Origin of the sequence: Streptosporangium sp. CA-115845, assembly GCF_050943795.1 — a bacterium.
In the GTDB taxonomy this organism is placed as follows: domain Bacteria; phylum Actinomycetota; class Actinomycetes; order Streptosporangiales; family Streptosporangiaceae; genus Streptosporangium.
The window spans coordinates 5591229-5647644 of record NZ_CP191988.1 but is presented as its reverse complement, the minus strand read 5'-3'; the positions used below and the strand labels follow the sequence as shown (position 1 = coordinate 5647644).

Here is a 56416-nt window from a genome sequence, read left to right as displayed (position 1 = left end):
CGTGCACCTGATGGCCATGTGAGAGGCAGCCCCGCCGTAGCGGGTGATGAGGCCGGCGATACCTCGGCTGAACAGGTATTCGAAACCTGGGTCGGCGTTCTCGGCCAGGACGATGCGCCCGGCTAGGTGGCCGGCCTCGGTGAATTCGGGCCGGGTGATGAGAACAACAGGGGCAGTGATCCTCTTGCTGGTGATGAAGTTCGGCATGTGCTGGCTGATGATGAGGTCGACATCACACGGGTTGATGATCACGTCGGGAAGGTGTACGCGGCTTTGCGCTGCGTGCGTTTGGTACCGGCTTGCTGCGAGGTTGCGCAGTTGGGCGATGTCGTAGACCGTGACAGTGGCGTTCGCGTAGCTGAGCAGGTCTTCCACCGTGAGGTACGACAGGCAGTCGGTGTTCAATTCGTGCCGGTGCCCGAAAGCCGCGATGAGGTCGAGTGCGTGACTGACGTTCGCAGTGAACTGGAACTTGTACCCTTCGCGGCGGATCTGGGTCTCGCGGATGAACCCCAGCAGGCTTTGCGCGGTGAAACCGAAACCGGTGCGCGCCAACCGCTCGTCGATGGCCTGCATCGTGCTGGCCGAAACTTGGGCAGCGGTGGAAGGACACCGCACGCCGGTAGTGGGGTGCCCGGCCAGGTACAGGTGCGGGGCTTCGGCGTAGCTGGGCACCGTGATGTCGTAGGTGCCGGGCCTGAGATGGCCATACCGGGCAAGAAACTCCTCAGGGGGCATGCGGCCACGCTGGCACGTGGCGAGGTCAGCAGCGAACGACGTCGACACGGTCTCGATACCGGCGAGGAACGCGTCGTGCTCGGCTTGGTCGATGACGCCGGTAGTGAGCAGGGACCGCCACAAGGCCGTGCCGATGAACGTGCCGCGCACGGCGACGGCGAACGGCAGCGTGCCGTATTGGAGCGCGTCATCGAGCAGAGCCCCGGCAAGGAACAGCGGGTGCTCGTTGGTCCGGGCCAGCAGGTCAGCGCGGCGGGCGGGAAGCTGGCCGATGCGCTGGTGCATCTGGGCGAGCTGGCCGCTGTGGTCGCGCACCACGCGGGTTGTCAGCTCCAGCAGGCTGACACGTAGCCGGTCGATCTCGCGAGAGGTGAGGCCGGCGGCGGCCAGGGCCGCGGCGTGCCGGGGGAAATCGAAATCCAGGGCGCTGGGGCAGATCTCGAACTCGACCTTGTCGTGGGCTTCGGGGGAGCGGCCGAGGCGGGCGAGGTAGCAGTCGACCAGCTTGTGACAGAGATCGTCATCCAGGTCGGCGGGAAGGTACGACGTGAAGTCGGCCCGGAGGTCAACGTATGGGTGACCGGCCAGAGTGACCATGAGGTGGTGAGGGGCGGGATCGTGGTAGCCGAGGCGGCGCCGCGCGTCGCGCCACACCTCACGTGTGATCAGACGTTGATACAGCGACAGGGCCAGGGGCCGGGGGTGAGCGCCGATCATTTCGGCGGGGTTCCAGTCCGCCATGGTGCTGTAGGCGCTGCGGGTGCCGTACAGGCCAGGCCGGGGATGGTCGCGCACATGAAGGGTGTCTTTGACCTGGGCGATCTCGGCGGCCACACGGGCATCATTGGCCGTGTGGTCGCGGCCCGCACCAGGCATCGGCCGCGCCTGCAGTACGTACAGATGTTCGGCGTCGGCGGCGAACTCAACATCCAGCTCTGGCCGGCCGGTGAGGTGGGTCAGCTCGCGGACCGTCGCGGCCACGGCGTTAAGCGGCGGTTTTAGTCCCGCCGTGGGCGTCTGGTGGTGAACACGCACTACGCGCGGGATGGTCCCGATCCCGCTGGTCACGGTGTCGGTGCGCTCACCCTCGTCGTAATTGATCACCAGGTAGGGGCCCATGCTGCCCAGGTCGCGGGTGAACGCGACGCCGCTGCACGTCACGCCGCACAGCATCGGCTGGATCAGGATCTCGAACGCGTCGACGTCTGGACCATGGCGTCGGGTGTAGCTGAAGATGACGGCGTGGACGGCCTGGGAGAGGGCGCCGGGAGCGGTGGCGGGCACGTGCAAGATGCTGGTGTAGACGCCGGCGGCCGAGTCGCTGTCGGTGTCTTCTCCCGGTGCACTGCTCCGCACGATGAGTTGCCCGTCGGGGAAGGCGCGCTGAATGGTGTCGACGTATCCTTGCTGGTCGTCGAACCACTGCCCGGCGGTGATGGTGACCTGTTCGGCGATCCGGGCGGTGGTCAGTACGCCGCGCAACCGCTCAAGGGTCTGCGCCTTGGTACCGAGGGTGATCGGAGGGTCGAGGCTCATGCGGGGATCTCCCGTTCTGCGCGGGACAGTGTGGTGACGGTGCGGGGGATGGCAGGGGCGATGCGGGTGAGAACATCGCTGTTGATCGTTTGAGCCAGAGCCGCCCATTCCTGCGCATCGATGGCATGCCCGCCTTGCGCGCCGAGCAGGGTGACGCCGCTACCTACCGTGACCTGAGGAATGTGGGTGACGTCGGCGGTCAGGTGCGTCATGCCGACGCAGCCGATGACGGGGGCGTAGCAGCCGCAGATCAGCATGCGGCCGCCGTCGGCGAGTTGCCGGGGAACGCCGTCGGCGAAGCCCGCCGGCACCACGGCAATCACGGTCGGAGCCGTGGTGCGGTAGGTCGACCCGTACCCGATGGGCGTGCCCAGCGGCACGCACGCCAGGTGTTCGACGTAGGACGTCACAGACAGCACCGGCCGCAGGGACAGCGCGGAAGCCTCTCTGGAGTAGGAAGGGGCCAGGCCGTACAGCACGGCGCCCGGACGCACCATCTCCAGCCGGGTCCGGTCGTGCAGGCCGGTGGCCAGTCCCGCACTGGCGAGCACATGCCGCGGCGGCCGGTAGCCCAACGCGGCGACCGCACGCGCGTACATGCGGTCGAACAACCACAGTTGCTCAGCGCAGGCCTCGGGCTGGTCGCTGCTCAGGTGAGTGAAGACGCCACACACGACCAGGTGATCAAGTGCGGCAACGCGGGTGATCTCGTCGATGCTGGCCGCAGTGGCCGCCCACCCGAACCGGGCTAGCCCGGTGTCGAACTCCAGGTGCACCGGCACCGGACGGCCGAGGCGCGCCCCGGCCTTGTGCAGGTCGCGAGCGGCGGCGAGGGTGGACAGCGACGGGCGCAGCCCGCGCGCCACCAGGTCGACCATCGCGGCGGGCGGGGCAGGCGACAAAACCATGATCGGCACGTGGATCCCGGCGTCATGCAAGGCGCAGGCGTCGGCGGTGGTGGACACGGCGAGTTGCTGCACACCGTGGCGGGTCATCAGCCGGGCGGCGGGGATCAGCCCGTGCCCGTAGGCGTTCGCCTTGACGACACCGATCACGACGGTGGCGGGGGTGATCAGCTGGCGAACGGTGTGGATGTTGTCGCGCACCGCGGCCTCGTCGAGGTGGACGGATAAGCGTGGGGGCCTGTCCATGGCGTCACCTCGTCGACAACCGGGCGTCGATGGCGAGGTTCCGCACGTACTGTTTGAACAACGTCCCGCGGGTGCGGTGATCGGGGAACATGTCCTTGCTGTTCGCGCCTGGGCTGAACAGCACGACCTCACCGGCCTGGGCGATCTCGGCGGCCTGGGCGACGGCCTGGGCGAGAGTGTCGGCCCTGGCGACGGCGGTGAAGCCGTGCGCGTGCGCGGCTGCGGTGATGCGAGACCCGGTCTGCCCGATGGTGATGACGTGACGTACCCGCCCGGCCAGGCCGGCGGCCAGGGGGTCCATGTCGGCGTGCTTGTCGTCCTTGCCGCCGGTGATCAGGACCACCGCTCGGCCGGGGAACGCGTCGAGGGCGTGCAGGGTTGACCACGGGTTCGTCGCTTTGGAATCGTTGTAGTAGTCGACCCGCTCGGTGGTGGTGACGTACTCGATGACGTGCTCGCGGCCGGACCATTCGGTGGCGACGCGGCGGATCACCGGTACGGGCACGCGCCACAGCAGCCCGACGGCCATCATGGCGAGGAGGTTGACGGTCGCACCGGGCACCCTCAGCTCCTGCCGGGTGCATATGGCCGTGCGCGTTCGCCCGTCCTGGGCGATCACATCGTCGCCGGACAGGAACACGCCGTTGAGGTTGTCGGGCAGCGCGCGGGTACTGAAATACATGAGGTGCCCCGCCGCCTGCTCGGCGATCTTCCGGCATACGTCGTCGTCGTAGTTGACGACCGTTGAATCGGCCGGGGTGTGGTTACGCACGATGCGGGCCTTCGCCGCGACGTACTGGTCCCAGTCGTAGTGGTCCATGTGCTCGGGCCGCACGTTGGTCAACACTGCGGTGGAGGCTTGGAAAGAGTGGCAGTCCTCCAGTTGCGCTGAGCTCACCTTGGCGTTCCCCCCGGGGCGTGGACACCCGGTTTCATGCAGCCAGTGCGGTCATCCTAGCAAGCCGATCTTCGTAGACGGCTGGGGGGAGGTTCCCGATTGCCGAGTGTCGTCGGCGGTGGTTGTAGCGAGCGATCCAGCGGAAGATGTCGGTGCGGGCGTCGGCCTCGTCGCTCCAGCGACGTTTGCCCTTGCCATGCAGCAGTTCACGCTTGAGGGTGGCGTTGAACGCCTCGGCGAGCGCGTTGTCCAGGCATGTCCCGGTCCTTCCGCTCGATCGGCGGATGCCGTGAGCGGCGCACAGCGCGGCGAAGTCGGCTGAGGTGTACTGACAGCCGCGGTCGGCGTGGAAGATCACTCCGGTGACGCGGCCGCCGCGGGCCCGCACCGCCGCCGTCAGGGCGTCGCTGATCAGCTCGGTGCGCAGATGGCCTGCGATCGACCAGCCAATCAGCCGGCGTGATCCGATGTCGATGACCGTGGCCAGGTACAACCACGAGTCGCCGACCGGTAGATAGGTGATATCGCCGCACCAGCGCTCGTCGACCGCGCCCGGGCCGAAGTCGCGCTGGAGCAGGTCGGGTACGGGCGCGGCCGCTTGATCAGGGATGGTGGTCCGCCTGCCCTTGCGTAGGTGCAGGCCGACGATGCCCGCCTGGCGCATCAGCCGCGCCACCCGCTTGACGTTGACGATCTCCCCGTCCTCGCGCAGGTCGGCAGTGATCCGGGGCGAGCCGTTGGTCCCACCCGACTCGGTGTGAAAGGCACGGATCTTCTCCACGATCCGCTCGTCCTCGGCCGCCCGGGCCTGGCGGGCGGGTTCCCGCTTGAGCCAGGCGTAGAAGGCGCTGCGGCCAACGTTCAACACCCTGCACAGCCGCGCGATGCCGAAGTCGGCGTGGGCGGAGATGAACCTGAAGCGGCTGGTCAACGATCCATCTCCTTCGCAAAATACGCGGCCGCCTTGCGCAGGATCTCCTTTTCGATCTCCAACTCGGCGACCCGCTTGCGCAGCCGGGCGAGCTCGTCGCGCTCGGCCTTGGCCAGACCTGCGCCCGACTCGCTGCCGGTGGTCTCGGCCTCACGTACCCAGGTGCGCAGGGTCTCGCGGTTCATCCCGAGCTCCCGCGCCACATCGGCACAGGTCCGTCCCGTCGTCCGGACCAGCCTCACCGCATCACGCTTGAACTCATCGCCGAACTTCGACGGTCGTGCCACCCGGAGGCTCCCCTCTATGGAACAAGATCCATTGTCAGGGGTGTTCACGCCTCAGGGGGAACCTCACCAGAGGGGACGACGCATCTGTGAACACGGTGGAGTGTCACCCGCTGACCACGCTGCTTACCCGCAAGCGCTGGACGGCGGAAGATTTCTTACGGCGGGTCGCTGAACGTCACCGCGCTCGGGGAGACGGCGCGTTAGCCGCCCGCAAAGAAAAGCTCTCGCGGTGGATCGCGGGGACAGTGCCGTGGATGACTGCTCAGCTGGCGATGGCCGAGCTGCTCGACGTCGACCCGCACGAGGTGCATCAACGCGGTTGGCCGGACTGGCTGCTGTTGGCCTTTTGCGACGATCGCACCGTTTTGGAATCCCCATGGACGCCAGTGGGTACCGTCAAAGTATTAGAAGACGTGGGAGGGCCGATGGATCGACGCGGTTTCTTGATCGCCTCAACGGGCGCCCTCGCCGCGGTCGTGGCCCAATGGAGTACCGCCCCGCACGCAGCGGGTGCTGCCGCCTCAGGCCGCCGCGTTGGCACGCAAGTCGTGACCCTGCTCGATGGTCGCTTGGACGCCCTGCGCCACCTCGACGACCAGGTCGGTTCCGGTCAGACCTACGACGCGGCGACGACCGAGCTACGGCTGATCACTCGGATCCTGGCGGACTCCTCCTACACCGAGGACGTCGGCCGCGGCCTGTACGCCTCGGCAGCCGAGGCATCCCGTCTGGCGGGCTGGTGCGCCTACGACGCCGGCCACAACGCCGCAGCGGAACGGCATTTCGTCGCCGCGCTACGGGCCTCGGCCAGCGCGGACAACGGCACCGTCGGGGCGAGCACACTCGCGTTCTGGGCGAACCTCCGCTACGCCAGCAACGACCCGCGCGGCGCCCTGGACCTCGTCGACGGCGCCCTAAGCACCTCCCGGAAGATCACCTCTCCTCGGGTGCTGGCCATGCTGCACGCCCGGCGAGCCCGCGCGCACTCCAAAGCAGCCGAACCGATCAAGGCCTATCAGGCGATCGATGCCGCGCTCGCCGCCTACGACCGGGCCGGCCCGGTCGCTGAGGATCTTCCCGCTATGTACTGGCTGACGGCCGGAGAACTGCACCAGGTTGCGGCGAGCTCCGCGCTGACGTTGGGAGAGCCACGACGGGCGTTGGAGCATTTCGACGCAGCCCTGTCCCACCACGATCCATACGACACAGAGAAAGAGGCCCGGGGCACGGCGATCTACCTCGCGCGCCGGGCTGAGGCGCACCTGGCGCTCGGTGACATGGACGCCGCAGTGCACACCGCTCATCAGGCTGTAGACATGATGGGCGGGGTTGATTCCGCCCGTGGGTCAGGCACTCTGGACGAGTTGCGCGCCGAGCTCGGTGCACACCGGCATGCGGCCGTCGTGCGTGACTTTCTCGAACTGACGGCCTGAGCCGGTAAGCCGGAACGTGCCTGACATCACGATCCCGTTGTCGGTCACCGGCCCATCGTAGGGGTGCCCGGGGTGATCCTGCGTAGCGCCGCGAGTGTGTCGCACAAGATCACATCGCTTCCGTAAAACGCGTATGGCCCTCGCCTCCATGGGGAGAGGCGAGGGCCATACGGCCAGCGGGGCCGGTGTATGAGGGTGACCTTGCCCCCACCTTCCCGGGGCGGGAACAAGGCCACCAGGCCCGGCCGCCACGTGACCTCAACGACGAAGCGGCCAAGCGCGGTGAGGCACGACGGCACGGCATAGGGGTCCGACACCGCCAGCTCACGAAGGGCCCCACGAGCGACCCCTGGTTGTGCACCACCGCCCGAGGGGAGTGGAGCACGGCAGCACGAGGCGGGGCGCCCGTGCTACCACGCGGCTCAGGGCCAGGGCGCCGGTTCGACGTAGTGCTCACCGAGTCGTCCGGCGATGCGGCGCGCGACCCGCGGCACGTCGTCGGTCGGCGCTTGGTCGGCGGGCTCTTCGAGGAAACAGGCTCCCCAGCAGAAGACTGCGCCCGCCTGGTCGGCCCACACGGTCAGCTCAGCGCTGATCACCAGGCGGGGCTGCCCCTGGTCGTAGGAGATCTCCGGGTAGATCCGGTGGGTGTGCAGTTCGGTACGCAGGTGCTGGAGGGCGGCGATAGCGCCGGGGTGCCAGGTGGCCGCGCTCAGCCGGTCGCCTGCCGGGGTGTCGTGGGGCGGGATCAAGGTCGCCTTCTTTCCGGGGAACGTGGTCTCGGGGCTCGTTCGGGGCGGCCTGGTGTCAGACCGCGGGGGCGGGGAACGAGCCCCGGGGCCACTGGGAGTGGCGGGTCCGGGCGGCTGGCCGCACTGGGTGTGGGCGGCGTGGCGGCGTGCGGTGAGATCCGCCACAGGTCGAGTTCCGCTTGTTCCATGAGGTCCCACAGCTCACCGGCGCTTTTCGCGCAGACGATGCGGCACTCGCGCGGGTTGGCGCACTGCCAGGCTTCGAAGCGACGGTGTCGCAGGCTCCACATGATCAGCCAGGTCGGCGCGTACCGCTGCACCTGCTTGGCGGCCCGTGCCGCGTCGATGTCATCGCGGGTCGACATGCTCGGCCAGGATCACGTCGGCCAGCAGTGGCAACTCACTGCGCACCACGTCGACAGCCTCCCGCGCACGCAGGATGGTGTGGTGCTCGGCGAGCTGGGCGGCGGTCTCCTTCAGCGTCAGCGCGGAGCTGAGCAGCGGGCTGCCGGATTCGCTGAGCTCAGGGCTGGTCCACCAGAACTTCTCACCGTCGGTGTAGGCCACCAGCCCGTAGTGGACGGACAAGATGGCGTTGCCGGAGGCGAGCTCGTGGACGTCCGCACGGATGTGGTGAACCTCGGCCAGTACGGCGGCCAGGTCCTTGGCGCGTCTGACGGCCTGCCCCGTTCGCAGTTCCGCACACAGCGCAGCCACACTGTCAGCGAGCACATCGACCTGGCCGCTCGTGGCCCGCCACTGCTCGCCGACACGGTCGAACTCGAAGTCGGGGAACTCGCGGCGGGCGTCGGCGAGTACGCGATCCATGACGGCGTCGTGCCTGTGAGCTTTGGTCATCACTCACTCCGGATTTCCGGGGGCTTGATTGACCAGAACCGTATGGCGACGTCACAGTGCGCAACCGAACAGGTGTGAACGAACTTAGAGTTCGCGGCCCCTAGATGAAGATCTTGTGTCGCTCGGCGAGATAGCGAACCTCCGGCGCCCACGACGGCCGCGCCCGCCGCGCCAGGGCACTCACCATGTCTCGGAGCAGCCCTTTGTGATCGAGTTCCTCGGGGCATTCGCGTTCGATCCGCAACAGGTGAACCAAGCTCGCCGCGTCGTCGCCCACGTCCTCGCACGCCCGCGCGACCTGGCACAGGTGCGAGGTCCGCCGCTCGACCGAAACCACCCGGGTGAGGTCGATCTCGTCGGCAAGTCGAATCGCCGCCTCCGGCTGCCGCATCTCGCTCTCCACACTGACCATGTGGATCGCAACGTTCATCGGCCCGAAGAACAACCCCGTCATCGGCCGCTGCTCGTCGACACGCTGTGCCAGCGCGTAGGCCGGCCCGCGTAGCAGTTCGCGGGCGCCGTCGTCGTCACCGGCGCGGGTCATCGCGATCGAGGCCAGCAGATGCAGGCCCCCGAACACGCTGAGATGTCGGTCGTCGCCATCGGCCAGCGCGGGTTCAAGGCTTTCCATGCCGTGCCGGGCGACGTCGTAGGCGATGTCATGCATGTCGTCCGACAGCATGCCCTGGCCGAGGTTCCAGTGCGCCCACGCGATCATCAGAGCGTCTTCGCTCTCCTCGGCCATCCGCATCGCACGGTCGGCGGCGAGGTGGGCCAGGTCCACGCGGCTGAGGTGCTTGAGCACGCCGCGCGCCAGGATGTACACGTCCGCCGCTACCTTGCACGCGACTCGCCGCGCTTCCCCTTCCGGGGTGTTGAGAAGCAGCCCTTCGGCGTCACTGATCAGAGCGGGCAGCGTGCGCATCAGGATGGTGTACTTATTGGGCGAGCCGAACCATGCGTCGCGGGCAGCGGTGACCCGTTCGGCTACCTGCTCAACGTCCGGCGGTTCAAGGTCGGTGCTCAGCGTCCGGTAGGTAAATATGGCCCGCTCGATGTCAGCGACCTGGGGACGTCCCGGCTCGTGTGAATCGCGAGGGCTCTCGCCTAGGAGTACTGCGGTGCGTACTCCGAGGACTGCGGAGATCTGCCGCAGTAGTGGCAGGGAGGGCGTCCGTTTCCCTTGCTCGATCAGTTCGATGTGCCGGGTCGTGCAGCCCGCTTGAGTTGCCAGGCCGGTGGTGCTCATGCCCTGGCGTTCGCGCTGATGCTTGATCATGTGGCCCGTGGTGGCGTCACGCATAGGCCTTGCCGCCTCTCCCGATGATGTCGCAATCTCAGGCTACGGTGCAGGGCCTTCATCATGCGAGGAACCGCCTCGGCTGACGGGGCGTAGCGGGTCGGTGTCCCTCATCGTTGAAGACGAGACATCGCGCCCCTCTGACCTGCAGTTCCTCGGATCGAGTGGCAGTATGGAGACGCGAGGCTTGCCACTCAATCCGAGGCAACTTGCCGTTGCTTTCTCTATGACCGAAACTTCGCTCAATCTGGCGAGCAAGCCAAAAGCTGGAAGTGGGAGATGTGCCCACGGTATGCCAGTTCCGCCTTGTCACCCTTGAACGGGTGTGAGCGGGATGCGTCGGAAATCTCCGTAGAGCTCGGAGTCAGCTTCGGATAGTCACGAATATCTGAAGCCGGCAACGGGGCTGACTTCAGATATCGTCGTCCAGGCGACGGATTGGTTTCATGGGGCCTCAGAGCCCGGAGCCTTCCTGTTGATCTGGTCGATAGCGAGGGCGGCGGCGGTGCCGATAACCGTGTTGATCTCGTTCTCATTGATCCAGGGCCGGTGTGCTCGTGTGAAGACTGCGGCCGCGTAGCGACGCCCGTCTGTCCTCTCCAGGACCCCGATTTCGTTGCGGATCATTCCGAACAGGCTTCCGCTTTTGGCCGCGACGCGGACATCACGTTGAAAGCCCATCGCCAGGCGATTCCTGGTCACCTGCTGAGCCATCAGTTGACGGACCTGGGCGCACGCCTCAGCGGGGCCGGCCTCGTCGCGCCAGATCAGGCGCAACAACCGGGCCATCTCCCTGGCGGTCGTGCGGATCGCATGTTCGGGTTGCATGGCCCGGGAGGACCACAGCCGTTCCTGCAGATCCTGGGATTCATCGGCCGAGCGTGCTGTGGCCGTTGCGTTAGTCAGTTCTGCCCAGTCGGTAAATCTCGCGTCCTGGCCTATCGAGTCGAGCATGCCCTGCAGGGAGAAGGGAATCGCGGTCACCTTCAGCCCCAATTCGGTCAAGGTCGCTCGAACGCGGTCCAGGCCGACATGATCGATGAGGATGTCGGTGGCCGCGTTATCGCTCACGACCAGCATCATCCTGGTCAGGTCACGTATGGAAGCGTCGACTCCGTCGGCGAAGGTAGAAAAGCCTGTCGGGCCTGCTGTTCGCGCGTTGGGCCTGATATGGACTCGGTCTTGTAGATCAAAATGGCCCGCGTCGGCCTGTCGGAAGACTTCCACGGCTATGGCGACCTTGAAGACCGAGGCAGCCACGACCAGGTCATCGCCGCCGACGTGCACTTCCGCGGTGCCGTCTATGTCCAGGACGCATACTGACCTTGAAAGGCTGAGGTCACATTAGACCGAGGTTAGATCGAGGCTAACAGCGCCCCTTCACCAGTGGGATCGCATTTTCGAGCGGCACACGCGCGAAAAAGGCTCACTGATTGCCACCGACACATTTCCGATGGATCCTGTCATTGTGACTCACATGAACAGTGGCCTCAGCCGTAGACTTACCGCTCTGGTGGGTACCGTGGGCCTTGTTGTGGCCTTATCGGCCGGTGGTTGCCAACAGGTTGGAGAAGGGCTGTCCCAGATAGAGCGAGACCGTTATCAACTATCCCTGCTGCCCCTTAACATCGCCGGCACACAGGACGAGGTCTGGGGTATCAAGGTTCCATGGCGGGATCGATATGCACGGGTCGCCACTTGGCTGAAGGACTCCAAGACCGCACCCGACCTTTTCCTCCTACAGGAGATGTATGCCCGGAAGTTCTTTTGGCCGGCTAGCCTCAGACCTCATGACCATGAGGGCCTGCACTACTTGATCAAAATCGTCGACGATGCAACCGGCGGTAGCTACCGGATCGGGTACTTGGCGACGAGGGGAACCCAGATGGGTATCAACCACCTTACCAGCGGAGTAGCTCTCATTTATAACTCGAAACGACTCCGGAATATCACTCGAGCCCCAGCTGCCCAACTGCAACCGGCCGAAGGCGCGCCTACCATACTGGGATTTCACGCCCGTAAGAGCTGGCCCTGCACAGATCCGCACCCCGAGTACGCGGATAGCTGTTCCCTGCTCGACGGAGAAGGGGTCTTCTACACGTCTTCATTCAAAGGTGACGATGGCAGAAATAACTTCGAAGCCGCTGGCGCGCGCTTGGTCTTCGTCGAAGATCCAGCAGCCCACTTCGACGTCTTCAATGTGCATCTGCACCCGAGATCTGGGACTGACTACCTTCAATCACCCACATACATAGCCACTCGAGATCTCATCGGTAATCTCACCGCGGTGAGCGGTGAGCGCGACCGCCCCGTCTATCCGCCCATCCTGGCCGGCGATTTCAACGGCGGCACAGAAGCGTTCTCCAACTTCGTTGTCAGTAGGGCAGATGGCGTTGACGCTGTCGCTACCGGAACGCACGAGGCGGCCTATCGCCTTGAGACGTCGCAGAGCGATGCCCTTCCCGGCGGGGAGCCAAGAGAACCGGGCTTCTGCGCTCCCCGAGACCGAATATGGTCGGATCACTGCGCGATCTTCGTGCAGTTCCATCCAGTCCGAGTGGCCACAACACCGAGTTCGTGACGAGACGAGGGACGGCGATCGTGTCATCACCGGACGGGCCCGGACGCCACTGGGCGGCGACATGGATCCGTTGCCTCTTAACACTTGCGCTGTTTTTCGCCGCAACGGCGGCGGGCTGCGAAGTGAACAGATCCTGTACCCCTTTGATCTACGCGCGCGGTAAACCCTCTCCGACAACCTACAGCACGTACTACGACATCTACCTGCGACGTACGGAAGACTGCGAAGAGGTGCAATTGACCGACACTCCCGGGATGGACAACACAGGGCCGCGGCTGTCACCCGACGGGTCCAAGATCGTATTCAGTAGCGAACGCGACGGTGACGCCGAAATATTCATCATGGCTACGGACGGTACGAATCTTACTCAGGTAACCCGAAATGAAACCACCGACATTGAACCGGACTGGGCCGCCGACGACAGTAGTCGAATCATTTTCACAGGTTTCCGCAACAACACATACGGACTCTACACAATCAATTCAAGCGGTCGCGACGAACGGTGGTTGAATCTGCCGTACGCCCGCCATTCGGACTGGTCCACACGCGGAAAGATCGCGTTTGTATCGCATGACGGCACACAGCGGGTGTTCATTATGAATAGTGACGGCACCGACCGGCAGGCAATCACTGAACCTGGCAACTATAGGCACCCGGTGTGGTCCCCGGACGGCGAGAAGTTGGCTTATGCGACTCCCGGCGGTATATCAGTCCAGGAGAGGCCGGGGAGTGGCGTTCCTCCCCGGGCAGTGTTCAATCGAGCCGTCGAAGGACCCGCATGGTCTCCGGATGCGCTGTGGCTGGCCGTAGTGAAGTTCGAGAACCATTTGCATACAGTGTTGCATGTGGGAGTCGACGGAAATGGCGAGGTGACCGACTTTTTGACTGGTGCCAATCCCGTCATCGACGTGGAGTGGGGTACTCACTAGTGCGCAACAGGGCTTGGGTGCAGAAGAGTTGACCACGCGCTTTCGATGCACTTCAGCAGGCCATCAGTCATAAATCCAGGTGAATGTCGCCCGCGTTCCAGAGAAGAATTCAAAGAAGCGGGTACGATAGAGCGGAAAGTGACCAACGTCGTGCCAGATCCCGAAAACTCCAGGCTTCTTGAAGATCAGGCTCGGAATAGAATTCGGTGGATACGGGGGCGGATCGATGGCCACGGTACGAACACTGGGCGTTGCCGCAACGCCGGACTTGTACAAACGTACCCGAGGGCCGGCGCCGGTGTTCCAGTACCAAAGTTCCTTCGCCCAGTCGGTATCATTCGCCAAGCCCAGTTCCATTTCGTTTGCCGCCAGCGGGCCATTGATCGCGGATCCGCCGTCCCCGATGGTCAGCCTCGCCCAGTTCCAGGCATTATCATCCAACTGAACAGCAAAGACCCATGTGCTGTCATCCGGAGGTGGCCGCCACGCAGGCTTCCAAGGTACAGGCGAGCCGTACTTACTCTGGAGTTGATGCGCTAGATTATCCCACATGTCCTGACTCCCGATCATGTCGCCCCCAGGGTCGAAGGATATGCGCGAAAGGGGGGCGCCATCACCGGAGCCGACGACCCATGACATGCTTCGTTCGTCGGCAAAAGGGGCAGGAGAGTCGGTTTCTGCACCACTCTCCGTATGGATTAAGGCCTTCCGTGGCACGTGGTTTTGAGGATCTCCACCAAAAATTTTTTGGCTTTCCTCCCGGATGATGGCCGGTAGTCGACTCGAGAGGTGAGCGCTTCCGACCTCTACGGAAACCGCATCGGACGGGGCCCCCGGCCCACGATTAAGAAAAAGGTTATGTCGCAGCGCCGAAATCGTTTCCTGTAATACTCTGTCGCGGATGCGCGAGGCCAGGGCATCGGCGAAGCGTGCTGAGATACCTTCACCGTGAACCGTAAGGAATGACGGCCGGAAGATCCGTTGTCGGCAGGACGCCTCGATCTCCACAAAGTCTTCCGCAGTCTGTGCTAAGAACATTGGAACCTCCTGCGAAAATCCACAGCCATTGCTGCGCCGAGAAGCAGTCGTGAATCGATAGAAGCATCCTTGGGTGATCCTGTCCATCGCTTATGGCCAACATACTCGGCAGTAGTGGCCTAAGAACTCCTAATAGGATGAGGTCGGCCGACCTGCCTTTCAGGCTCGCCCACACCCCCTCGGCCGGATTGAGCTCAGGCACATGCGAGGGCAGCCGATAAACCGTCTGAGCTGAGCTGGGCGTATGCGGGCGCTGCTGGATCTGCTGGGATGACGCGGCTCAGCCAATGCGATCCTGTGACAGGAATGCGGCGCAACGGGAGCAGCCGCTCATGATCATGCCTGTGTGACGAGAACAAGATCGGGAGCGGCTGCCGAGTTCATCGGCAGAGGTTCAGCGGGTGCAACGGTACATGGATGAGTTGATGACTGCTCCGGGTAGGAGCGTCTGTGCTTCTTGCCTGACCTCCGCCAGCGTCATCTGTGGGTCCGTGATCGGGGCAGCGGGTGTGCCTGCCGGTGAGTCGCGATCTGGGAGGATGCCCCCTGCGCGGGTATCGGCCCGCTTCCGGATCATGATGTTCCTCACCTGGTTCGCGGGGATCGCGACCAGGTCGGGCAGATAGTCGACCGGTGTCGTCTGGCGGTAACACCCCAAGATTGCCAGGGTGCCGCCGGGGGCCGGCGCGTTGTGGAGCTTTCTGAGGGCTTCGGCGAACGGCAGATGGCGGATGCTCGCGATGCAGGAGATGAAGTCGTAGCGCTCGCCGGCCAGGCCGGCGTTGAGGATGTCGGCTTCGAGGTAGCTCGCGTTGGGGATGTCCTCGGACAGCGCGCGGGCTGCGGTGATCACCTCGGGCGCCCGGTCGATGCCCTCCACGGACCTGGCGTGCGGGGCGAGCCGCCAGACGAACAGGCCGGTGCCGATAGAGCAGGTTTCTGTTGCGGTCTGGAGTGCGGGGGCTGGATTCCGTCTGTGCCAAGCTCAAGTGGGACACGCCTGGATGAAGTGATGATTCTCGCCGTCGGTCTCGCCCGCGATCCATGACGGTTTCGCCGTGTTCTAGAGCTCTGGTCATCGCTCGCTCCGGATGTCCGGGTCGCCGTCTTCTTCGTGCGAGGGCTTGGTGGTTGTGGCCACCTGGGAAGACGTCGATGTCTCCGTAGGGGAATCCGGCCTCGATCATTGCCAAAGTCGTCAACCATGTTTACTATATAGACAACCACATTGACGATATTGCCCCGATGTGCGTCCGCCGGGCCCGTCTTCGGCGTGCCCGGAGAATCCAGAGAGAAGGTCCTCATGTCCCACGACGTCTTCGTCACCCACACCGCCGAGAGTGCCCCTGCCGCCGCCCGCGCCACGGTCGAGGGGGTGGAGCGGAAATTCGGCTTCATCCCCGCGCCGGTCGGCCGGATGGCCACCTCCCCGGAGTTGCTCAAGGGGTTTCTGACGGCCAGTGCCGTTTTCGAGCAGACCACCCTCGCCCCGATCGAGCGTGAGATCGTCATCCTGACGGTCGCCACCCGCAACGGCTGCCACGTCTGCGTGGCGATGCACACCGCCACGCTGGTCAGGCTGAAGGCCCCGGCCGAGATCATCGAGGGGCTGCGGGCCCAGAAGCCCCTTCCGGACAACCGTTCGGAGGCGCTGCGGTCGTTCACCCTCGCGGTGATGGACCACTGCGGCGCGGTCGGCGACGAGGAGACGCGGGCGTTCCTCGGCGCCGGCTACACGCCGCGGAACGCCCTTGAGGTCGTTCTCGGTGTCGGTGCCTACACGATCTCCACGTTCGCCAACCGGCTGATCGACGCCCCCCTCGACCCGCCGTTCCAGGCCTACGCCTGGGACGGCGACGGCAGGTAGGTGTCCGTTCGTTCGTCAGGGCCACAGTGCGGCCAGTTGCCGCTCGAACGGGATCACGGCCTCGACCTGCCGGGCGGCGGCGGGCCGGTGCGACATCAGGCCGGCCAGTTCGCCGGCCGCGCGGGCGACGCGGGAGGCGAGGCCGTCGGCGCGGTCGCCCCCGCCGGTGCCCCAGTCCTCGGACGCGGCGTAGACGGCGGTCGGTACGACGGTCGCGCGCAGGTAGGCGAAGAGCGGGCGCATGGCATGCTCCAGGACGAGCGAGTGGCGTGCCGTCCCCCCGGTCGCCGCGATCAGCACCGGCTTGCCGGTGAGCGCGCTGTTGTCGATCACGTCGAAGAACGACTTGAACAGGCCGCTGCAGGAGGCGGTGAAGAGGGGGGACTCGGATGCCTCAGGTGGCGGGGATGGGCTGCTCGCCCGTCTCGGCCGCGCTGTCGCGCCTGGCGAGCAGGGCCGCGTGGGTGGGGCCGTCCGGCACCTCGGCCGGCCTGCCGGAGGCGAACTCCCTGCGCAGTACCGGGACGACCTCCTCGCCGAGGATGTCGAGCTGCTCCAGCACCGTCTTGAGCGGGAGCCCGGCGTGGTCCATCAGGAACAGCTGTCGCTGGTAGTCGCCGAAGGAGTCCCGGAAGGTCAGGGTCTTGTCGATGACCTCCTGCGGGCTGCCCACGGTGAGCGGGGTCTGGTCGGTGAACTCCTCCAGCGAGGGGCCGTGGCCGTACACGGGAGCGTTGTCGAAGTAGGGGCGGAACTCCCGGACCGCGTCCTGGGAGTTCCGCCGCATGAACACCTGCCCGCCCAGGCCGACGATCGCCTGCTCGGGGGTGCCGTGGCCGTAGTGGGCGAAGCGCTCCCGGTACAGCTCGATCAGGCGGATGAAGTGCTCCCTGGGCCAGAAGATGTTGTTGGCGAAGAACCCGTCGCCGTAGTAGGCGGCCTGCTCGGCGATCTCCGGGCTGCGGATCGAGCCGTGCCAGACGAACGGCGGGACGCCGTCCAGCGGGCGGGGGGTCGAGGTGAACGACTGCAGGGGAGTGCGGAATCGGCCCTGCCAGTCGACCACGTCGTTGCGCCACAACTGGTGCAGGAGCGCGTAGTTCTCGATGGCCAGCGGGATGCCCTGGCGGATGTCCTGCCCGAACCACGGGTACACCGGCCCGGTGTTGCCGCGGCCCAGCATCAGGTCGACGCGCCCGTCCGCCAGGTGCTGCAGCATCGCGAAGTCCTCGGCGATCTTGACCGGGTCGTTCGTGGTGATCAGGGTGGTGGACGTGGAGAGGATGATCCGCTCGGTCCGCGCGGCGACGTAGCCGAGCATGGTCGTCGGTGAGGAGGGTACGAAGGGCGGGTTGTGGTGCTCGCCGGTCGCGAAGACGTCCAGGCCGACCTCCTCGGCCTTGAGCGCGATGGCCACCATCGCCTTGATCCGCTCGTGCTCGCTCGGCGTCCGGCCCGTGGTGGGGTCCGTGGTGACGTCGCCTACGGTGAAGATCCCGAACTGCATCGTGCTCACCGTCCTCCGTTTCGTTTGAAATTTCAACTACCCTTAACGTCTCAGCGGGAGGGTTATTCCTGTCAGTGCGGACCTTCGTGACCGGGGGCCGCACACCGGGAACAGCTGCGGGTATGCGGATCGTCGACGCGTCCCAGGGGTGCTGGGTGGATCTTCCTCACTCCTCGAGGAGCCGCCATGTGGTGAGGGCGAGCTTGGCCCGCATCAGGCCGGTGGGCTCGGTGAGTTCGATGCCCAGGATCTTTCCGATCTGTTCGAGTCGGCGGGCGACGCTGCTGTGGTGCAGGTGGAGAGTTTCGGCGGCGCGGCGGAGGGAGCTGGTGGCGCAGTAGGCGTCGAGGGTCGCCAGGTCTTGCGGGTTGTCGGCGATTCGGGCGAGGGCGGTCACGTCGGCGTTGTCACGCGCGGCGTCCCGGGGTATCTCGGCGAGCAGTGCCAGTGCGCCCAGGTCGTCGTAGCGGATGGCGGGTTCGCGTGGAGTGGTGAAGCGGAGCGCGGTGCGGGCCTGCCGCCAGGAGTGGTGAGGGTTATCGGCCGTGCCGATGCCCGCGCGTGCGGCTGCCGGGAACCTGGTCAGGTCGATGGTGGCGGCGAGGATGACACCCGTGTCGGCGAGCGATGCCGCCTTCACCGGCCGGGCCGGGCAGATCAGGCCGCCGATTCTGTCGAGCGGGAGCTCTGACCGTACGGCGACGACGCGGACCGGCAGGCCGGGGGTGAAGCCCAGGAGCCGTAACGCCCGGGCTCTGGCCGCCTCGTCGGTATCGGAGCCGATGACAAGTTCGACGAGGGCGGGGTCGGCCATGGTGGTGTGGGCCGGGCCGTATCGCTCGGCGACGGACGCGGCGGCGAGGGCGAGGCGGTCCAGAAGGGCTTCGTCGAGTGGGTTCGGCGGGCCGGGGCGTTCCAGCCACACCATGCCGATCTCCTCGTCGTCGAGGGTGATCGGGGCGGTGGCGGATGGGAGGGCGGGAGAGGCGGGCGCCTGTCCGCCGTCGGGCGCGAAGCGGAGGGTGCGCCCGGTGCCGTCGAGGCGGATCCCGGTCACGCACTCGGCCAGGCCCGCCGAGGCCCGGACGAGCGCCGCGAGATCCACCCGCCGGCGCATCAGCGTGTCGTAGAACATGACGACGCGGATCACGCCCTCGACGTAGGGGTCGAGTCCCGACAGCCGTACGGCCAGTGCCTCCACGAGATGAGCATAGGAGAGGAGTACCGCGGGACGGGGCGCTGATCGGTGCGGTATCGGGGCGGGATGCGCGACGGATGGCGGAGGATCCCATGGGGGGCGGCGGTGAGGATGGGTGGCATGGATCCCGAACTTGAACCATTTCTCCCTTTTCTCCCGAAAACCGACCTGACCGACCCGGTCACCGCGCGCAAGACATTCGCCGAGCGAGCCGCCACGGTGCCGACCCCGGACACCTCGAACTTGGAGATCGAGCACCGTACGGTGTCCGCCGATCCGGACGTGGCGATACGGATCTACCGTCCGCACCAGGCCCAAGGCACCCTCATCTGGCTGCGCGGCGGCGGACTCCCGGCCTCGCCTGTGTCTCGGGGTCCACCGGGATCGGCGGGACCGGTGGGGTACGGGTCCGGTCGCGTCCGGGGGACGGCCGCCGCGGCGAGGTAGGCGTCCACGAGCTCGCCGACGGGCCTGGCGAAGTCGAGCACGATCCCGTGCTCGTCAGGCCCGAGGGGCTCCAGGGTCCTGAACTGCGAGTCGACCAGGGAGGAGGGCATGAAGTGCCCCGGACGACCGGCGACCCTCCGGCGTACGGCGTCGATCTCGCCGTGCAGATGGACGAAGCTCACCGTCGGCGCGGATTCCCGCAGGATGTCGCGGTAGCTCCGCCTGAGCGCCGAGCAGCTCGCCACCCCGCCGGTGGCGGCGTGCTCGGCGAGCCAGGCGCCGATCGCGCGCAGCCACGGCAGCCGGTCGTCGTCGTCGAGGGGGATGCCCGCCGACATCTTGGCGATGTTGGCCTCGCTGTGGAAGTCGTCGGCGTCGGCGAACGGCACCCGTAACCGCCGGCTGAGGGCGGCGCCCACGGTGCTCTTGCCGGAACCGGTCACACCCATGACGACGAGTGGCGCGGTTCCGGGAGCCGGCGCGGCGGAATCCTCAGCGGGGTTCATCCAGGAGAGCCTCCCATGTCGTTCTGTGCGACGGCCTGACGGGGGTGGTGCTGACCGACCCGGGATCACGGTCGACAGGTGGTGTTTGAGATCGGGTGCGGGCATTGACGAAGGATCATGCGATGAGACGACCGGACGAGTACGGGACTACACCGGAGCGTCCTCGATAAACTCGATCTTTCCGATCGTTCCAGGTGGCCGCCACACCGGTCGGCTGTCGAGGGCCGAGCCGGCCTCTGGGACGGGGGCCGGAGTGTGCGGCCGGTCGGCCGCTGAGGGAGGCAGGGGCGTCAGGGTTTGCGGGCGACGCCGCAGAACTGGGACACCTCATCGGGCTCGCCCCACGGGCTGTGCTCCGGACGCCACCTGGAGCAGGACACCACGCCGGGCTCCAGCAGCTCCAGACCGTCGAAGAAGGTGACGAGGTGGTCGCGGTCGCGGGCCACGATCGGGGTGCCGCCCCGCTCCATGAACTGCCGCATCGCCTCGTGCATGGCATCGCCGTGGACCTCGGCGGTGGCGTGCGCGATCACCAGGTAGCTGCCCGAGGGGACGGCGTCGACCAGGTCCCGTACGACCTGCCTGGCCTCGTCGTCGTCGGTGATGTGATGCAGGATGCCCAGCAGCATCAGCGCGACGGGTTCGGTGAGGTCGAGGGTCTTCTCGGCGGCCCGCAGGATGTGGTGGGGTTCGCGCAGGTCGGCGTCGATGTAGTTGGTGACCCCTTCGGGGGTGCTGATGAGCAGGGCGCGGGCGTGCACCAGGACCAGCGGGTCGTTGTCGACGTAGACGACCCGGGACTCCGGGGCGATCCGCTGCGCCACCTCGTGGGTGTTGTCGGCGGTGGGCAGGCCCGTGCCGATGTCGAGGAACTGGCGGATACCGGCGTCGGCGACGAGATGACGGACGCAGCGGCCCAGGAACGCCCGGTCGGCCCGGGCCGAGTCGACGATGCCGGGGATGAGCCCCTCGACCATGTCGCCGGCGTCGCGGTCGGCGGGATAGTTGTCTTTTCCACCCAGCCAGTAATTCCAGATACGGGCCGAATGCGGCCGGTCGGCATCGAGTTCCGCGGGTTGCCAGTCTGATTCGCGAGAGGTGCTCATGGGGCCGGTTCCGTTCATGAGGTATTCGCAGTGAATAAGGTGGGATGTAGTGGATCACACCCATGACGGTCACGGCAAACCCCTCGATGTCCATGGGCGAGGCGGGCCGGTGCCGGATTCGTCCTGCCGCTGCCCACCAGGATTCCCAGCCGGGAGCCAGTGTGACGCCATCATCTGACAGACCACTGAATCCGCGGGTGGGCGGAGCCGCGTCGCGCGCTTTCGGCCGGTGCGATGCTGACCATTTACGACCCGACCACGTGACGCCTCACCTCGGCCGCTCGATGGCCCCTGCGCCGGAGTGCCGAAATAGGAGGGTCGACAGACTTGTGGCCGGTGGATAGGGCAGTGCTGGGAGGCGCTCGGTTTCAGGGTCACTTCCAGGGCAGCGCGCCGCGCTCTGCCCAGTAGCTCTCCGGGGTTTCCGCCAGTCCGGCGAGCCGCTCGTCGAGCTCCGAGTCCCAGCCGGTCTCGATCGCGCCGAGGTTGTCGCGCAGTTGCCCGGCCGAGACCGCGCCGCTCAGCACCACCCCGGCCCACGGCCGTGCCAGTACGGCGGCCAGCGCGAGCGCGTCCGGTGTGGTGTCCCGCTCGCGTGCGGCGGCCAGGAGCGCGGCGGGTGCCGCCCGGGCGGTCAGCCGGCCGTTCGCCACGCCCTCCTTGACGATCACGCCCAGCCCCGCCTCGCGCGCCCGCGCGAGTGCCTCACCGGCCGAGCGCTCCAGCAGGTTCCACGTCGACTGCACCGTGTCGAACAGCCCGGCTCCGATCGCCCGGTCGATCGTGTCCGCCTGGCGTGGCCCGCTCGTCGACAGACCGATCGCCACTCCCTCGGCCCGCAGCGCGCGCAGCCGGTCGAGCACGTCCTCGTCGTCGAGCACGCCGCTCTCCACGGTCGCCGAGTGGATCTGGTAGAGCGACAGGTGCTCGCCGAGCAGCGCGCGTGTCTGCTTCAACTGGACGCGCAGCCGGTCGGCGGTGAGCTCCTTCACCTCGTGCCGCTCGGCGTCCAGACGCCAGTCGCCGACGTAGGCGTATCCCCACTTCGAACCGATCGTGACCGCTCCCGGGGCGATCCCGCGCTCGCGCAGCCAGCCGGAGAGAAACTCCTCCGCCCGCCCGTACGAGCGCGCCGTGTCGAGGTAACGCACCCCCGCCGCCCAGGCGGCGTCGAGCACGGCCCAGGTGCGTGACCGCATTACGGCGATGTCGCGGTCGTCGCCGAGGTCCTCGGCGCGGCCGAGTGTGATGTAGGCGGGACGGCCGAGTGCGGCCAGGCCGAGACCGACAGGTGTCACGGTCAGACCGGTCTGGCCCAGAGGGCGTCGGACCAGCGAGTTCATCAGATACCTCCGAGGAGACCCCCGCCTTCAGGCGGGGGAGGAATCGGGCTCCTGCGGAGCAGGACAGGGGCAGGCGATTCGCCGCCAGGCGGACCGCCGTACCGAACACACGCACGATCCTCAGCTGATCGCGCGGTATGGTGCGAGGCGTGGCGCAGATCGTGAAGCGGGCCTACAAGTACCGCTTCCATCCGACCCCCGAGCAGGCCGGCGAGCTGGCCCGGACGTTCGGCTGTGTGCGCCTGGTCTACAACAAGGCCCTGGAAGAACGCACCCGCGCCTACACCCTCCAAGGGCGTCGCGTCTCCTACGTGGAGTCCTCGGCCACGCTGACCGAGTGGAAACGCAGCGGTGCCTACGACTTCCTGTCCGAGGTGTCGTCGGTCCCGCTCCAGCAGGCGCTGCGCCACCTGCAGGCGGCGTTCTCCAACTTCTTCGCCAAACGCGCTAAGTACCCCACGTTCAAGAGCAGGAAGAAGGCGCGGGCGTCGGCCGAGTACACCCGCTCGGCGTTTCGCCGGCGTGAGGGCGCACTGACGCTGGCGAAGATGGACGCGCCGCTGGCCATCGTGTGGTCGCGTCCCCTTCCCGAGGGCGCGCAGCCGTCCACGGTCACTGTGAGCAGGGACGCGGCGGGCCGCTGGTTCGTGTCCCTGCTGGTCGAGGAGAAGATCAGCCCTCTGCCGCCGGTCGAGCAGAGCGTGGGGGTGGACGCGGGCATCACCGCACTGGCGACGCTGTCGACCGGGGAGAAGATCGTCAACCCGCGTCACGAACGAGCCGACCGGCGCAAGCTGGCCAAGGCCCAGCGGGCGCTGGCCCGTAAGGAGAAGGGGTCGAACAACCGGGCCAGGGCGAGGCTGAAGGTCGCCGGGGTGTACGCCCGGATCGCCGACCGCAGAAGGGATCACCTGCACCAGGTCACGACACGGCTTGTTCGCGAGAACCAAGTGATCGCCGTGGAAGACCTGACCGTCCGTAACCTGGTCAAGAACCGCTCGCTGGCCCGCGCCATCTCGGATGCGTCCTGGCGGGAGTTGCGCTCCATGCTGGAGTACAAGGCCCGGTGGTACGGGCGCACGCTGGTAGCGGTGGACCGCTGGTTTCCCAGTTCGAAGCTGTGCTCGGCGTGCGGCGCGATCCAGCGGTCCATGCCATTGGGGGTTCGCGAGTGGGTGTGTGCCTGCGGCGCCGCCCATGACCGGGATGTCAACGCCGCGAAGAACATCCTCGCCGCCGGGCTGGCGGAGAGGTAAAACGCCTGTGGAGCCGGTGTAAGACCTCAAAGGGGATTTCTCCTGGCGGGCGACTGGCGGTGAAGCAGGAACCCTCACGGGCGACCGTGGGAATCCCCCTCGTTTACGAGGGGGAGGATGTCAAGACCGCCAATATATCGGCCGCCAGATCCGGGGGGCGTCGCGTTAGATGCCGCCAGGCCACTGGCCATATACCGAAATATCCGTGTATGCAATTCCCGATAGTCGGCGAGTGCCGTTTGTTGTCGGAGTTGTGACAAATGTCTGCAATATGAGATTTTTTTGCCTATATTCCTTTAGTTCAAGCAATTTCTGGACTTATGGAGTTCTGGGATTGAAAGTAGAAAGCAGCGTGGTCGGAAGGGACATGGAGACGCTCCGGCCGGAGCGATCTTGGAGGGCGTATGGGGAAGTGGCGGGTCGCGATCGTCGCGGTGCTGGTGCTGTTCGTCCTGGGAGCGGCCGCGCCGCCCCAGGCGCCGGCGGGGAAGTCGTACGAGGTGTGGCTGGTCGACCAGTCCAACACCGACGGGCTCTCCTACGGCGGCGCGGTCAACGTGTACTCCGGAGCTGAGGTCACCCACCGGCTGTCGGCCGCGCGGCCCGTCCACGTCATAGACCTGAGCGGTGCGACTTCGTCCCTCTGCCTGGCGAGCACCGGCAGCGTCCCCGTACGTCCCCACATGATGGTTTTCAACAAGGCCGACACCCACGCCGCGCTCGCCTTCGTCGCCAGCGGTCACGTGGTCGTCTTCGACGCCGCCGCCCGGCAGCCGCTCGCCTGCTTCCTCACCGAGGCCGGAGCGGGAGGGGCCCGGCAGGCACATGCCCTCTGGCCCACCGAGGACGACGAGTACCTCGTCATCTCCAACCAGAACGGCAAGAGGCTGGAACGCATCAGCACCGACTACGCGTCCGGCACCTTCGTCCAGCAGCCGGCCGCGACGATCGACCTGGCCGGATGCACCACCCCGAACGGGATACCGTGCCAGGCACCCCGGCTCCGCCCGGACAACGCGCCGATCTGCCCGTTCGTCGCCTCGGACAACGGCCCGGTCTTCGTCAGTCTCCGGGGCGGCGGGATGCTCGTGGTCGACTGGCGCACGACGCCGATGTCGATCGTGGGGGAGTACGACGCGAGCAGGATCCCCGCGAACGGCTGCGGGTTCATCGAGGCCAAGGGGAAGGTCTTCGGGAACGGAGGTGGTGGCACGCACAACAACCTCGACCAGTTCAGCGTCTTCCGGCTGCCGATGAGCGGTTACTCACCGGCCAACCCGCCGAACACCCCGGCGGTCCAGCCGCTCTTCGACGACGACTCGCCCGACCGCGACGCGCACGGCGTCCTCGCCTCCGACGAGGAACGCTACGTCTGGGCCGGTGACCGCGCCGCCAATGCCGCCGAGGTCTTCGACGGGGCGACCGGTGCCCATGTGGGCACCGTCGACCTCGTCTCCCGGTTCAGCGCGGACCCGACGGTCGACCTCTTCGCCGTCTCGCCCGACCATGACTGGGCCTTCGCCTCGACGCGAGGGCCGATCCCGCTCTCCGGCGACCCGCACTCCTCCCACGGAACCGACCCGGGAATGCTGATCGTCAAGCTGACCGGAAACGGTAGGAAGGGCGTGGTCAAGGGCCTGATCCCGATCTCCAATGTGGACGCCGGTGGCCTCCAGCGCGCCGACGCCCACGGCATCCGCGTGCGGCGTACGCGCTGAAAGGGACGTTGACTCCGCATGTGTTCTTGGAAGGGCGGCCGCTCAGGGCGTGCCCGCCTGGTGACCGCAGGGGTTCGGTCGCCGGGAGCGAGGCGGTGCCGGGACTCTCCGCCGCGCACCGGCCAGGTGGCCACGCCGGACGCGGTGGTCAGCGGACCGCCAGCCGCTCCGCCTCCTGCTTGGGGACGTCGTACGAGGCCGCGCAGAAGGTGCACTGCATCCCGTATCTCGTCCGCACCGGGAACAGCGGGACGAAGAACAGGCTGAACCTGGTCACCCGCCGCGAGAGCACCTGCGCCGCCGCGTTGCCGCAGTTGCGGCAGACCAGGGTCAGCACCCCGAGCCGGTGGACCACCGTGCGCAAACCGAAGATAAGCATCCCTCACACCTACCCTGTCCCGGCCGGTCGAGCGCGAGGGGACCCCCGCTACCCCTTGTCGGCCCCCTCGTTGGCGCCGCGGATGAGGTAACGGAGGGTGATGTCGTCGTGACCGGCCTGCCCGCAGGGATCTCCACCGAGCGGGCAGGCCGGGACGTGAGCTGAGCCCGGCCGTCGCCCCGGCGGGACGTCCCGCCGGGGCGACGGGTTACGTCAGCGTCGGCGGAGGGCGGGGTCGGTCAGGGCGGGCGGCACGTAGCCGACGTCGTCGGGGCTGATGTTCGTCCCCGGCGGGACCAGCTCGTCGATCGCGTCGAGGATCTCCGGCGAGAGCCGCACCTCGTCCGCGCCGAGCTGGCTGGTGAGCTGCTCGAGCGTGCGCGGGCCGATCACCGCCGAGGTGACGGCCCGGTGGGAGAGCACGAAGCCCAGGGCCAGGTGGATCATCGAGATGCCCGCCTCGTCGGCCAGGACCGCCAGCTTCTCGGTGACGTCGAGCTTGCGGGCGCGGATCTCCTCGACCTTGAAGTCGAAGTGGTCGCCGTTGCTGGAGGCCCGGGAGCCGGCGGGCAGCGGCGCGTCCCGGCGGTACTTGCCGGTCAGCCAGCCACCGTTCAGCGGGCTCCAGACCATCACCCCCAGGTTGTGGCGCTCGGCCACCGGCAGGACCGCGGCCTCGGCATGCCGGGCGAGGATCGAGTACGAGGGCTGCTCGGTCGAGAACCGCTCACGCTGCCGGTGGTCGGCGACCCACTGGGCCTCGACGATCTCCTCGGCGGGGAAGGAGGAGGTGCCGATCGCCCGTACCTTGCCCTGGCGCACGAGGTCGGACAGGGCACCGAGGGTCTCGTCGATGTCGGTCTGCGGATCGGGGCGGTGCACCTGGTAGAGGTCGATCCAGTCGGTGTCCAGGCGGCGCAGGCTGTCCTCGACGGCCTGCATGATCCAGCGACGGGAGTTGCCACGCCGGTTGGGGGAGTCGCCCATCTGGTTGTGGAACTTCGTCGCCAGCACGATCTCGTCCCTGCGGCCCTTGATGGCCCTGCCCAGGATCGTCTCGCTCTCGCCGAACGCGTACACGTCAGCGGTGTCTATGAAGTTGATGCCCGCGTCGAGCGCGGTGCCGACGATGCGCTCGCACTCGTCGTAGTCGGTGTTTCCCCAGGCCCCGAGCATCATCGTGCCGAGACAGAGCGGGCTGACCTGGATGCCGGTGCGGCCAAGCGTGCGATGGTTCACGGCCCGATCCTGCCAGCCCGGCCCCGGCCGCTTCATGCTGGGTGTCGCCTTTGGTGTGGTTTTCGGAGGAGACGAGCGGGGTCACCATACGCGGCCTCCACATGATCGAGGTGTTCGTGAACGGGGGCAGGACCGGCTCCGCTGTCCAGTATCGGACAGTGGTTTCACGGGCGTCTGCGTATTTGTACGTGGTCGGACACACTGGCTCTACCGATGATGTCCGGATCAGCCGTACGCGTGCGATGGGCACCCGAGGGTGGGAGCGTCGATGGGCGAGGTGCGAGGGCGCGTCCCGCTTGGCAACAGGCCGGTCTTCGACACCACGGACCTCGACGAGGCCCGCGAGCGGGTGGCCGGCGTGTTCTGTCCTCATCGGCTGGAACTCGCCGGTGACGTCTCGCGGCTGGCCGCGCGGCTCAACTCGGTACGGCTGGGCGCCGTACGAGTGAACTACCTGGACTACGGGGCGGACGTCCGCATCGAGCCCGGGGAACTGGGATCCTTCTTCCTGGTGCAGATCCCGCTGGCCGGGAGCAGCCTGATCCGGTGCGGCGGGCAGGAGATCGTGTCGACACCCCGCCTGGCCTCCCTGCCGTCACCGTCGGAATACCTTGACATGCGCTGGGCGGCGGGCTGTCCCCAGCTGATCGTCAAATTCGACCGGTCGGAGGTCGAGGGCACCCTGGAGCGGATGCTCGGGGAGCGGCTCGACCGGCCGATCGTCTTCGGCCTGGGCATGGACATGACCACGGGCTGGGCGCGGGCCTGGAGGGCGATGGCCGACCTGATCGTGAGCGAGGCCGAGCACGGTGACGGGCTCGCCGCGCAGCCGCTGGCGGTCGCCCACCTGGAGAACGCCATGCTCTCCTCCCTGCTCACCGGGCAGCCGTCCAACTACCTGGCACGGCTGAACGCGCCCCGGCCTCCCGCGCTGCCCAAGGTGGTGCGCCGGGCCATGGAATACGTCGACGGGCACGCCCACCTGCCGTTGACCACCGACGAGATCGCGAGTGCCGTGGCGGTCAGTGGCCGCTCGCTCCAGGAGGGTTTCCGGCGTCATCTCGGACTGACCCCGATGACCTATCTCAGAGACGTGCGCCTGGGCCGGGTCCACGACGACCTGGTGTCCGGCGATCCCGCCAGGTGCACGGTGACGGGCGTGGCGGCCCGCTGGGGTTTTCCTCATCAGGGGAGGTTCGCGGCGCTCTACCGCGCGCGCTACGGTCAGGCGCCGTCGCGGACGCTGCGCGGCAGCTGACGGTCCGCGCCTGGCCGGCACCGGGTGCCTCCGTCCTGTTCGTGGCGCGCCGGGAGAGGATTCCGCGCCAGGCGGATGGAACCCGCGCTGAACGGATGGCTCGGCCGGCGGCCCCGGCCATACCTTTTCATCAGGCTTCCCCCTCCGTTGAGAAGGAGACATCGTCATGCGCAGAATCCTGGTCGTCGGCGCCGGTCAGGCGGGCCTGCACCTCGCCCTCGGCCTGCTGCGGAACGGCTACGACGTCACCGTCGTCTCCAACCGAACCCCCGATGACATTCGCGGCGGCCGGGTCACGTCGAGCCAGGCCATGTTCGGCATCGCCCTCGGCCACGAGCGCGACCTTGGCCTGGACCTGTGGGCGGATGACTGCCCGCCGATCGACGGGATCCAGTTCGCGGTGGCCGGTCCCGACGGCGAACCGGCCATCCACTGGGCCGCCCGGCTCGACACGCCCGCCCGCTCGGTCGACCAGCGGTTGAAGATGCCCGCGTGGATGGCCGAGGTGGAACGGCTTGGCGGCGAGATCGTGGTACACGACGCCACCGTGGACGACCTGGAGGACTACGCCGCCCGGTACGACCTGGTCCTGGTCGCCGCCGGCAAGGGGGCGATCTCCTCGCTCTTCGAGCGGGACGCGTCGCGCTCGCCGTACCGAGCCCCGCAGCGGGCCCTGGCCCTTACCTACGTCAACGGTCTCGTACCGCGACCGGGGCATTCCGCGGTGTGCTTCAACGTGATCCCCGGGGTCGGCGAGTACTTCGTGTTTCCCGCGCTCACCGTCACCGGTCCCTGCGAGATCATGGTGTTCGAGGGTGTCCCCGGCGGACCGATGGACTGCTGGGCGGACGTTCGCACCCCCGCCGAGCACCTGGCCAGAAGCCGGTGGGTCCTGGAGACCTTCCTGCCGTGGGAGGCGGATCGCTGCGGTGGTGTCGAGCTCACCGACGAGGGGGGCGTCCTGTCGGGTGGCTTCACCCCGATCGTGCGCAGGCCGGTCGCGACGCTGCCGTCGGGCGCCCCGGTCCTGGGCGTGGCGGATGTGGTCGTGCTCAACGACCCGATCACCGGGCAGGGGGCCAACAACGCCGCCAAGTGCGCGGCCTCCTATCTGTCCGACATCCTGGAGCGTGGTGAGCGGCCGTTCGACGCGGCGTGGATGGAGCGGGCCTTCGAGCGTTACTGGCAGGACGCCCGGCACGTCACCGCGTGGACGAACGCGCTTCTCGCGCCCCCGCCACCGCACGTGCTGGAGATTCTGGGCGCCGCGGGCCGGCTGCCCGAGGTGGCCTCCCGCTTCGTGAACGGCTTCGACGATCCGTCGGACTACGCGGGCTGGTTCATGGATCCGGCCGGGGCGGCCGGGTATCTGGCGCGGTTCGGGAAGTGAGAAGGGGTCATGAGGTCTCTGCGCGACGCCCTCGGGCAGTTCGCCACCGGGGTGGCCGTGGTCACCGCCGTCACCCGGCGGGGTGACCGGCTGGGCGTGACCGTCAACTCCTTCACCTCGGTCTCGCTCGACCCGCCGCTGGTCCTGTGGTGCCTGGCCCGGCGGGCTCCCAGCGCACCGGCCTTCGCCGAGGCGGGGCGGTTCGCGGTCAACGTCCTGGCCGCCGGACAGGAGTACCTGTCCCGACGATTCGCCACGCCGCTGCCGGACAAGTTCGCCGGGGTGGAGACCCACCCGGAACCCGGTGGGTCTCCGGTGCTCACCGGAACCCTCGCCCACTTCGCCTGTCGTACGGTGAGCACCTACGACGGGGGCGACCACCTCATCTTCGTCGGAGAGGTCGAGCACTTCCGGCGGGCGGAGGGCGAGCCGCTGGTCTTCCACTCGGGGGGCTACCGCGTGTTCTCCTCGCCGGACCGGGAGATGGCGTTCGGCACCGTGGACTGACGCGGTGGCCTCCTGCCGATATCTGATGGCCGCCGGGATCTCGTGGATGTCTCGGCGCCTCCCGGGCCCGCCGACCTGGAAGACCCGCCCCGCATGGTCGGGTTCGGCGCCTGGAGAACGCGGACCGGACATGATCCGCGGGAGCGGCCGGTCACGTCAGGCCCCTGCTTTGAGCTCCTGCCGGATGGCCTGCCCCGCCGCGCGGTGCTCGGCGGCGGCAGCCGGGTCCGTCTCGTCGAGCACGGCCGCGATCCCCTCGTGGGCCAGTGCCTCCTTGTGCCGGTAGCCCACCTTCGGAGCCAGCTCGAGTGCCTGACGGTGCAAGCGCAAGGCCTCGTCGGGCAGGCCGGCCAGTCGGCAGGTCTCGCCGTAGCCGTTGAGGAAGTGAATCTTCCAGTGTTCCTCGAACAGCTCATCCAGGAGTGTGAACGCCTGCCGGTGGCTGGCCAGCGCTTCCTCGTAGCGGCCCATCTGGCGCAGGGCGACGCCCAGGCAGTTGAGACACCACGCCTCGTTGTGCCTGTGGCCGTCCTCGCGGGCGAGTTCCAGGGCTTGGTGCAGGTGCTCCGCGGCCTCGTCGGACTGCTCGTGGGCGATGGCCATGCCAAGGGTGATCCGGGCTGTCAGTGCGGCCGGCCAGGTGGGTTCGGCGTGCGCGATGTCCAGCACCTCGCGGGCCAGCCGCGCCGCCTCCTCGCGGTGTCCCAGCTGCAGCATCGCCCAAGCCTGGTAGGCGGTCGCATGGGCCGCGCCCATCGGGCAGCCGGCGTCCGCGTACAGTTTCCCCGCCAGCCGGAAGAGGTCGAGTGGCTCCTCGACATAGCCCTCGTCCCACCTCAGGTAGCCGCGGCGCATGATCAGATCTGCCTCGGAGCGGGTGTCCCCGGCCTGGGACACCAGCGGTGCCGCCGCCTCGTACGCGGCGGCGGCCTCTGCCATCCGGCCCGCGTTGTAGCGGGCGAAGCCCAGGTCGCTGTGCGCCTCAGCCAGGTGCCGCGGATCACCCAGGCGCTGCGCGGCCGCCAGCGATCGCTCGAAGAGGACGTTGAGGTGCGTCGTGCCGCAGCGCCGCGCGAAGAACGTCCGCATGAAGCGCGGCAGCTCGCACGCGTGCACATCGGCTCCGGTGACAACCGCCACCTCGAAGGCGTCCATCAGGTTCGTGTACTCCGTGACGAACCAGCCGAGGGCCGCATGCTTGTCGGTGAACTGCGGCAGCTCGGCCGGGGGCCGGCCTGCGGAGGCCGCGCGGCTGCCGGATACGTACGGCATCGCGGCGTCGGCGGCGGCCGCCGCGTGCACGTAATAGTCGAGCACCCGGCCCAGCGCCTGCTCCCGCCCCACCGGAGAATCCTGCTCCGCGACGGCTCGGCGCGCGTGCTGGTGCACCAGGTCGTGCAGCGTGTAGCGACCAGCCGACGGCTGCTGGATGAGGTGCGCGTCGAGCAGGTCCTCCAGCATCGCCCGGGCGCTGCGCAGCGGCACGTCCGCCAGTGCCGCTGCCACGTACTCGTCGAAGGACGACCCGGACAGCAGGCCCAGCAACCCGAACAACCGGCGCTCGGCCCGATCCAGCTGCCGTACGGACATGGCGAACGCGGTGTCGAACTCGCTCATGCCCTCCGTCATACGCTCGACGAGGATGCCTACGGTCCAGCCCGGTCGGTGCCGCAACCGGGCCCCGGCCAGCCGCAGGGCCAGCGGCAGATGGCCGCACAACCGCAGCACCTCGGCCGCGGACTCCGGGTCGCGGGCCAGCCGGCCGTCGGGGCCGCTGGGATCGCCGCTGGCGCGGGCCAGCAGCTCCGCGCTCTCCTTCGGGGTCAGCACGTCCAGCGACACCGGGGGCACCTCCTCCAGGCCCAGCAACCGGTTGCGGCTGGTGATCAGGGTGACGGAGGGGCCTGCGCCGGGCAGCAGCAGGCGGACCTGGTCAGCGCCGGCGGCGTTGTCGAGGACCACGACGGCCCGCCGGCCGGCCAGTTCCGACCGCCAGCAGGCGGCCAGCGGCTCGACACCACCTTCCTGCGGGACCTTCTCTGACGGGACGCCGAGTGCGGCGAGCAGTGCCCGCAGTGCGGAATCGGGATCGAGCGGTTCCCGCCCGTCGGTGAACCCGTGCAGGTCCAGATAGAGCTGGGCGTCCGGGTATTCGGCGGCGAGCCGGTGCGCGGCGTGCACCGCCAGACAGGTCTTGCCGACGCCCGCCATGCCGTCGATGGCGACCACCCGGCTGCTTTCCACCACGGCGAGGACGGCGGCGAGCTGGGCCTCACGTCCAGTGAAGTCGGGCATGTCCCGCGGCAGATCGTTGCGGGGTAGGCGTGGGGCACCGGCGGCAGGCGACGGGGGCTGGACCTGGCGGCTCGTCTTCGGGGGCGCCGGCAGGGGGTTCGTCGCCCGGTCCCACAGGGGGCGCAGCGGGCGGGGGTCACGTTTGACGAGGCGGCAGAGTTCGATCACCACGGGCCAGGGCGGCACCGACTGGCCGCTGAGGTAGCGCGACAGCGACGACGAGCTGAGGCCCGTGTCCCGTGCGAGGGCCCGCACACCGCGCCCGGACAGCCTCTGGAGCAGGCGCAGCCGGGTGGCCAGTTCGTCTTGGGGGTCCGCCTGCTGCACAACCATCGTGTCCTGCCTCTCTGTCCCGCCGGGGAAGAAACTTACCGGGACGAATCGCCGCAGGACAGAGTCATTTCAACTGTCCCAGGGTGTCCCACCGCCATCGTCATGGCAAGCCCGTCCGGCTGTCATGGAGTCACGCCCCCGAGGGGCGGGGCGTCGATCCGGAAGAGGAGAACCAAGGTGCAGTCCCGTATGCAGAACCCGGCCTTCATCCTGCCCGGCGCGATGCAGCCCATCCAGGAGCTCTTCAAGGCCGTGCACGCCGGCGGGGTGGAGGGCCAGACGCTGGAGCTGGTGCATCTGCGGGTCAGCCAGATCAACGGCTGCAGCTCCTGCGTCGACGCGGGCACCAAGACCGCTCGTAAGGCCGGAGTGAGCGACGAGCGGCTGGCCACGGTCGCCGCCTGGCGGGAGACCTCGTACTTCACCGAGGAGGAGCGGGCGGCGCTCGCGCTGGCCGAGGCCGCAACACGGCTGGCCGACCGTGCCGACGCCGTGAGCGACGAGGTCTGGGACAGGGCCGCCACCTATTTCGACGAGAAGCAGTTGGCCGCGATCGTTCTGATGATCGGCGTCACCAACCTGTTCAACCGGCTCAACGCCACCACCCGGCAGATCGCCGGCGCATGGGGGTGAGCGGTGCGCGGCCCCGGGCGGCGTGCTCGAACCCGTGGCCCGGGACCGCTCGCCTCATCGCCGTGAACTCTCTCGTCGAAGCCAGAGAAGCCGCCACGGCGGTCGTCCCTACCAAGATTTTCAGACAAGGAGATTCCCACCATGAACGAAACGCGGAAGGCTGACAAGAAGTTCGACGGGTTCACCGACGAAGAACGAGCGGCGATGAAGGAGCACGCCCAGGAGCTGAAGACGGCCGCGCGCCGCGGCTCGCGCGCGGCCGAAGCCGACGGGGAGCGCGACGTGCTCGCGAAGATCGCCGAGATGGCGGAAGCGGACCGATTCATCGCCGAGCGGCTCCATGCCGTCATCAAAGCCGGCGCGCCGGCCCTGTCGCCGAAACTCTGGTACGGGATGCCCGCCTACGCCAAGGACGGCAAGGTCGTCTGCTTCTTCCAAAGCGCGGAGAAGTTCAAGGCGAGGTACGCGACCCTCGGCTTCAACGACCTGGCGAACCTCGACGACGGCACCATGTGGCCGACCGCCTTCGCGCTGACGGAGTTGACCGCCGACGACGAGGCGAGGATCAGCACACTCGTGAGGCAGGCGGCGAGCTGAGGACTGCACCTGCCGTGACTGAGAGGTCCTAACGCTATGAGTTGAGGCATCGCCGGCAGATGGGGGCGCAGGCGAGCTTGGGGAAGGCCTCGTGGGTGTCGGCGCGGCCTTCCCGCCGGATGCGCGGGCGTCGGAAGGCGTGCAGCGGGGCGAAGGTCTGCCCGGCAACGTCTTCGCAGGCCAGAGGAGTGATTGCCGGTGACTTCGAGATAATGGCCAGGACCTGGAGCAATGGGAATTCGAGGTCACCAGCGGCGGGCGTGTCCGCTGTGTCATCGATGACGCCGCTCACACTGTCTGGGTCGTCTACGCCTCACCGCGTCACCCGAAAGACTCAGCCCGTACTCGTCGTACGGTCTCAGGGCTGTTCGAGGTCTCCTTCGTCTCTCAAGTCGCCGTCCTGTCGAGAAAACCGACGACACGGGTGTTGAGGTCGGAGGCCTCGTGCCATGGCATCGCGTGGTGGGAGAGGCCCGGCAGCACCGCGGTCTCCGCGTGCGGCAGGAGGCGGGTGACGGCGGACGCGACGCGGTGAGGGGGATGGGCCCTGCCACGCCCGGCGAGGAGCACGAGAGTCGGCGTCGTAAGTGTGCGCAGTAGTCCGGGCTCGGGCTGCTTCCCGGTCACGATTTTCTCGTCCGGGAACTCCGCGGCCAGGCCGTACAGTCGCAGCCAGGCGGGGTCGGTTTCCACGCCGCCGGTCTCCCACGCGAGGAAAGCTCGCGCGCGTGAGGCCGTCGGCCGGATGAGGGACGGCAGCGCGCGTGCCAGGTATCCCACCCGGAATCCTCCGAAACACTGCGTCGGATCGAGGAGAACGAGCCGCCGGACCCGCTGGGGTGCGTGGAGGCCGTATGTCAGGGCGATCCACCCGCCGTAGGAGTGCCCGCACACGGCGACGCTGCCGACCCCGAGCCCGTCGAGCACCCCGTCCAGCCAGCCGAGCAGGCCGGAGACGTCGCGAGGAGGCCGCTCGCCCCGGACGCTCCGTCCCGGCTCGCCGATGCGGTCCACGGCGTACACCCGATGTCGGCGTGCGAACTCGGCGACGTTGGCGAACCACATCGCCGCGGTGGTGCCACCGCCGTGCAACAGGATCAGTGGCGGGCCGTCCGCGGGCCCGCACGCGTTCACCCGCGTCGTTCCGTATGTCGACGGTAGGTCGATCGGCTCGACCCGGACCGGCCAACGCTCCAGGACCGCGTCATAGGCGGCGAGGAAGGCCGCGTTCGCGCCGTGGTCGTCACCGGACATGCCTCGCCTCAACAGGTAGCTCGCCAAGCAAGAATCTCGCTGAGCGAGATATTGTCATAATATGACAGCGGCGACGACGGAGGAAGGTGGCAGACGACGTGAACGAGCAGGACGCCGGGATGCGCGTGGTGCACCTGCTGCGCGCCATCACCATGGAGCTCGACCGGGTCGGGGAGAGTTTCGCCGCCCGACACGCCCTTCACCCGACCGATGTGCGTGCGCTCATCTGCCTCCTGGATGCCGCCCGCATGGGCGCGCCCGCCACCCCGGGAGTGCTGGGGGTGCGACTCGGTCTCAACTCCGCGGGTACTACGGCGGTGATCGACCGCCTGGAAAGGCTCGGTCATGTGCGCCGGGAGCGCGACACACGAGACCGTCGGCGTGTGCTGTTGAAAGTGGATGAGAGCGCGGTCGCGCTCGGCTGGAGCTTCTTCGGCCCGCTCATCCACGAGGTAGTCGTCGTCATGAGCCGGTTCGACGCCGCGGACCAGGCGACCGTCGAACGCTTTCTCGGCGGCGTGCACGAGTCTGTCACCCGGAAGCGAACCAGCCAGGAGTAACACTTGCGGTATTCCCTTTGGGACCCTTCAAAGTGGCCGACGGCCACCGCGGCCTCTGCGGCACCAATGTCAAGCCGGGTGACCCGTCGGGGCGGACGGGCCTGGTCCCGACTGAGGAGTAGACACGTCGATCAGCTCGCCACGGTCAAAAGCTCAGGGAGATCATCGAGGACCCCGCGTCCGCACGGTGCGGTCGGCCGACGTGACCTTCGACCTCGATCGCCCCTGGCTTGATCTCCCACCTTTGCCTCGTTGCCGGGCGGCGATGTACTCGTCCACCGTCGTGAATCTTTCCGCGGCCGCCGTCCCTATGGTTGCCCGCCGGGCGGGGGCGGAGTCATCTCGGCGATATCCGGGTCCGCGGCGGCCTGTCCATGGCGCTGCCCGCGCAGTCTCAGCACTCCGGCGACGGTCACGGGCACGAGCATGACATGGCACAACGCCAACGTGATCTTGCTGGTGTCGTCGAAATCAGCGGGAATCGTCATGACAGGGATGGTCCCGAGCGCGATCGCCGGGGCGACGACCAACGCCGCGGGCACCACCCATGGCCAGATTCGGGTGAGTACCGCCACTGCGGTCATCCCCGCAAGCAACGGCAGGACGGTGAAGCCGGCGACGGTGAGCGCGTCGACCTCGGCGGGCTGACCCGAGGCGGTGAACCGGAAGTCGCCGCCGGCGGCACGCCCAAGCCCGTAGACGACGAGATTGAGGAACAGCGCGGCTGCCACAGTTGCGACGACGGTGATGACGGGGCTGCCGTAACCGTATCCGTCCGGTGCCCGATCGGGTGCGTTCTTCGACGTGTTCATCTGGCTCTCAGTGCTTTCCGTCAAGGCCGCCGCTCCCCGCTGCGCAGGTACGCTTCGATCCGATCGAGCGCTCCGGCCCAGACCTCCTGCACGAAGAAGTCGCGCATCTCGGGCGCCGGGAATCCGGTCTGCACCACCGTGAGGAGCGTTCCGTCGTCGTGCTCTTCAAACGTGACCTCGATCGTGGTCGTCATGGTCATGCCGTCCGGGCTGATGCCGGTGGATTCGGTGACCAGGCGATGTGGGCGGTCGATGACCAAGAAGGTCTGTGTCTCTCGGAACAGAGTGTCGGAGTCCGGTCCCCACACCGCGGTCTGCCTGCCTCCGACGCGCAGGTCGATGTCGATCTCCACGATGCCGGGCTTCTCGTTGAGGATGTTGAACCAGATTTTCTGCTTCTCGGCGTCGGTGTAGGCGTCGAAGACCTTTTCCGGACTCGCGGGCAGGACACGGCTCGTGCGCAGCTGAGTGGTCTCGATGTTCTGGGTCATCGGTCGTTCTCCTTCTTGAGGGTGAAGTAGGCGTCGAGGCCGTCGAGCCGACGTTCCCAGAGCCGTTGGTAGAACCTGATCCAGGACATTGCGTCCTCCAGTCGTTCGGTGCCCAGGCGACACTGCCGTGATCGCCCGACCTTCTCCGTGGTGACCAGCCCGGCGTTCTCCAGGACGTGCACGTGCTTCTTCATGCCGGTGAGTGACATGCCGAACGGTTCGGCCAACTCGCCGATCGAGGCGGGACCCTGGCCGAGCCGGATGAGGATCTGTCGTCGCGTCGTATCCGCGAGGGCCGCGAACGTACGGTCAAGGACCTCTTGCTGAACCATATGGTTCACTATAGATCACTGAACCAAACGGTTCAATGAGTGATCGGGTGGTGTACATGGATAGATCAAAGGTTCTAACTGCCGCCGTCCGGCACCCTCGGCGTCGCCTCGATCCGGATCCGGTCCCGATATCCCGCCACATGATCACGGGACATTGCCGGGAACGGCCTTGATTCGGTTCACCGGGACGTAGACGTGAGAGTGCTGACCGAGCAGGCTCGCGGCCCGTTCTCGGAGGCGGTGGATCAAGTGGCACACGGATGCCCACCCCGCTCGCATCGGGCGAAGGCAGGGTGGGCCTCGGTGCGGCGGATGTGAGGCCGAACCATTGCGCCGGTCGCACGACCACCACCGGCAGTACCGCTGCGAGAACCCGGACGGCTACTGCGGCATCGGTGGCACCAATGTCAAGCCAGGTGACCCATCGAGGTGGGGCGCCTGCCAGACGGGTCTGGCCCCGACTGAGAAGTAGCTTCACAGATCTCGCCGGATGGCTCACGCTCAACTCCTGGGCGTGAGCCGTCCGGCTGTCCGGCCCCGGTTCGGCGAGCGGGGGGCGTGTGAGGAGCGGTCAGGCCGAGGGGGTGTGTCGTTGGGGGTGTACGGATACTTCAAGGACGACGGCGTGGGTGCCGTCGGCGTCGACGAGGTGTTCTTCCACGGTAGGGCCGGTGATGGCCAAGTGGTGGCGGTGCAACCAGCCGAACAGGTCCTGCCCGGCGCGGACCACGTCTGTGGAAGGCGGAACGACGGCTCGCACGACGGATCGAGCGGGCAGGGTGAGTCGCTCGCCGTCGCGATCGGTGGTCACCGCCGCCGTGAACCCGCCGGTCGGCTGCCCGCGCAGCCAGGTCAGCAGGGTCGCCGGCGGTGCCGGGCACACGGCGGCGAGCTCGGATGGATGATCGAGGCGCAAACGGCGTACGCGTAGGCGGCGAGAGCCCAGTGTGGTTTCCTGGGGCAGGATCGACATCGGCGTGGCAAGGCGGTCCTCGGCGTGAGCCGCGGCGGCGGCAAGGGCGGCGATGTCATGCTTGATGCCCGTCACGATCTCGGCCAGGGCCTGTCGCAGCTGTGCCTCGGGAGCGTCCAGCAGATCGGCGATCCGGCGTAACGGCAGGCCCAGGCGCTGTAAGCCGCGGATGCGTTCCAGCCGTGACAGCTCGGCCACGCCGTACCAGCGATAGCCGGTGGATCGGTCCACCGCGGCAGGAGGCAGTAGTCCGATCTTGTCGTAGTGGCGCAGGGTCCGTTCGGATACGCCGACCATGCGCGCCAGTTGCCCGATCCGCCACACCCTGGCTCCTCTCCTGGGCATGTTGACTTTGTCCCTGCGGCAAGGTCCTACCGTCACCGTCCATGACCGATTCGAACCCTCGGACCCGGCTTACCGGTGTCCTGCTGTTGACCTCGTTGGTGGCCATGATCGCCGGTGCGGCCATCGTGGTGCCATCGGGGTTGACCCTGAATTCAGCCGACCCCGCCGCCGCGCTGGCCGCGGTGGGCGAGCAGTTCGGGCTGCATCTGACCGAGCTGGCCTTCGACGTGCTGGGCTGGCTGGCACTGACCGCGGCCGGGCTCGTGATGTCCGCTCGCTCCGCCCAGGCACCCGGACCGCACCTGGAGACGCTGGCCGGCGGACTGCTGGCCGCCGCCGGGCTGGCAGGCCTGCTTCATGACGCCGGGAACCTGGCACTGACTCAGCTGGCCGCTGACCCCGCCGCCCCGGCGGCCGTCACCGTGGCCTGGGCGGTACTGCTCACCGCCAAGTGGGCGGTCAACCTGGCCGGGCTGCTGTGGGTCGCCGCCACCGCCGCGGCAGTGGTCGGCGTCCCGATGCCGACCGGGCTCCGCATCGCCGGTGCGGTCGCCGCGATCTCAGGTTTGGCCGCGGTCGCGCTTCCGTGGACGACCGGGACCGATGGGCCGACGGCGGCGCTGGAACAGCTCGGGTACGCCCTCCACCTGCCGATCATGATCTGGTACGGGGTGCTTGGCCGGCGGTACCTGCGTAACCGGTGACCGGCGCCCGTGAACCTGTACGTCCTGCTGCCTGGGCGGCTCTGAGCGAGGCGCCAAGGGGGCCGCTGCGCCATCGACGGGCCGGGCGTTGCCGGGCCCGTCGTGCGGAGAACGGCTCTCGGGGTGACGTCAAAAACAGCGGGTATATGGCGGAAAACGGACAGTGAGTCATTGCCTCCGGTCCGGACTCGGCCGTCACAGCCCCTCGTAGTCCCCTCGCGGGCGATGACCGGCTGCTTCAATGGGCACCACGCGGAAGGGCGCCACGAGGGAACCCACAAGGGAACACGGAGGACGGCTTCGCTGAGCACGCCGATGTCAACGCGGCCCGTAACATCGCCTCACGCGGGGTGGCAGGCTGGGCAGTGAGTCACGCTGCCGACGACGCGGCCTGAACCGTCGAACCCGTCGACGGCGAGGAGCTGCAAGCTCGGTCGTCTACGATTTTGTTGGCCGATTCGGTTCACGCGGCTAGGCCGAGTTCAGCGCCGAGTCGTTCCAGGCGAGAGGCGCGGGTGCCGCGGATCGGGATGTCGGTCCACCAAGCGTCCAGGCGGATGAGGTTGATCGCGGTGGCGGTCAGCAGATGCGCGAGTCGGGTTTTGGGCAGTCCTCGATAGCGGGTGCGGCGGATTCCGCCTGCCCGGACGGCTTGGGAGATCGTGCCTTCGATCCCGGCCCGAACGGCGTAGCACTCCTTCCACGCCTGGGTCTCCTGCTCGCGGCGGCGCTGGTCGAGGATCTTCTGCTGGGCGGCGGGCAGCAAGGTCAGGCTGCGCCCGTAGCGGTGACCGTCGGCCTTGGTGCAGGAGGCGCGCAGTGGGCAGGGTCCGCAGTCAGTGATTGCGAAATGTACCCTGGTGATCGGTGTCCCGTTGGGTTTGCGCTGGTCGGACCAGGAGACACTGGTCGCGCCACCGGGGCAGGTCGCCGTGCGTGCCTGCCAGTCGATGGCGAACGCCTCCTGGCCCAGCTCCTGCTTGGCCGTGGCATGGGTATCCAGGCCGACCGGCCCCAGCAAGTCGATCGCCTTCTCCTGGCGGGCGGTCAAGATCAGCGTGGCGGTGACGTAGCCCGCGTCCACCACGTGGGTGCCGGGCCCCAGCCCCCGCCCGGCCAGATCGAGGTGGATCTGCTCGGTGACCTCGCTGTCGACCACGGTGGCATCGGTTGTATGCACATTGGTGATCAGGTGCGGCTGATCGGGCTCGCAGGTCTCGCTCAGGTGCACCTTGTAACCGCACCGGCCCGCACCACGCTTGAGACCGTAATGAGCATCGCGGTCATAGGGCGAAGACAGCCGTACTCCGGCCGACGGGAGATCGTTGCCCTCCCGCCGGCGCATCCCCTTGTCGTCGCGGTGATACCGCTGGATCCAGGCCACCCGCAAGGTCTGGACCGCGGGGATGACCCGCAGCCAGTGCGGGGCATCATCCGCGTGGATGGCCTCCAGCAGGGCAAACCCATCCTGTCCCACCGTGGTGGCCCACCGGGTGCGCGCATCCTCCCCTTTGGGAAAGCGGTAGGAGTCCACTCGACGCCCATAGCGTTCGATCCACTCGGGGGCAACCACCTCCGCCAACCAGCCGGGAGCGGCAACGGCCGGCGCCTCCAGCGCAGCCCGCAACGTCTCCCCGACGAACTCCATCCGGTTCAACGTCCGCACCGCCGCCAGAACGTGCGTGGAATCGGTCCGCTGCCGTCCACCGGCACGCAGCAGCCCCAGCTCCGAGCAGCGATCCAGCAGCAGATCGAAGACCCTGGCCTCGATCCCGTGCTCGATCGACCGGTCCCGAAACTCGCTGAGCACCGAGAAGTCGAACCCCGGGTCGGTCAGCTCCAGGGCCAGGGCGTATTTCCAGTCGATCCGCCCGCGCACCGCATCGGCGGCCTGCCGGTCGGTCAGCCCCTCGGCGAACCGCAGCACCGTCACCAGCGCCAGCTCACCAGGTGCCCGCCCTGGCCCGCCCCGACGCGGGAAGGCATCGGCGAACTGCTCGTCGCTGAACAGCACACCCAGTTCATCGCGCAACCGGATGGCCAGACATCCCTTGGGGAACGCCGCTCGCGCCACCGCGACGGTCGCCTCGGGGATCTGAACAGCGGATCTAGGGCGCAGAGACACGACGGAACCTCCTCCATCCTGTCCGCGGCCCGAGTCCCCTCAGCGTCTCCCGCGACCCGGTAATCATCAACCGAATCGGCCAACAAAATCGTTCATGGCCGGGTTTGCGCACTGGTTCCGGCGGGTAGAGCCGCGGCGTTCGTTCGGTGCCTGCTGGCCGGGCTGCCGCGGCTGAATTGCTGGACGCTGGCCGAGCAGGCCGGGCACCTGACGCCCGACGCATTCCAGAACCTGCCGTCCCGCGCGAAGTGGGACCACGACGGCGTCCGAGACGACCTTCGCGACTACGTGATCGACCACCTCGGCGGCGAGGGCTCCACGCTGGTGCTGGACGAGACCGGCGACGTGAAGAAGGGCACGATGACCGTCGGCACCCAGCGGCAGTACACCGGCACAGCCGGAAGAATCGAGAACGCACAGGTCGCCGTCTACGCGGTGTGGGCCACGGTGCGCGGGTGCGGGTTCGTCGACCGGGAGCTCTACGTCCCGGCCTCCTGGACCGGTGACCCCGAGCGCTGCCAGGCGGCCGGTCTGCCCGACGACCTGGAGTTCGCCACCAAGCCCGCGCTCGCGCTGCAGATCGTGAAACGCATCGTGGCCGCCGGCCACCAGCCCGGGTTCGTCGCGGCCGACGAGGTCTACGGCAACGACGGCGCCTTCCGCACCGCGCTGGAGGATCTCGGGCTGGGCTACGTGCTGGCCGTATCCTGCAACACCGTGCTGCACATCGGCCCGGCCCGCGTCCGTGCCGACGCCCTCGTCCCGGCGCTGAACGACGACTGCTGGCAGCTCCGCTCGGCCGACCCCCGGATCGAAGGGCCCGGGCTGTATCAGCGTCAGGCGTTCCGGATCCGGTCGCCGATCTTCGGCATCGCCTCGAACCCGGCCGCCTTGTACGTGGCGACGCCACCGACGTTGGAGCTCGGCGTGCACACGCGCACGCTCGACGAGCCCATCTCCCGCAGCGCAGCCGCCCCGGCGATGGTAATCGCCCGGCCGTATCCGCGACCGCGGTGGTCCGCGTGGACGCCCATCGGCTCGACCAGTCCCGGCTTCCCCGGGCCGGCCGACCAGACAGTCACCACCGCCGCCGGACCACCCTGGTCGTCGTAGGCGCCCAGGCAGCGGGCGTCGGCGTAGAACGGCCCCGCCGACATCGCATGCCAGTACTCGCGCGTAGGCCGCGAGGTGTTGAACGCCGACCGCAGAACGTCGGCGAAGTCCTGCGCCTGCTCCGGGCCGATCGCCTTGATCCGCACGCCGGGGTCCTCCACCGCTTCCGCGAGGTCGCGGAAGAGCGGCGTCCACGACTCATCGACGCCCCAGCCCTCCTTGGTCAGCAGGTCGTGAAGCAGCAGGCCCAGCGGCGCCTCGACGGACACCCCTCCTTCCGGCAGCACGCCGCGCTCAGGCAGCGAGAAGTCCTCGACAAGCTGCCGCGCCAAGCCCTCGTCCTGGAAAGCGTCGGGAGCGACCGTCATCCGCAACACCGTCGGCGATTCCAGCATCCCGACGGCGAGGATCCGTCCGTCCCGGCTCCAAGTGCGAACCACCGCGGCCGTCTCGGCCGTTCCGGACCGGTAGTTCCAGCCGATGTCCCCCGAATGCAGCTGCATCGGCGCTCCGTCGCACTGCCACTCCCGCAGCGCGCCCATAGCCTCGTGCACCCCGTCAGCAGTCGGCGTACCCAGCACAATCGTCATAGCCGGAATCTAGACACCCCATCCCGGGGGTCTGCAACTCATTTACTGGCTCATAGGTAGCTCTCCTGGAGCGGCCCGACCGAGCTCGTCTCTCCAGCCACTCCAGTCACACCATTAACGATCTACGGCTGCCGCACTGACGCAATGAGTTGAGGCATCGCCGGCAGATGGGGGCGCAGGCGAGCTTGGGGAAGGCCTCGTGGGTGTCGGCGCGGCCTTCCCACCGGATGCGCGGGCGTCGGAAGGCGTGCAGCGGGGCGAAGGTGCCCGGCAACGTCTTCGCAGGCCAGAGGAGTGATTGCCGGTGACCCATCCGATCGGCTTGGCGATCTAGGTTCTCCGCGCGGCACTCGCTCTTCTGTATAGATTTCTATATAGTTTCCGTATGGCTGTTCTCCATGATGCGACCAAGCTCACGGTCACCGAGGCCACGCAGCGCGGGGTGGCTCGTATGGTGGCCGACGCGGAGCAGGGAACCGACCTGGTGGTAACCCGCAGGCACCAGCCGGTCGCGGCTGTCGTGAGCATGCGGCGTCTCAACGAGTTGGAGGAGGCCGCGGCCGATCTGCGTGACCTGGCGTTGGTTCTTGTCCGGGCGGCGACCGACACCGGGCGGCGGACGTCGATCGACGATGTCCTTTCCGCCTTCGGGCACACCCGGGAATCGCTGGGCTCGCTCCCAGATGAGGACGAGTAGCGGTGTCCGACGTCGTATTCACCGATGCGGCCATCGATGACCTACGCAGGATCGGCCCGGACGCCGTACCCAAGGTCCTTAAAAAGATTCTCCTGCTGCTGGAGAACCCCGAGGCCGGCTATCCGCTTGGTGGGGAGCTGACCGGATTCCGCAAGCTTGTCGTCGGCCGGAACACCTGGCGGGTCGTCTACCGGATCACCGACGACAAGGCGGTTGAGATCTGCGAGGTCTGGGCCGTCGGAGAGAGGGCTGACGCCGAGGTCTACGCCGAAGCCAGGGCGCGGGTTCGGGCGGTGGGTGGCTCGCGCCCGGATGTCGTCCGCCTCGGTGAGGTCATCGACCGTCTGGGAACTCCGACCGAACACCTCCACATCGACGAGACACCTGTGCGAGAACCGGTTCCTGACTGGCTCGCCGGTCGGTTGATCTACACGGTGGGCATGTCCCGTGAGGAGGTGGCGGCACTCGATCTGGAGAAAGCCGTCGACCTTTGGGCGGAGTTTCGTTCGGGGCCGCGTTAGCCCGTACTCGTCGTACGGCCTCAGGGCTGTTCGAGGTCTCCTTCGTCTCTCAAGTCGCCGTCCTGTCGAGAAAACCGACGACACGGGTGTTGAGGTCGGAGGCCTCGTGCCATGGCATCGCGTGGTGGGAGAGGCCCGGCAGCACCGCGGTCTCCGCGTGCGGCAGGAGGCGGGTGACGGCGGACGCGACGCGGTGAGGGGGATGGGCCCTGCCACGCCCGGCGAGGAGCAGCTTTCCAGATCTTGCAGTACGGCTCACGCTCATCTTCCGGGCGCGAGCCGTATGTGCTTGCCTGATCTTGTCGCGGCGCCGCCGACGATGGTGGAACTCCGGCGCATCATCGTGTTCCGGTGAGAGCAAGAGGTGACGAGACCTCCGCACCGGGTCGTTGGCCATGAGGTCACCGGCAAGGCGAACATTGCCCGATGCGGCTAGATCGCCTGGGTGAAGCGGGCGAGCAGGCCTCGGAGGCAGTCGCGTTCGCCCGGGGTGAAGGCGTCGGCGATCCTGCGCTCGATGACCACGGCCGCCGCGTCCGCGGTGCGTAGCGCCTCGCGCCCCGCGTCGGTGAGGTGGGTCTCCAGCATCGTGCGATGCCACTGATGCGGGCCGCGTTCGATCAGGCCGTGCCCCAGCAGGTTCTTCAGCACGATGGTCATCGCCTGCGGGGTAACGAGGCACTCCCTGGCCAGGGCGGCCGCGGAAATGCCCGGGTTGTCGACTAGCACGAGCAGGGCGGCGTATTGCGGCACGGTCAGCCCCGCGGTCTTCACCGCCGCGCTCTTGGCCGCCATGAGTCGCTGCTCGGCGCGTTTCACGAGCAGGCCGAGCCGCTCCTCCGCGGGCATGTCCATGAGCGGAGCTTACAAGTCGCCCTCTATATAAGAGGCTTGATGTGTATCAAAGCTTTGATATTGTGCCCTCATGACCGTGATTCCAGAGAGCCACCTCGACCTGCTGGCCCGCCCTTTGTACGCGCACCTGGCGACCCTGATGCCCGACGGCACCCCGCAGGTGACGCCGGTGTGGGCCATCTGGGACGGGGAGTTCTTGCGCTTCACCACCACGACCGACCGGCAGAAGGGGCGTAACGCGAGCGCTCGCCCTCACGTGGCCGTCTCCGTTAACGATCCGAACCAGCCATACCGTTACCTGGAGGTCCGCGGCACTGTCGAGCGGGTCGACCCCGACCCTGAGGGAGCCTTCTTCGACGTGCTGGCCAAGCGCTACGGGCTGGAGTACGAAGCGCCGGTCGGCGACGCCGAGCGCAGGGTGGTTCTCGTCGTGCGGCCCACCCGCTTCACCAGCCAGTGACACGTTCCCACCGTGGGACGGGCTGGACCTTTCTGGTTGCAGAGGGAAATGAGTGTGGTGGCGGGCGATACATGGTCCGTGGCCGCACCACCGCGCCCGTCGGGCTGGTCCTCGGCCACGAGACCACCCGAGCGGGCGGCGCGCCCGGCATCCCCGGCCTGTACGTGACCGGTGACCCGGGTGCCCACGACGAGGCGGCGAAGCAGGGCTCGCTCTCCCTCCGGCTTGGCCTCGGCTGAGCCAGGTCACTCTCCTTCACCACGGGCCAGTGCCCCGTCATGCGCTACGACTACCACCTGATGCAGGCGATCCTGCACGACAGGGCGCAGATCCCGCTGGAGCGGGCACCCCAGGGGTGTCAGGACTTCGACCAGGGCACCGCGTCCAAGCTCGTGCTCGACCCCAACGGCATGCTCGGCACGACAGGCCGGCGGTCCGTCACCGACGCCGGATCCCGTGGGCGGGCGGGGTGAACCGGCCCCTTCATCGCACGTGCCGTGGCACCGCTTTCGGCGGTCGCCCGGAGGCGAGTCTCGGATTCAGCGTTATCTAGCGAGGAACCCCGGGCGTTCACGCCCGGGAGGAATCGCTTCCCGGTCCTGGGGTTGTGAACGTCTGGTCATCAGCCCGGGCGTTTCTGGTTGTCGATGTAATCCTTGATGATCGATAGGGGTGCGCCGCCGCAGGAGGCGGCGAAGTACGACGGCGACCAGAAATGCCCGCCACACAGATACTTACCGATATGCGCCGGGTACTCCTTGCGAAGGAGCCGGGCGGACACGCCCTTGAGGCTGTTCACCAGCGTCGAGAGGGCGACCTTGGGCGGGTAGCGCACGAGCAGGTGCACGTGATCCTCCTCGCCGTCGAACTCGACCAGCTCCGCCCCGAAACTGTCGCACACCTCGATCATGACGTCCTCGCAGCGACGCAGGATCTCGTCGGTGAACACACCCCGCCGATACCTCGGGACAAAGACCAAATGCGCATGAAGCGCGCAAACAACGCTTCGACCTCTCCTGATGTCAGGGTTCGGTTCCCATCTCGGTGACATGGACCTAACGCTAGAGTGTTCGAGGTGAAGCTGGTGGTGCAGGTCAAACTCCTGCCGACGCCCGAGCAGGCGGCGGCGCTGGAGGCGACCCTGCACGCGGTCAACGCCGCGGCCACCTGGGTGGCAACGCTCGCCCACCACCAGCGGGTATTTCGCAACTACGACCTGCGCAGGCACGCCTACGGACAGATCAAGGACGACTACGGGCTGGCGGCTCAGGCTGCGCAGCATGTCATCAAGAAGGTCACCGACGCCTACGCCACGCTGCACGCCAATGTCCGCAACGGCCGGGTGGGCAGGCCCGGCTCCGTGCGGCGCGAGCGGGTCTTGGCCACGCCGATCGTCTTTCGCCCCGGCGCGGCCCAGCCGTTCGACGACCGCTGCCTGTCCTGGCAGATGGACGCGCGCACAGTGAGCATCTGGACGATCGCCGGGCGGATGAAGAGCGTGGCGTTCACCGCCTCGGCCGATCAGCTCACGACGTTGGCCGCCTACCGCAAGGGCGAATCGGACCTCGTATACCGCGAGGGCAGGTGGTTCCTGATCGCCACCTGCGACCTGCCAGAGGTGGCGGTGCGCGCCCCGGACGGATTTTTGGGGGTGGATCTGGGGATCGCGAACATCGCGACCACCAGTGGCGGGGTTCGCCACAGCGGCAAAACTCTGAACGCGGTCCGCCACCGCCACCGCGAGCTGCGCCGCCGCCTGCAGGCCAAGCAGACCAAGTCCGCCAAACGGCTGTTGAAGCGGCGTCGCCGGGCCGAGGCCCGGTTCGCCGCGAACACCGACCACACCATCGCCAAACGCATCGTGACCGAGGCGGCACGCACCGGGCAAGGAATCGCTCTGGAAGATCTCCAGGGCATCCGTGACCGGGTACGGCTCCGCAAGCCCCAGCGGGTCACGCTGCACTCGTGGAGCTTCCACCAGCTGGGAGGCTTCATCGCCTACAAGGCCCGCCGCGCGGGCGTCGCCGTTGTTCACGTCGATCCGGCCTACACCTCGCAGGCCTGCTCATCGTGCGGGCACGTGGACAAGAAGAACCGGCCCGGCCAGGCGACCTTCTCCTGCACGTCGTGCGGCTTCGCTGAGCACGCCGACGTCAACGCGGCCCGCAACATCGCCTCGCGCGGTGTGGCGGGCTGGGCAGTGAGTCACGCTGCCGACGACGCGGCCTGAACCGTCGAACCCATCGACGGCGAGGAGCTGCAAGCTCGGTCGTTTACGGCCGAGAAGCTGACAGCGCTTCGACGAACAGTTCGGCCTCGCGCTCGCCCATGCCGGTCTCGCCGCGTACCAGATAGACCGCCTGCTCGGCGCGGCCGGCGGCCTTGAGCTCGCGCACCCGGGTGGCCAGGTCGGGGCCCGCGGCACCGGTGTGCGGCAGAGCGGTGGGTTGGGCGGGCTTGAACCGGGTCATGACGGGGTGGCTCCACAGGTCGTGTCCCATGGCCACGCCGTCGACGGTCACCTTGGCGTCCCGCAGGCTGAGCCCGGTGTGGCGGCGCAGCTCCTTGATCGCCTCGATCTTGCGTCCCGCGCGGACCAGGCCGGTGACGAGCTCGTGCAGCCCCTGCGGGGTAGGCATGGGCGCCGGCATGGGCATGGGCACCCGGCTACCCCTCCTGGAGGCCATGACGATCCCGATGACGATCACCAGGATCGCCGCGAACAGGATGGCGACGACCAGCAGTTCCACGGGCCCGATGTTCGGCATGTGCGGCATCGTATGACGGATCCGTGCGAGCGGTACAGGTGCGAGGGGCGGAGGTGGGTCACTCGCGGGCGACTCCTCCTCCGCTCCTCGCTTCCTGCGAGTCTCGCCGGACCGTCAGAGGTCCAGGACCAGGCGGGGTGACGACGAGCGGCCGACGCAGATCATCATCGTCCGGCCCGCCTCCCGTTCCTCGGCGGTCAGCAGCGAGTCGCGGTGTTCGGGCGTCCCCGCGAGCACCCGGGTCTCGCAGGCGCCGCAGTATCCCTTCTCGCAGTCGTAGGAGAGGCCGGGGGCGACCTCGCGGATCGCCTCGATGAGGCGCTGGTCGGGCTCGACCCGCACGGTCCGCCCTGTCCGGGCGAGGTGGACGTCGAAGGCGGTGTTGGCCGCCGGGTCGAAGAGCATCTCCGGGGCGTCCCCGGCGGTGAAGCGCTCGACGTGCAGCCGGTCGCCGATGCCCAGGCGCTCGCAGACCCGCTCAACGGCCTCGATCATCCCGGACGGGCCGCAGCAGTAGATCGCGGTGGCCGGCCCCGACGAGGCCAGGATCGCGTCCAGGTCGGGAAGGCCGAACTCGTCCTGTGGCACCAGTTCGGCGCGCTCGCCCGCGCACTCCACCAGTTCGTCGCCGAAGGCCATGGACGCGCGGGATCTCCCGCCGTAGACGGCGCGCAGGGGGCTGCCCCGGCGGGCGGCGGCGCGGACCATGGCCAGGATCGGGGTGATGCCGATCCCCCCGGCGACGAACAGGTAGTCCTCGGCGGCCACCAGCGGGAAGTGGTTGCGCGGTCCCCGTACGCCGACGGTGACACCCTCACGGGCGATCTCGTGCACCTCGGCCGAGCCGCCGCGGCCGTTCTCCTCGCGCAGCACCGCCACCCGGTAGCCGTCTCGCTGCCCGGGGTCGCCGCACAGGGAGTACTGCCGGACGCGGCCCGACGGCAGGCGGAACTCCAGGTGCGCGCCGGGCTCCCAGGCGGGCAGTTCGCCGCCGCCCGCTCTGGCCAGGGTCAGCGCCAGCACACCGTCGGCGACCGGCTCGGCCCGGGTGACGACCGCCTCGAAGGAGGCGGCCTTGCTGAAAGAGGAGGTGAAGGCCGGCTGGGTGCCGGGCGCGGATCCGGCACCCAGCCGGGGTCCCGGTGGGAAGATCGCGGGGATCGCGTCCCAGCCGGACTGGTTCCCCCGCGTGGGGTAGGCGACGAGCCCGTCTTCGAGCACCTGGAATTCGGGCAGCCTGGTCAGCACCTGGGTGATCATCTCGCGGAACATGGCGCGGGCCAGATGAGCGCCGGCGCAGCGGTGCGTGCCGATGCCGAAGCTGAGGTGCCTGGTGGCGTCCCGGTCCAGGCGCACCTCGGCGGGGTCGGGGAAGACGGCCGGGTCGTGGTTGGCGGCGACCCACGGGATCAGCACGCGCTCACCGGCCCGCACTGGGCACCCGCCGATCTCGGTGTCGGCGCGTACGGTGCGCGCCATGGACTGCGAGGGGGCGAACGCCCGGAGGAACTCCTCGGTGGCCGTGTCGAGCAGGTCGGGCGACTCGATCAGGCGGCGCCGCTGCTCGGGGTGGCGGCTCAGATGCACGAGGACGCTGCCGGTCAGCGACGTGGTGGTGTCGACCCCGCCCGCGATGAGCAGCCCGATCACCGACACCAGCTCGTCCTCGCCGTACGGGGTGCCGTCGGGACGGTGCTGTGCGGCCAGGACGCTGGTGGCGTCCGAGGTGGGTTCGGCCCGGCGTAGCCGGATGATCTCGCGGATCCGCCGTTCCATGTAGGCGAGGCCCTCGGCGCCCCTGCGGGCCCTGTCGCTGTCGGCGGGCGCGGCGAAGATGTCGTGGATCGGCCCGGCCAGCCGGGCCCAGTCCTCCTCGGGGAAGCCCAGCCAGTCCAGGGTGACCGCGGCGGGCAGCGGATTGGTCAGATCACGGACGAAGTCGGCCGAGCCGTGCTCGATGAACGCGTCGACGACGCGCGTGGCGTGCCTGGCGATCATCGGCCGCAGCCGGTCGACGGCGTCCGGGGTGAGCAGGGGGTTGATCAGGTCGCGGTACTCGGTGGCCTGCGGAGGGTCCAACTCGATCGGGTACTGCTCCAGGCCCGGCCCGCTGGGGATGACGATCGCGACCCGGTCCTCGCCCGAGGAGGCCCTGGAGGAGGAGAAGGTGTCGTCGTCGCGGGCGATCCTGGTCACGTCCGCGTAGCGGGTCGTGTAGACGAAGCCGCCGTGGGCCGAGGTCCGGCCGACCGGGCACTGCTCGCGAAAGGAGTCGTAGTAGGTGACCGGGTCCGCGGTGCACGCCGCGGAGTGGTGGTCGAAGTCAACCTGCTGGGTCATGGCGCACAGGCCCCATATCCATACGAACGATGCGCGGTGTTGCCCAGCCGCGCCACTGGGTGTCTGGGTGCCGGAAGTCTACTCACGTGCGGATCGCGAGACAATGTCTCGCATATCGCGGCAATGTCACGCGGTCTCCGGCGAGGACCGGGAGCTCAGAAGGTCAGGACGGCCTTCGCGGTCCTACCGGCGCGCAGGTCGGCGATCGCCTCGTTGATCCGCTCGAAGGGGTAGGACGTCATCATCCTGTCCACCGGGAACCGTCCCGCGACGTACAGATCCAGCAGTCTGGGCAGGAACACCTGGGGGAGGCTGCTTCCGCCGATGATCCCGGTGACGGTGCGCCCGTTGAGGATGCTGCGCCAGTCGAAGCTCATCTCCTGGCTGGGGCCGACGCCGATCACGCCGCACCGGCCGAGCGGGCCGAGCGCCTCGACGGCGGTGCGCAGCACGTCCTGGCGGCCGGTGGTGTCGATGACGAAGTCGAGGCCGTGCGGTGTGATCTCGCGCAGCGCCTCGGCCGAGTCGGAGACGGAGGAGTCGACCGTGTGCGTCGCGCCGTAGGAGCGGGCGGCCTCCAGCTTGGCGGCGTTGACGTCGACCGCCGCGACGACCGAGCAGCCGCTGATCGCCGCCGCGATGATCGCCGCGACCCCCACCGCGCCGGCCCCGAAGACGGCGATCGAGGAGCCGGGGGAGGGGCGCAGCACGTTGAACACCCCACCCGCGCCGGTCTGCAGGCCGCAGCCGAACGGACCGACATGGGTCAGGTCGATGTTTCTGTCGATGGGGACGACGGCGCGCTCGGTCGCCACGACGTGCGTGGCGAAGGACGACTGCCCGAGGAAGTGGCCGTTGACCGGCGCGCCGTCCAGGGAGAGCGCCGAGGAGCCGTCGGGCCGCCTGCCGCCGAAGTTGAGGGCGTCGAAGCTCCGGCAGTAGGCGGGAGAGCCGGTCAGGCAGAGGGGGCAGGCGCCGCAGGAGGTGAAGCTCATCGCCACGTGGTCACCGGGGGCCACCGAGGTCACCCGCGAGCCGACCCGCTCCACGATTCCGGCGCCCTCGTGGCCGAGCACCGCGGGGGTGGGGAAGAAGGTGGCGAACTCCAGGTCGGTACCGCAGATGCCGGTGCTGCTCACCCGGACCAGCACCTCGTCGGGACGGGGCTCTTCGAGTTCTGTCTCCCGGAGGGCGAAGGACCCTCCGGGGGCCTCCAGAACGGCGGCGGTGATACGCACGGATCCTCCACAGCTATTTTCATAAAACGAGATGGCATCTTGACATGCAGAACAAGGGGGGTCAAGGATTCCGACATGGCCGAACTTGTGATCCCTTCCGCCCAGCAACTGATCGACGGAGAGTGGGCAGCCGCTCGTGACGCCGGTGAGCTCCACGTCGCCGACCCCGCCACCGGCCAGACCATCCAGACGGTGGCCTGCGCGGGCCGAGCGGACGTGGACGACGCCGTGGAGGCCGCCAGGCGGGCCTTCCCCGGCTGGGCCGCGACCTCGGCCTCCGAGCGTGGCAGGCTGCTGCGCCGCTGGTCGGAGCTGATCGGTGAGCATGTCGAGGACCTCGCCCGCTTCGAGGCCCGAGACGTCGGCAAGCCGCTGTCGGGTGGCCGGATGAACATCTTCATCGCCCAGGGCATCATCGAGTACTTCGCGGGCGCCGCCGACAAGCTGACCGGCGTGACTCTCCCCACCCGCACCCCCGACTACCTTGGCTACACCCTGCAGGAGCCGTACGGCGTCTGCGCGGTCATCATCCCTTGGAACGTTCCGGCGGTGCTCACCGCGGCCAACGTGGCCCCCGCGCTGGCCGCGGGCAACACGGTGGTGCTCAAGCCCTCGGAGGTGGCGCCGCTGGCGCCGTTCGCGCTGGCGGAGCTGGCGCGGCGGGCCGGTTTCCCGCCGGGCGTGCTCAACGTGCTCGCCGGAGTCGGCGCCGACGCCGGTGCCGCGCTCACCTCACACCCCGGTGTGAACCACATCAGTTTCGTCGGCTCCACGACCACCGGCCGTGCGATCATGCGGGCCGCGGCGGACAACCTGGTCCCGGTCAAGCTGGAGTTGGGCGGCAAGTCGCCCAACGTGCTCTTCGCCGACGCCGATCTCGATGTCGCGATCCCGGCGATCGTGGGCTCCATCACCGAGAACGCCGGGCAGAACTGCTACGCGGGGTCGAGGCTGCTCGTCGAGGCGTCCATCAGGGACGAGGTCGTGGAGCGGGTGGCCGAGTCGATGCGCGCCGTGCGGATCGGCCCGTGGGACGCCGACCTCGACATGGGGCCGCTGGTCAACGAGGCGCAGTACCGCCGGGTGCTCGGCTTCCTGGAGAGCGCCCCCGCCGAGGGCGCCCGCCTGGTCACCGGGGGCGGCCCCGCGCAGCGGGCGGACGGCGGCTGGTTCGTCCAGCCGTCGCTCTTCGACGGCGTGGACCCGCGCTCCCGGCTGTCCAGGGAGGAGGTGTTCGGCCCGGTGCTCGCCGTGCAGGAGTTCTCCGGCGCCCGGCAGGCGGTGAAGATGATGAACGACACCGACTTCGGCCTGCTGGCGTGCATCTGGACGAGCGACGTCTCCCGGGCGCTGCGCCTGGCCCAGGAGGTGCGCTCGGGGCAGGTCTCGGTCAACCAGTTCGCCGACGCCGGGGTCATCGGCTTCCCCTTCAACATGCAGAGGGACAGCGGCTTCAGCCGTGGCGGCGGATACGCCGCCATGCGGGAGTACACGCAGGAGAAGGCTGTCGCGGTACGCCTGCTCGACCGGTCATCCGTGGAATGAACGTGGCAGTGACGGGGCGGCTGTTAAATGGCAGCGTTCCAACCTGCACATATTCGCGCCACCCGGCACGCATGTAACAAGCATGTGACGCGCGGGGCAGTTGGCTCCGGAGGCATTGACACGCCTATCGGAGCGGCGGCAGAGTACGACGCATTGCGGGCGATAAATCACAATGCGAGATGCCATCGTGAATAACGATCGCTTGGAGGGTTAGAGTTGCGAGCACTGGTCCAGACGGCCTTCGGAGGCCCGGAGGCGGTGAGCGTTCAACGGGTCGCCGACCCCGAGCCCGGTCCGCTCGACGTGGTCGTCCAGGTCGGCGTCTGCGCCCTCAACCGGCTTGACCTGCTCCAGCGGCGCGGCCCCGGTGTGCTCCCCGGCTTCAGCCTGCCGCACATCGCAGGTATGGACATCGCCGGCCACGTGGCGGCGATCGGATCGGCGGTCACCGGCCTGACGGTCGGAGACCGGGTCGTGGTCGATCCTACGGTGGGCTGCGGATCGTGTCCGCACTGCCTGGCCGGTGACCGCGGCCACTGCGCCCGGCTGCGGGTCATCGGCGGCAACATGCCGGGCGGCTACGCCGAGTTCGTGGCGGTCCCCGCCGACCTGGCGCACCCGGTGCCGGACCACGTCGACCTCGACGAGGCCGCGGCGCTGCCCACCCCGTGGAGCACCGCCTGGAACGCCACCTACGCCGTCGGGAAGGTGAGCGCCGGCGACTGCGTGGTGATCCAGGGCGCCGCCGGCTCGGTCAGCATCGCCGCGATCCAGCTGGCCAAGCGGGCCGGCGCCCGGGTGGTGGCCGTGGCCGGAAGCGACGAAAAGCTCGCCGTCGTGGCCGGGCTCGGCGCCGACCTGCTGCTGCGCAACGACGCCCCGATAGCCGACGCGGTCCGCGACTACACGGGCGGCGGGGGCGCCGACGTCGTCCTCGACCACGTGGGCGCCGCCACCTGGCGGCACTCCCTGAGCTGCCTGCGGATCGGCGGCAGGCTGGTGACCTTCGGCAACACCAGCGGAGACCAGGTCTCCCTCTCCCTCGCCGAGATCTACCACCGAGGGCTCCACCTGCTGGGCGCCGGCGCCTACGCCCCGGCCGACTTCACCGCCATGCTCGACGCGTACTTCGCGGGAGGCATGCGCACCCTCCGCGCCGCCGAGTGCGGCCTGGAAGACCTGCACGAGAGCTTCGGGCTGGAGCACTCGCGCGATCTGGTCGGCAGGGTGCTGGTGCGGCCATGACGGAGGAGCGGGCAGCGCAGCCGGACCAAGCGGGGCAGGACGCCGCTCTGCTGATCGTCGGCGGGGACGTGGTGACGATGTCGCCGCGCCGCGAGGTGGTCACCGGCGCCACCGTCGCGGTCGCCGGCGGGCGCATCGCCGCGATCGGTCCCGCCGCCATCCTGCGGCAGGACTTCCCCGGCGCCGCCGAACTCGACGCGAGCGGCTGCGTCGTCATCCCGGGCCTGATCAACGCCCATCAGCACACCACCGTCGACCCGCTGGTGCGCAGCATGATCCCGGAGGACATCGACTCCCAGGAGGCGATCTTCGACTGGGCCGTCCCGTTGCACGGCCAGGTCACCGGGGACGACGACGAGCTGTCCGCCGCCCTGACCGCCGCCGAGTCGCTCCTGGGCGGGGTCACCACCGTCCTGGAGGCGGGCACCGTCGCCCATCCGCTGCGGGTGGCGGCGGGGCTCAGGGCGGCCGGCATCCGCGGCCGGGTCGGCCGGTGGGGCTGGGACGTGCCCGGCGCCCCCCACGCGCTGCCGGCGGCGGAGAGCCTGGCCCTGCAGGAGGAGACGGTACGCGCGTTGCCGCCCGGCGGGACCGTCACCGGCTGGGTCAGCCTGGTGGGCCACGACCTGGCGAGCGACGAGCTGTTCACCGGCGCAGCCGAGCTGGCCGAGCGGCTGGACGTCGGCCTCACCTGGCACATCTCACCCGGCGAGGCAGACATCCAGGCTTACGCGCGGCGGGCGGGAAGGCGGCCGGTGGTCCACTTCCGCGAGCTGGGTGTGCTGGGCCCGAGGCTGGTACTCGGCCACGCCGTCTGGCTCGACGACGACGAGCTGGACGCCCTCGTGGAGACGCGGACCGCGGTGGCCTCCTGCCCCGGGGCGTACCTGCGCCTTGGCCAGGGTTACACCCGCGCGGGCCGGCACGCCGAGTTCGTACAGCGAGGTGGCAGGCTCGCCCTGGGGTGCGACGCGCACAACGCGGGCGACACGCCCGACGTGATGCGCGCCGCATGGTTGCTGGCCGGGCTGGAGCGCGACCGGGACGCGCACCCCGTCCTCCGGGCCGACCAGGTGTTCGCACTGGCCACGATCGACGGCGCCGCCGCGGTGGGCCTGGGCGATCTCGTCGGCTCGATCGAGGTCGGCAAGGCCGCCGACCTCGTCGTCCTGGACACCCGGAACCCTGCCTGGACCCCACGCGGTGACCTCGCGACCCACCTCGTCTGGGGCGCCCCGAGCCACACGGTCCGGGACGTCCTCGTCGACGGTCAGGTGGTCGTGCGCGACCGCCGGATCACCACCGTCGATCTCGAAGCCCTGTCGGAGGAGGCGCAGGCACGGTCCGCCGCGTTGCTCCGCAGGACCGGCATCGACGTTCCCCACCGCTGGCAGGCACTGTCGGCGGCAGAATACATCCAAGGAGTACGCGGATGAG

At 68.3% G+C, this 56416-nt stretch carries 54 protein-coding genes and 3 pseudogenes (2 of these 57 only partly in view); 23 read left to right on the top strand and 34 right to left on the bottom strand.

The window, feature by feature from the left end; translation table 11 throughout:
- From ACQP0P_RS27670 to ACQP0P_RS27655, 4 genes are all read right to left on the bottom strand, one after another.
- Positions 1-2220, bottom strand: partial view of a PEP-utilizing enzyme gene (locus tag ACQP0P_RS27670; RefSeq protein WP_433359500.1) — the 5' portion only. 114 nt of this gene lie to the left of the window's left edge; only the first 2220 of its 2334 coding nucleotides appear in the window; its start codon is at positions 2218-2220; its stop codon lies beyond the left edge, outside the window.
- 50 nt (positions 2221-2270) lie between these two features.
- The gene (alr, locus tag ACQP0P_RS27665) at positions 2271-3425 is read right to left on the bottom strand and encodes an alanine racemase (protein WP_433359497.1); all 1155 of its coding nucleotides are present in this window, start codon (positions 3423-3425) and stop codon (positions 2271-2273) included.
- A 4-nt stretch (positions 3426-3429) separates the two neighbouring features.
- A complete protein-coding gene (locus ACQP0P_RS27660; RefSeq protein WP_433359494.1) occupies positions 3430-4272 on the bottom strand; it encodes a glutamate ligase domain-containing protein in 843 nt (280 codons plus the stop codon).
- An 85-nt stretch (positions 4273-4357) separates the two neighbouring features.
- A protein-coding gene (locus ACQP0P_RS27655) for an IS3 family transposase (RefSeq protein WP_433359003.1) occupies positions 4358-5541 on the bottom strand; the annotation gives its coding sequence in 2 pieces (ribosomal slippage) (positions 4358-5331 and positions 5331-5541; 1185 coding nt in all).
- A gap of 254 nt (positions 5542-5795) precedes the next feature.
- Between ACQP0P_RS27655 and ACQP0P_RS27650 the strand changes: the two genes are divergently transcribed.
- Positions 5796-6974, top strand: coding sequence for a hypothetical protein (locus tag ACQP0P_RS27650; RefSeq protein ID WP_433359491.1), 1179 nt, complete (start codon positions 5796-5798; stop codon positions 6972-6974).
- 422 nt (positions 6975-7396) lie between these two features.
- Here ACQP0P_RS27650 and ACQP0P_RS27645 read toward each other — a convergent pair whose 3' ends face one another.
- The 5 genes from ACQP0P_RS27645 to ACQP0P_RS27625 all read right to left on the bottom strand — a co-directional run bounded on the left by ACQP0P_RS27645 (position 7397) and on the right by ACQP0P_RS27625 (position 11171).
- Positions 7397-7726: a hypothetical protein gene (locus ACQP0P_RS27645; protein ID WP_433359488.1), complete on the bottom strand. Its 330-nt coding sequence runs from the start codon at positions 7724-7726 to the stop codon at positions 7397-7399.
- The gene (locus ACQP0P_RS27640; protein WP_433359485.1) at positions 7723-8091 is read right to left on the bottom strand and encodes a hypothetical protein; all 369 of its coding nucleotides are present in this window, start codon (positions 8089-8091) and stop codon (positions 7723-7725) included. The genes ACQP0P_RS27645 and ACQP0P_RS27640 overlap by 4 nt, the downstream gene beginning before the upstream one ends.
- Positions 8075-8584 (bottom strand): hypothetical protein, encoded by a 510-nt coding sequence (locus ACQP0P_RS27635; protein ID WP_433359482.1) that lies wholly within the window; start codon positions 8582-8584, stop codon positions 8075-8077. The genes ACQP0P_RS27640 and ACQP0P_RS27635 overlap by 17 nt, the downstream gene beginning before the upstream one ends.
- Before the next feature lie 100 nt (positions 8585-8684).
- Positions 8685-9887 (bottom strand): helix-turn-helix domain-containing protein, encoded by a 1203-nt coding sequence (locus ACQP0P_RS27630; protein WP_433359479.1) that lies wholly within the window; start codon positions 9885-9887, stop codon positions 8685-8687.
- Positions 9888-10328: 441 nt separating this feature from the next.
- Positions 10329-11171, bottom strand: a complete 843-nt coding sequence (locus tag ACQP0P_RS27625) for a serine hydrolase (RefSeq protein WP_433359476.1) — start codon at positions 11169-11171, stop codon at positions 10329-10331.
- Positions 11172-11406: 235 nt separating this feature from the next.
- Between ACQP0P_RS27625 and ACQP0P_RS27620 the strand changes: the two genes are divergently transcribed.
- Positions 11407-12465 carry a hypothetical protein gene (locus tag ACQP0P_RS27620; RefSeq protein ID WP_433359473.1) on the top strand — a complete coding sequence of 353 codons (1059 nt, stop codon included), beginning with the start codon at positions 11407-11409 and terminating at the stop codon, positions 12463-12465.
- A gap of 143 nt (positions 12466-12608) precedes the next feature.
- The gene (locus ACQP0P_RS27615; RefSeq protein WP_433359470.1) at positions 12609-13394 is read left to right on the top strand and encodes a TolB family protein; all 786 of its coding nucleotides are present in this window, start codon (positions 12609-12611) and stop codon (positions 13392-13394) included.
- A 63-nt stretch (positions 13395-13457) separates the two neighbouring features.
- On the opposite strand, the gene ACQP0P_RS27610 is transcribed toward ACQP0P_RS27615, so the two are convergent.
- Both ACQP0P_RS27610 and ACQP0P_RS27605 read right to left on the bottom strand, forming a co-directional pair.
- The gene (locus ACQP0P_RS27610; protein ID WP_433359467.1) at positions 13458-14432 is read right to left on the bottom strand and encodes a hypothetical protein; all 975 of its coding nucleotides are present in this window, start codon (positions 14430-14432) and stop codon (positions 13458-13460) included.
- Between the two features lie 394 nt (positions 14433-14826).
- On the bottom strand, positions 14827-15312 hold the full coding sequence (locus tag ACQP0P_RS27605) for a class I SAM-dependent methyltransferase (protein WP_433359464.1): 486 nt from the start codon (positions 15310-15312) through the stop codon (positions 14827-14829).
- A gap of 423 nt (positions 15313-15735) precedes the next feature.
- Between ACQP0P_RS27605 and ACQP0P_RS27600 the strand changes: the two genes are divergently transcribed.
- Positions 15736-16299 carry a carboxymuconolactone decarboxylase family protein gene (locus ACQP0P_RS27600; protein ID WP_433359461.1) on the top strand — a complete coding sequence of 188 codons (564 nt, stop codon included), beginning with the start codon at positions 15736-15738 and terminating at the stop codon, positions 16297-16299.
- A 15-nt stretch (positions 16300-16314) separates the two neighbouring features.
- Here the strand turns inward: ACQP0P_RS27600 and ACQP0P_RS27595 are convergent, their stop codons facing one another.
- From ACQP0P_RS27595 to ACQP0P_RS27570, 6 genes are all read right to left on the bottom strand, one after another.
- The gene (locus ACQP0P_RS27595) at positions 16315-16632 is read right to left on the bottom strand and encodes an NAD(P)H-dependent oxidoreductase (RefSeq protein ID WP_433359459.1); all 318 of its coding nucleotides are present in this window, start codon (positions 16630-16632) and stop codon (positions 16315-16317) included.
- 61 nt (positions 16633-16693) lie between these two features.
- Positions 16694-17806 carry an LLM class flavin-dependent oxidoreductase gene (locus tag ACQP0P_RS27590; RefSeq protein WP_433382141.1) on the bottom strand — a complete coding sequence of 371 codons (1113 nt, stop codon included), beginning with the start codon at positions 17804-17806 and terminating at the stop codon, positions 16694-16696.
- 166 nt (positions 17807-17972) lie between these two features.
- The gene (locus ACQP0P_RS27585; RefSeq protein ID WP_433359456.1) at positions 17973-19007 is read right to left on the bottom strand and encodes a PucR family transcriptional regulator; all 1035 of its coding nucleotides are present in this window, start codon (positions 19005-19007) and stop codon (positions 17973-17975) included.
- A 293-nt stretch (positions 19008-19300) separates the two neighbouring features.
- Positions 19301-19957 (bottom strand): gluconokinase, encoded by a 657-nt coding sequence (locus tag ACQP0P_RS27580; RefSeq protein ID WP_433359453.1) that lies wholly within the window; start codon positions 19955-19957, stop codon positions 19301-19303.
- Between the two features lie 290 nt (positions 19958-20247).
- A complete protein-coding gene (locus ACQP0P_RS27575; protein WP_433359450.1) occupies positions 20248-21063 on the bottom strand; it encodes an SAM-dependent methyltransferase in 816 nt (271 codons plus the stop codon).
- Positions 21064-21437: 374 nt separating this feature from the next.
- Positions 21438-22406, bottom strand: a complete 969-nt coding sequence (locus ACQP0P_RS27570) for an aldo/keto reductase (RefSeq protein WP_433359447.1) — start codon at positions 22404-22406, stop codon at positions 21438-21440.
- Positions 22407-22543: 137 nt separating this feature from the next.
- Between ACQP0P_RS27570 and ACQP0P_RS27565 the strand changes: the two are divergent.
- Positions 22544-23748: pseudogene (locus ACQP0P_RS27565) on the top strand (RNA-guided endonuclease InsQ/TnpB family protein); the annotation flags it as partial.
- Between the two features lie 318 nt (positions 23749-24066).
- Positions 24067-25380 carry a hypothetical protein gene (locus ACQP0P_RS27560; RefSeq protein WP_433359444.1) on the top strand — a complete coding sequence of 438 codons (1314 nt, stop codon included), beginning with the start codon at positions 24067-24069 and terminating at the stop codon, positions 25378-25380.
- A 148-nt stretch (positions 25381-25528) separates the two neighbouring features.
- Here the strand turns inward: ACQP0P_RS27560 and ACQP0P_RS27555 are convergent, their stop codons facing one another.
- Positions 25529-25759: a zinc-ribbon domain-containing protein gene (locus ACQP0P_RS27555; protein ID WP_433359441.1), complete on the bottom strand. Its 231-nt coding sequence runs from the start codon at positions 25757-25759 to the stop codon at positions 25529-25531.
- Between the two features lie 213 nt (positions 25760-25972).
- Positions 25973-26998: an aldo/keto reductase gene (locus tag ACQP0P_RS27550; RefSeq protein WP_433359438.1), complete on the bottom strand. Its 1026-nt coding sequence runs from the start codon at positions 26996-26998 to the stop codon at positions 25973-25975.
- A gap of 268 nt (positions 26999-27266) precedes the next feature.
- Here ACQP0P_RS27550 and ACQP0P_RS27545 point away from each other — a divergent pair, with 268 nt between their 5' ends.
- From ACQP0P_RS27545 to ACQP0P_RS27535, 3 genes are all read left to right on the top strand, one after another.
- The gene (locus ACQP0P_RS27545; RefSeq protein WP_433359435.1) at positions 27267-28256 is read left to right on the top strand and encodes an AraC family transcriptional regulator; all 990 of its coding nucleotides are present in this window, start codon (positions 27267-27269) and stop codon (positions 28254-28256) included.
- Positions 28257-28422: 166 nt separating this feature from the next.
- Positions 28423-29646: a styrene monooxygenase/indole monooxygenase family protein gene (locus ACQP0P_RS27540; protein ID WP_433359432.1), complete on the top strand. Its 1224-nt coding sequence runs from the start codon at positions 28423-28425 to the stop codon at positions 29644-29646.
- A 9-nt stretch (positions 29647-29655) separates the two neighbouring features.
- Entirely contained in the window at positions 29656-30153 is a 498-nt protein-coding gene (locus tag ACQP0P_RS27535) for a flavin reductase family protein (RefSeq protein ID WP_433359429.1), read from the top strand.
- Between the two features lie 156 nt (positions 30154-30309).
- On the opposite strand, the gene ACQP0P_RS27530 is transcribed toward ACQP0P_RS27535, so the two are convergent.
- Complete coding sequence (locus ACQP0P_RS27530; RefSeq protein ID WP_433359426.1) at positions 30310-32781, bottom strand: tetratricopeptide repeat protein; 2472 nt, start codon at positions 32779-32781, stop codon at positions 30310-30312.
- 177 nt (positions 32782-32958) lie between these two features.
- Between ACQP0P_RS27530 and ACQP0P_RS27525 the strand changes: the two genes are divergently transcribed.
- Both ACQP0P_RS27525 and ACQP0P_RS27520 read left to right on the top strand, forming a co-directional pair.
- Positions 32959-33414 carry a carboxymuconolactone decarboxylase family protein gene (locus tag ACQP0P_RS27525; protein ID WP_433359423.1) on the top strand — a complete coding sequence of 152 codons (456 nt, stop codon included), beginning with the start codon at positions 32959-32961 and terminating at the stop codon, positions 33412-33414.
- Positions 33415-33555: 141 nt separating this feature from the next.
- Entirely contained in the window at positions 33556-34011 is a 456-nt protein-coding gene (locus tag ACQP0P_RS27520; RefSeq protein ID WP_433359420.1) for an iron chaperone, read from the top strand.
- Between the two features lie 34 nt (positions 34012-34045).
- On the opposite strand, the gene ACQP0P_RS27515 is transcribed toward ACQP0P_RS27520, so the two are convergent.
- Positions 34046-34303, bottom strand: a complete 258-nt coding sequence (locus ACQP0P_RS27515; RefSeq protein WP_433359417.1) for a hypothetical protein — start codon at positions 34301-34303, stop codon at positions 34046-34048.
- Between the two features lie 95 nt (positions 34304-34398).
- Entirely contained in the window at positions 34399-35265 is an 867-nt protein-coding gene (locus ACQP0P_RS27510) for an alpha/beta fold hydrolase (RefSeq protein ID WP_433359414.1), read from the bottom strand.
- A gap of 86 nt (positions 35266-35351) precedes the next feature.
- On the opposite strand from ACQP0P_RS27510, the gene ACQP0P_RS27505 reads away from it, so the two are divergent.
- Positions 35352-35825 carry a MarR family winged helix-turn-helix transcriptional regulator gene (locus ACQP0P_RS27505; RefSeq protein WP_433359411.1) on the top strand — a complete coding sequence of 158 codons (474 nt, stop codon included), beginning with the start codon at positions 35352-35354 and terminating at the stop codon, positions 35823-35825.
- A gap of 308 nt (positions 35826-36133) precedes the next feature.
- On the opposite strand, the gene ACQP0P_RS27500 is transcribed toward ACQP0P_RS27505, so the two are convergent.
- The 4 genes from ACQP0P_RS27500 to ACQP0P_RS27485 all read right to left on the bottom strand — a co-directional run bounded on the left by ACQP0P_RS27500 (position 36134) and on the right by ACQP0P_RS27485 (position 38778).
- Positions 36134-36637: a DUF6069 family protein gene (locus tag ACQP0P_RS27500; protein ID WP_433359409.1), complete on the bottom strand. Its 504-nt coding sequence runs from the start codon at positions 36635-36637 to the stop codon at positions 36134-36136.
- A 20-nt stretch (positions 36638-36657) separates the two neighbouring features.
- Positions 36658-37128 (bottom strand): SRPBCC family protein, encoded by a 471-nt coding sequence (locus ACQP0P_RS27495; protein WP_433359407.1) that lies wholly within the window; start codon positions 37126-37128, stop codon positions 36658-36660.
- Positions 37125-37460, bottom strand: coding sequence for an ArsR/SmtB family transcription factor (locus ACQP0P_RS27490; RefSeq protein ID WP_433359405.1), 336 nt, complete (start codon positions 37458-37460; stop codon positions 37125-37127). Before ACQP0P_RS27490 ends, ACQP0P_RS27495 begins: the two co-directional genes overlap by 4 nt.
- A 571-nt stretch (positions 37461-38031) precedes the next feature.
- Positions 38032-38778: a MerR family transcriptional regulator gene (locus ACQP0P_RS27485; RefSeq protein WP_433359403.1), complete on the bottom strand. Its 747-nt coding sequence runs from the start codon at positions 38776-38778 to the stop codon at positions 38032-38034.
- 41 nt (positions 38779-38819) lie between these two features.
- Between ACQP0P_RS27485 and ACQP0P_RS27480 the strand changes: the two genes are divergently transcribed.
- Complete coding sequence (locus ACQP0P_RS27480) at positions 38820-39482, top strand: hypothetical protein (protein ID WP_433359401.1); 663 nt, start codon at positions 38820-38822, stop codon at positions 39480-39482.
- A 463-nt stretch (positions 39483-39945) separates the two neighbouring features.
- On the opposite strand, the gene ACQP0P_RS27475 is transcribed toward ACQP0P_RS27480, so the two are convergent.
- Positions 39946-41607 (bottom strand): IS1182 family transposase, encoded by a 1662-nt coding sequence (locus tag ACQP0P_RS27475; RefSeq protein ID WP_433359399.1) that lies wholly within the window; start codon positions 41605-41607, stop codon positions 39946-39948.
- 87 nt (positions 41608-41694) lie between these two features.
- On the opposite strand from ACQP0P_RS27475, the pseudogene ACQP0P_RS27470 reads away from it, so the two are divergent.
- Positions 41695-42414 (top strand): annotated as a pseudogene (locus tag ACQP0P_RS27470) (IS701 family transposase); the annotation flags it as partial.
- A gap of 29 nt (positions 42415-42443) precedes the next feature.
- Here ACQP0P_RS27470 and ACQP0P_RS27465 read toward each other — a convergent pair.
- Positions 42444-42764, bottom strand: coding sequence for a GNAT family N-acetyltransferase (locus ACQP0P_RS27465; protein WP_433382138.1), 321 nt, complete (start codon positions 42762-42764; stop codon positions 42444-42446).
- 931 nt (positions 42765-43695) lie between these two features.
- Between ACQP0P_RS27465 and ACQP0P_RS27460 the strand changes: the two genes are divergently transcribed.
- Together ACQP0P_RS27460 and ACQP0P_RS27455 are read left to right on the top strand one after the other, a co-directional pair.
- Entirely contained in the window at positions 43696-44007 is a 312-nt protein-coding gene (locus tag ACQP0P_RS27460) for a hypothetical protein (RefSeq protein ID WP_433359397.1), read from the top strand.
- Between the two features lie 2 nt (positions 44008-44009).
- Positions 44010-44528, top strand: coding sequence for a type II toxin-antitoxin system RelE family toxin (locus ACQP0P_RS27455; protein WP_433359395.1), 519 nt, complete (start codon positions 44010-44012; stop codon positions 44526-44528).
- 49 nt (positions 44529-44577) lie between these two features.
- On the opposite strand, the gene ACQP0P_RS27450 is transcribed toward ACQP0P_RS27455, so the two are convergent.
- Complete coding sequence (locus ACQP0P_RS27450) at positions 44578-44787, bottom strand: hypothetical protein (protein WP_433359393.1); 210 nt, start codon at positions 44785-44787, stop codon at positions 44578-44580.
- 173 nt (positions 44788-44960) lie between these two features.
- Entirely contained in the window at positions 44961-45383 is a 423-nt protein-coding gene (locus ACQP0P_RS27445) for a MarR family winged helix-turn-helix transcriptional regulator (protein WP_433359391.1), read from the bottom strand.
- 70 nt (positions 45384-45453) lie between these two features.
- Here ACQP0P_RS27445 and ACQP0P_RS27440 point away from each other — a divergent pair, with 70 nt between their 5' ends.
- Positions 45454-45843: a PPOX class F420-dependent oxidoreductase gene (locus tag ACQP0P_RS27440; protein ID WP_433359389.1), complete on the top strand. Its 390-nt coding sequence runs from the start codon at positions 45454-45456 to the stop codon at positions 45841-45843.
- A gap of 119 nt (positions 45844-45962) precedes the next feature.
- Positions 45963-46316, top strand: a pseudogene (locus ACQP0P_RS27435) (hypothetical protein); the annotation flags it as partial.
- A gap of 149 nt (positions 46317-46465) precedes the next feature.
- On the opposite strand, the gene tnpA reads toward ACQP0P_RS27435, so the two are convergent.
- Positions 46466-46894, bottom strand: coding sequence for an IS200/IS605 family transposase (tnpA, locus tag ACQP0P_RS27430; RefSeq protein WP_433359387.1), 429 nt, complete (start codon positions 46892-46894; stop codon positions 46466-46468).
- 24 nt (positions 46895-46918) lie between these two features.
- Here tnpA and ACQP0P_RS27425 point away from each other — a divergent pair, with 24 nt between their 5' ends.
- Positions 46919-48073 carry an RNA-guided endonuclease InsQ/TnpB family protein gene (locus tag ACQP0P_RS27425; RefSeq protein ID WP_433359385.1) on the top strand — a complete coding sequence of 385 codons (1155 nt, stop codon included), beginning with the start codon at positions 46919-46921 and terminating at the stop codon, positions 48071-48073.
- 43 nt (positions 48074-48116) lie between these two features.
- Here the strand turns inward: ACQP0P_RS27425 and ACQP0P_RS27420 are convergent, their stop codons facing one another.
- From ACQP0P_RS27420 to ACQP0P_RS27410, 3 genes are all read right to left on the bottom strand, one after another.
- A complete protein-coding gene (locus ACQP0P_RS27420; protein ID WP_433359383.1) occupies positions 48117-48611 on the bottom strand; it encodes a hypothetical protein in 495 nt (164 codons plus the stop codon).
- Between the two features lie 114 nt (positions 48612-48725).
- Positions 48726-50951 carry a cytochrome P450/oxidoreductase gene (locus ACQP0P_RS27415; protein ID WP_433359381.1) on the bottom strand — a complete coding sequence of 742 codons (2226 nt, stop codon included), beginning with the start codon at positions 50949-50951 and terminating at the stop codon, positions 48726-48728.
- Between the two features lie 155 nt (positions 50952-51106).
- On the bottom strand, positions 51107-52189 hold the full coding sequence (locus ACQP0P_RS27410) for an NAD(P)-dependent alcohol dehydrogenase (protein WP_433359379.1): 1083 nt from the start codon (positions 52187-52189) through the stop codon (positions 51107-51109).
- Between the two features lie 75 nt (positions 52190-52264).
- Here ACQP0P_RS27410 and ACQP0P_RS27405 point away from each other — a divergent pair, with 75 nt between their 5' ends.
- The 4 genes from ACQP0P_RS27405 to ACQP0P_RS27390 all read left to right on the top strand — a co-directional run.
- The gene (locus ACQP0P_RS27405) at positions 52265-53734 is read left to right on the top strand and encodes an aldehyde dehydrogenase family protein (protein WP_433359377.1); all 1470 of its coding nucleotides are present in this window, start codon (positions 52265-52267) and stop codon (positions 53732-53734) included.
- A gap of 216 nt (positions 53735-53950) precedes the next feature.
- A complete protein-coding gene (locus tag ACQP0P_RS27400) occupies positions 53951-54979 on the top strand; it encodes a zinc-binding dehydrogenase (protein ID WP_433359375.1) in 1029 nt (342 codons plus the stop codon).
- Positions 54976-56415: an amidohydrolase family protein gene (locus ACQP0P_RS27395; protein WP_433359373.1), complete on the top strand. Its 1440-nt coding sequence runs from the start codon at positions 54976-54978 to the stop codon at positions 56413-56415. The genes ACQP0P_RS27400 and ACQP0P_RS27395 overlap by 4 nt, the downstream gene beginning before the upstream one ends.
- Positions 56412-56416: the 5' portion of a flavin reductase family protein gene (locus tag ACQP0P_RS27390; RefSeq protein WP_433359371.1), read on the top strand. The gene runs 664 nt beyond the window's last position; only the first 5 of its 669 coding nucleotides appear in the window; its start codon is at positions 56412-56414; its stop codon lies beyond the right edge, outside the window. The genes ACQP0P_RS27395 and ACQP0P_RS27390 overlap by 4 nt, the downstream gene beginning before the upstream one ends.

Coding starts and splice junctions, on each gene's coding strand:
- ACQP0P_RS27540 (WP_433359432.1), top strand. CDS start 28,423: ATGCGCAGAATCCTGGTCGTCGGCGCCGGTCAGGCGGGCCTGCACCTC.
- ACQP0P_RS27580 (WP_433359453.1), bottom strand. CDS start 19,957: ATGAACCCCGCTGAGGATTCCGCCGCGCCGGCTCCCGGAACCGCGCCA.
- ACQP0P_RS27485 (WP_433359403.1), bottom strand. CDS start 38,778: ATGCCCAGGAGAGGAGCCAGGGTGTGGCGGATCGGGCAACTGGCGCGC.
- ACQP0P_RS27610 (WP_433359467.1), bottom strand. CDS start 14,432: ATGTTCTTAGCACAGACTGCGGAAGACTTTGTGGAGATCGAGGCGTCC.
- ACQP0P_RS27555 (WP_433359441.1), bottom strand. CDS start 25,759: ATGCTTATCTTCGGTTTGCGCACGGTGGTCCACCGGCTCGGGGTGCTG.
- ACQP0P_RS27650 (WP_433359491.1), top strand. CDS start 5,796: ATGACTGCTCAGCTGGCGATGGCCGAGCTGCTCGACGTCGACCCGCAC.
- ACQP0P_RS27635 (WP_433359482.1), bottom strand. CDS start 8,584: ATGACCAAAGCTCACAGGCACGACGCCGTCATGGATCGCGTACTCGCC.
- ACQP0P_RS27465 (WP_433382138.1), bottom strand. CDS start 42,764: ATGTCGGCGGGGCCGTTCTACGCCGACGCCCGCTGCCTGGGCGCCTAC.
- ACQP0P_RS27510 (WP_433359414.1), bottom strand. CDS start 35,265: ATGTCCGGTGACGACCACGGCGCGAACGCGGCCTTCCTCGCCGCCTAT.
- ACQP0P_RS27640 (WP_433359485.1), bottom strand. CDS start 8,091: ATGTCGACCCGCGATGACATCGACGCGGCACGGGCCGCCAAGCAGGTG.
- ACQP0P_RS27575 (WP_433359450.1), bottom strand. CDS start 21,063: ATGAGCACCTCTCGCGAATCAGACTGGCAACCCGCGGAACTCGATGCC.
- ACQP0P_RS27405 (WP_433359377.1), top strand. CDS start 52,265: ATGGCCGAACTTGTGATCCCTTCCGCCCAGCAACTGATCGACGGAGAG.
- ACQP0P_RS27570 (WP_433359447.1), bottom strand. CDS start 22,406: ATGAACTCGCTGGTCCGACGCCCTCTGGGCCAGACCGGTCTGACCGTG.
- ACQP0P_RS27600 (WP_433359461.1), top strand. CDS start 15,736: ATGTCCCACGACGTCTTCGTCACCCACACCGCCGAGAGTGCCCCTGCC.
- ACQP0P_RS27445 (WP_433359391.1), bottom strand. CDS start 45,383: ATGGACATGCCCGCGGAGGAGCGGCTCGGCCTGCTCGTGAAACGCGCC.
- alr (WP_433359497.1), bottom strand. CDS start 3,425: ATGGACAGGCCCCCACGCTTATCCGTCCACCTCGACGAGGCCGCGGTG.
- ACQP0P_RS27420 (WP_433359383.1), bottom strand. CDS start 48,611: ATGCCGAACATCGGGCCCGTGGAACTGCTGGTCGTCGCCATCCTGTTC.
- ACQP0P_RS27395 (WP_433359373.1), top strand. CDS start 54,976: ATGACGGAGGAGCGGGCAGCGCAGCCGGACCAAGCGGGGCAGGACGCC.
- ACQP0P_RS27460 (WP_433359397.1), top strand. CDS start 43,696: ATGGCTGTTCTCCATGATGCGACCAAGCTCACGGTCACCGAGGCCACG.
- ACQP0P_RS27415 (WP_433359381.1), bottom strand. CDS start 50,951: ATGACCCAGCAGGTTGACTTCGACCACCACTCCGCGGCGTGCACCGCG.
- ACQP0P_RS27500 (WP_433359409.1), bottom strand. CDS start 36,637: ATGAACACGTCGAAGAACGCACCCGATCGGGCACCGGACGGATACGGT.
- ACQP0P_RS27590 (WP_433382141.1), bottom strand. CDS start 17,806: ATGCAGTTCGGGATCTTCACCGTAGGCGACGTCACCACGGACCCCACC.
- ACQP0P_RS27535 (WP_433359429.1), top strand. CDS start 29,656: ATGAGGTCTCTGCGCGACGCCCTCGGGCAGTTCGCCACCGGGGTGGCC.
- ACQP0P_RS27495 (WP_433359407.1), bottom strand. CDS start 37,128: ATGACCCAGAACATCGAGACCACTCAGCTGCGCACGAGCCGTGTCCTG.
- ACQP0P_RS27560 (WP_433359444.1), top strand. CDS start 24,067: ATGGGGAAGTGGCGGGTCGCGATCGTCGCGGTGCTGGTGCTGTTCGTC.
- ACQP0P_RS27545 (WP_433359435.1), top strand. CDS start 27,267: ATGGGCGAGGTGCGAGGGCGCGTCCCGCTTGGCAACAGGCCGGTCTTC.
- ACQP0P_RS27440 (WP_433359389.1), top strand. CDS start 45,454: ATGACCGTGATTCCAGAGAGCCACCTCGACCTGCTGGCCCGCCCTTTG.
- tnpA (WP_433359387.1), bottom strand. CDS start 46,894: ATGTCACCGAGATGGGAACCGAACCCTGACATCAGGAGAGGTCGAAGC.
- ACQP0P_RS27630 (WP_433359479.1), bottom strand. CDS start 9,887: ATGCGTGACGCCACCACGGGCCACATGATCAAGCATCAGCGCGAACGC.
- ACQP0P_RS27480 (WP_433359401.1), top strand. CDS start 38,820: ATGACCGATTCGAACCCTCGGACCCGGCTTACCGGTGTCCTGCTGTTG.
- ACQP0P_RS27530 (WP_433359426.1), bottom strand. CDS start 32,781: ATGGTTGTGCAGCAGGCGGACCCCCAAGACGAACTGGCCACCCGGCTG.
- ACQP0P_RS27520 (WP_433359420.1), top strand. CDS start 33,556: ATGAACGAAACGCGGAAGGCTGACAAGAAGTTCGACGGGTTCACCGAC.
- ACQP0P_RS27490 (WP_433359405.1), bottom strand. CDS start 37,460: ATGGTTCAGCAAGAGGTCCTTGACCGTACGTTCGCGGCCCTCGCGGAT.